The sequence below is a fragment of the Pseudomonas sp. FBCC-B1667 genome (assembly GCF_059133255.1).
This window is the reverse complement of record NZ_CP101437.1, coordinates 2,991,161-3,048,699: the sequence shown is the minus strand read 5'-3', so window position 1 is coordinate 3,048,699 and position 57,539 is coordinate 2,991,161. Positions and strand designations below refer to the sequence as shown.

Sequence of the window (57,539 nt, the reverse complement as noted above, 5' to 3'; positions counted from 1 at the left end):
GTCTTGAAATGCTTTGTAGCATTAGCAGATATCAGCTTCATTGATAGAAGGATGCAGGCCCCTTGTACCGGGGCCTGCGGCCTATTGACGCAGCATGAACTTGAGGTCGCTCGGTGCGTCCATCGGCAGCTTTTGCACGGTTTTACCCAGCAAGCCGGTCTTGGCATCGCGTTCGACGACGACAATCTGGTTGCTTTTCTGGTTGGCAATCAGCACGAACCGGCCACTGGGGTCGAGGCTGAATTCGCGCGGGTGGTCGCCTTCCACGGAGCGTCGTTGCAGTTCCTTCAGGTGGCCAGTCGCAGGGTCGATGGCAAATACCAGCAACTGATTGGCGGTGCCACGATTGCTGACGTAGAGAAATTTGCCATCCGCAGAAGCATGCAGCGCTGCCGCTGCCTTATCGGACACGGGCTGGCCCGCCGCGAGGTCAACCCTCTGCGTTTGCTCCAGTGCGCCGTCCCTGTAATCGAACACGGCCACCTGCGCACTCATTTCCATGGTCAGCCAGGCATGCTTGCCATCGGCGCTGAACAGCAGATGACGCGGCCCGCTACCCGGTGGCAACTGCACCGATGCCGGTTGGGCTGGCGTCAATGGCAGTTCCGGGTTGGCCTTGGGGTCGAAGCGATACACAAAGACCTTGTCAGCGCCCAGGTCATTGGAGAACACGTACCGACCGTCTGGCGAGGAAATCGTCGAATGCACATGCGCCGACATCTGCCGCTCGGGATTGACCCGACTCGATGGATGACTGCTCATCTGCACCACCGAGTTGAGTTTGCCGTCAGCGTCTACCGGCAGCACCGCAAGGGTGCCACCCGGATCTTCCACCACCGAGTAGTTGCTGACGAACAGATGACTGCCATCGCCGCTGAGGCTCGAATGAGTCGGCTCGTTGCCCAGGCTCTGCACCTGATTGATCAGGCTCAGGGCATGGGTTTTGGGATCAATGGCATAACTGCTGACGCGCCCGACCGGATCTTTCTGCCCTGGACCGTTTTCGTTGACCACGAACAGCCTGCGCTGATCCTTGGACAGGGTCAGCCAGGACGGATTTTCACTCTTGATCACTTGCAGTGGCGTGGGGTTGATCTGTCCGGTCGAACTGTCGAAGCTCAGGCGATAAATGCCCTGACTCTGCCCCGCGGTGTAGGACCCCACCAGCAACTGATAGTCCTCGGCCGAGGCGACCTGAGCGCCCATCGCGCCGATACTGCCGGCCATTAACAGAGGCCAGATTTTACGCATCCTCATGCTCGTCGTCCTCGTCGTCACCGCCGCCGAATGCCTCCGTACAAACCAGACGATGCTCGCCGGAACTGCCGGTGATCAGCCAGCTTTGCAGGTCTGGATCGAAGGTCGCGGCCTCAACTTCGGCCGGGGTGAACTCCCAATGCCTGGACACACGACCGTCGATGCATTCGATGTGCAGGTTGTCGTCTTCATCGAGGGAAAATTCGAATGCGTGCAACCCGTCGATTTCCACCATGTCGCAGTGTTCGAGGGTGTTGAGCAAAGTGTCGGCTTGGGCAGTCATGGCAATCAATCTTTGAATGGGAAAGACGCAATGATAGCTCAATGTGCTTGCAGCCCAATGCCGAACACAAAACTCCGACACAACACCAAACCACTGTGGGAGCGAGCTTGCTCGCTCCCACAGGGTCCGTTTCCGGCTGTTAGGGCTGTTAGAGGGCTTCTCTGGACGGCTGCCCATCCACCAACCGCTGGATGCGCAGCGGATTGCCATTCTTCAACGCGTCCGGCAGCAGGCTGTCCGGGTAGTTCTGGAAGCACACCGGGCGCAGGAAGCGGTCAATTGCCAAGGTGCCCACCGATGTGCCGCGCGCATCGGACGTCGCCGGGTACGGTCCGCCATGGACCATCGAATCGCACACTTCCACACCGGTCGGATAACCATTGAGCAGAATGCGCCCGACCTTTTGCTCCAGCAGCGCCGTCAGTTCGCCGAATTGTTCAAAGTCCGCCGGATCACCAATGATCGTCGCCGTGAGCTGGCCATGCAGCCCGTTCAGTGCGGCGCTCAGTTGTGCCTGATCAGCCACTTCCACCACCACCGTGGTCGGACCGAACACCTCTTCCTGCAAGACTTCATCGCCCTTGAGCAACAGGTTGACGTCTGCCTTGAACAGCTGCGGCTGAGCCTGATTGCCCTTTTGCGCATTGCCCGCCAAGTGCGAGATGCCCGGGTGCGCGAGGAGTTTTTCCAGGCCTTTGCCATAGCTGCTCAGGGTTCCGGCATTGAGCATGGTTTGCGCCGGCTGATCGTTGATCAACCACGCGACCTGCTGCACGAACGCGCTGAACTGCGGCGAACGAATGCCGATCACCAACCCGGGATTGGTGCAGAACTGACCACAACCTTGAACCACCGACGCTGTCAGGTCACGGGCGACCGTTTCAGCGCGGTTCTGCAACGCCTGCGGCAACACGATGACCGGATTGATGCTCGACATTTCCGCAAACACCGGAATCGGTTGCGCGCGTGCCGCGGCCATGTCGCACAACGCGCGACCGCCCTTCAGCGAACCGGTAAAGCCGACGGCCTGAATTGCCGGGTGCTTGACCAGCGCTTCGCCGACCCCACCTCCGTAGATCATGTTGAACACGCCCGCGGGCATGGCGGTTTTTTCTGCAGCGCGCAGGATCGCGTCAGCTACCCATTCGGCCGTGGCCATGTGACCACCGTGAGCCTTGAACACCACCGGGCAACCGGCTGCCAGCGCCGAAGCGGTGTCGCCGCCCGCCGTCGAGAACGCCAACGGAAAGTTACTGGCCCCGAACACGGCGACCGGGCCGAGACCGATGCGGTACTGACGCAGGTCCGGACGCGGCAGTGGCGTGCGCTCGGGTAATGCTTTATCGATCCGCGCACCGTAAAAATCACCGCGCCGCAGCACTGTGGCAAACAGGCGCATCTGGCCGCTGGTGCGACCGCGTTCGCCTTGAATACGCCCGGCAGGCAGCGCGGTTTCGCGGCAGACCACAGCGACAAACTCGTCACCCAGCGCGTCCAGCTCATCGGCAATCGCGTCGAGAAATTGCGCACGACGTTCCGCGCTCAAGCTGCGATAGGCCGGGTAAGCCGAAGCGGCGGCCTTGGCGGCGGCGTCTACTTCATCAGGGGTGGCCTGGTAAAAATCGTGCGGCAACGCTTCGCCGGTGCTGGCGTCGATGCTCTGGAGTTTGAGTGCGCCAACAGCGCTGCGCTGGCCACCAATGTAGTTATGTCCAAGGATCTGGGTCATGCATGTCTCCTTAAAGGGTGCCGACGGTGCCGGGTTCGAACGCTGCTTGCACAGGCTCGATGCCGTTGATCAACGGCGCACCAAACTCGGCCTGGCTGATTTCAAACACGTCACCCGGTCGCGTACGAATACCGTCGGCGAACGACAAGGTCGCGGTGCCGAAGAAATGAATGTGCACGTCCCCCGGACGCAGGAACTGGCTGTACTTGAAATGGTGGTATTCGAGGTTTTCCAGGCTGTGGCACATGTTGGCCTCGCCGCTGAGAAACTCGTTCTGCCACAGCACCTCACCGTCACGTAGGATGCGGCTGGTGCCCGCCAGGTGTTGCGGCAATTCGCCAACGCGAAGTTCCGGACCATAGCTGCAACTGCGCAGTTTGGAATGCGCCAGGTAGAGGTAATTTTTACGTTCCATGACGTGATCGGAGAATTCGTTGCCGACCGCATAACCGAGGCGATATGGCTTGCGATCATGGCCGATGACGTAGAGACCACTGAGTTCGGGCTCTTCGCCGGCGTCTTCGGCGAACGGTGGCAGCGGGAACGGTTGGCCGGGCCGAACGACGATGCTGCCGTCGCCTTTGTAAAACCACTCCGGTTGCACGCCGGCCTGTCCTGCTACCGGTTTACCGCCCTCCACACCCCAATTGAAGATGCGCATGGTGTCGGTCATGGCCGCTTCGTCACCGGCGTGTTGATGCATTTTGTCCCGTGCCGAAGCGCTGCCCAAATGGGTCAGGCCGGTGCCGCTGACCAGCATGTGCGCCGGGTCCGGGTGATCCAGTGGTGGCAGGATGCGCCGCGTGGCGAGCAGTTCGGCGTAGTTATGGCTGATGCCCAGGCCCAGGGCGTTTACTTGCTGCTGCAGCGTTGTGCCGGCCTTGATCGCTGCCAACGCCAGATCGCGGACCGTGTGCGCGTCTTGCACTTCACGGACCAAACCATCTTCGACAACACCGACGCGGCGCTCGCCGTTACTTAATTCGAATTGAACCAAACGCATGATTTTCTCCTGTAAACAATTCTTCAAAACCCCGCCGAATTAATGTGGGAGCGGGCTTGCTCGCGAAAGCGGTGTGTCAGTCACCATTAATGGTTGAAGTGATGGCCTCTTCGCGAGTAAGCCCGCTCCCACCGTTGATTGATGTTGACCTTAAGTACGGGTTGCGCCGCGCGCACTGGCTGCAAATTGATCCGCCGGCAGCACATGCTTGCGCTCCAGCAACCGATAAACCACACCCGTCAACACCAGCCCGAACACCATCACACCCGACAGGAAATACAGCCCCGACGCGAGGTTGCCGGTGTACTCCTTCAGTGCACCGATCACGAACGGACCGATGTAACCGCCCAGGTTGCCGACTGAGTTGATCAAGGCGATCCCGGCCGCCGCACTGGCCCCCGCGAAGAACCGGCCCGGCAAGGTCCAGAACACCGCCGTGCAGGAGAACAGCGCGAAAGCCACCAGGCAAAGCGCCGCCAGTTGCAACACCGGCACCGTCAGCCAGGCACTGAGGAACAGGCCAATCGCACCCAGCACATACAGCACGGCGAGGTGGCCGTAGCGGTCATTCAACCGGTCGGAGCTGCGCGGAATAATCAGCAAACCGACGATCCCGAAAATGTACGGCACTGCGGAAACGAAACCGGTGACGAGGTCGCTGCCGCCGAACTGTTTGATCAACGTTGGCAACCACAGGCCCAAGCCATAGATGCTCAACGTCACTGGCAGATAGAACACCGCGAGCAGCAACACACGCTTGTCCTTGAGCGCGTGCAACGGATTGCCGTGACGGGTCTGGCCGTATTCCTCAAGGTCCTTTTTCAACTCGCCATACAGCCAGTCCTTCTCGGCCTGGTCCATCCATTTCACTTGTTGCGGGCCATCAGGCAGGTAACGCAGCACCGGCCAGGTCAGCAGGATCGCCGGTGTACCAATGACGATGAACAACCACTGCCAGCCGTGCAAACCGAGGGTGCCGTCCATGCCGAGCAATCCGCCCGACACAGGGCCGGTGACCATCATCGCGATGGGTTGCGAAAGGATGAACAGACCGAGGATCTTGCCGCGATGACGAATCGGGAACCACTGGGTGATGTAGTACAGAACACCCGGGAAGAACCCGGCCTCCGCTGCACCGAGCAGAAAGCGCATCACATAGAAGCTCTGCGGTCCCTGAACGAACGCCATGCCGATGGTGATGGTGCCCCAGGTGATCATGATCCGCGCGAACCATCGGCGCGCACCGAAGCGATCGAGCATCAGGTTGCTGGGGATTTCAAACAGGAAATAACCAATGAAGAACAGCCCGGCACCCAGACCGTAAGCCGCGTCACCGAGGCCGATGTCGGCGCCCATGTGCAGCTTGGCGAAGCCTACGGCGGAGCGATCCACATAGGCGATCAGGTAAAGCAGGATCAGGAAGGGAATCAGTTTCAGCGTGATGCGGCGGATAAGCCGCAGTTCCTGGCTCATGAGATCGGTCTCCGATTGTTGTTGTTATAGAACCTCGGGGGCCGCCTCTCGCGAAAAATCGCCAGGGCCATCCCTCCGTTGAAAATGACTATATAGTATTACTAATTAACCAACAACACTTCCAAAGGCAGGGTTTTGCGCTTATGTTACGCAGAAGCCGCAACAATATAGTCATACAATAAGAGAATCGATCATGTCTGATAAGAAACCCACCCTGCGCTCCGCCCAATGGTTTGGCACCGCCGACAAGAACGGCTTCATGTACCGCAGCTGGATGAAGAATCAAGGCATCGCCGACCACCAGTTCCAAGGCAAGCCAATCATTGGCATCTGCAACACCTGGTCGGAGTTGACCCCGTGCAACGCGCACTTCCGCCAGATCGCGGAGCACGTCAAACGCGGGGTGATCGAGGCCGGTGGTTGGCCGGTTGAATTCCCGGTGTTCTCCAACGGTGAATCGAACCTGCGCCCGACCGCCATGTTCACCCGCAACCTGACGAGCATGGACGTCGAAGAAGCGATTCGCGGTAATCCGATTGATGGCGTGGTACTGCTGACCGGTTGCGACAAAACCACTCCGGCGCTGTTGATGGGCGCCGCCAGTTGCGACGTGCCGGCGATCGTCGTCACGGGCGGGCCAATGCTCAACGGCAAGCACAAGGGCCAGGACATCGGTTCCGGCACCGTGGTTTGGCAGCTCAGCGAGCAAGTGAAAGCCGGGACTATTTCCCTTGACGATTTCCTCGCGGCCGAGGGCGGCATGTCCCGCTCGGCGGGCACCTGCAACACCATGGGCACGGCATCGACCATGGCCTGCATGGCGGAAGCGCTCGGCACTTCCCTGCCCCACAACGCGGCGATTCCGGCAGTTGATTCACGCCGTTATGTGTTGGCGCACATGTCCGGCATGCGTGCGGTGGAGATGGTTCGCGAAGACTTGAAGCTGTCGAAGATCCTCACCAGGGAAGCCTTCGAAAACGCCATCCGCGTCAACGCGGCCATTGGTGGATCGACCAACGCCGTGATCCACTTGAAGGCTATCGCCGGCCGCATCGGTGTGGACCTGGAGCTGGACGACTGGACCCGCATCGGTCGCGGCATGCCGACCATCGTCGACCTGCAACCGTCGGGTCGCTTCCTGATGGAAGAGTTCTACTACGCCGGCGGGCTGCCCGCCGTGCTGCGCCGTCTCGGTGAAGCCAACCTGATCCCGCATCCGAATGCCTTGACCGTCAACGGAAAAACCCTCGGCGAGAACACCAAGGACGCGCCAATCTACGGCCAGGACGAAGTAATCCGCACCCTCGACAACCCGATCCGCTCCGACGGCGGTATCTGCGTGTTGCGCGGCAACCTGGCGCCACTCGGTGCGGTGCTGAAACCGTCCGCGGCCACCGCAGAACTGATGCAGCATCGCGGGCGGGCGGTGGTGTTTGAAAACTTCGACATGTACAAGGCGCGGATCAATGATCCTGAGCTGGACGTCGACGCCAACTCGATCCTGGTGATGAAGAACTGCGGGCCGAAGGGTTATCCGGGCATGGCCGAAGTCGGCAACATGGGTTTGCCGGCCAAGCTGCTCGCCCAAGGCGTGACCGATATGGTGCGCATTTCCGATGCGCGCATGAGTGGCACCGCTTATGGCACTGTGGTTTTGCACGTCGCGCCGGAAGCGGCGGCAGGCGGGCCGTTGGCCGCGGTGAAGGAAGGTGACTGGATTGAGCTGGACTGTGCCAGCGGTCGCCTGCACCTGGACATTCCGGATGCTGAACTGGCGGCGCGGATGGCGGATCTGCCACCACCACAACAGATGATCCTGGGCGGGTATCGTCAGCTGTACATCGACCATGTGCTGCAGGCGGATCAGGGTTGCGACTTCGACTTCCTGGTCGGCTGCCGCGGCGCAGAGGTCCCTCGCCACTCTCACTGATCACCCCCCCCCAAATGTGGGAGCAGGCTTGCTCCCACATTTGCTTTGCACCTGCCTCAAGATCCCGTCGTGCCTGTTATCATGCGCGACACCCCTTCGCACAGGACCGCGCCGTTCCCCATGGATTACCGCAAACCCTCCGACCGCAAAAGCATGCACTCGCGCATTGTCCAGGAACTGGGCATGCAGATCGTTTCCGGGCGCTTCAAGCCGGACGACAAACTGCCCGCCGAAGCCCTGCTGTGTGAGGAGTACGCGGTCAGCCGCCCGGTGCTGCGCGAGGCCACCCGAGTGTTGGTCGCCAAAGGCCTGGTGTATTCGCGCCCGCGTGTCGGCACGGTGGTCAAGCAGCGCAAGGAATGGCACATGCTCGACCCGGACGTTTTGCATTGGCTGATGCAAAGCAGCCCGCAGAATCAGTTCTTCGATTTGCTCACCAGCGTGCGCAGCATCATCGAGCCCGCTGCCGCAGCACTGGCCGCTCAGTTCGCCACCGACGCAGACATCGCCTCCATCGGCGAAGCCTATCAGCGCATGGAGGCAGCCCCGACCCCGGAAGCGTTGCTGCAACCGGACCTGGACTTCCACAGCCGCATCGCCGATGCGACCCACAACGACTTGCTGGCCAACCTGTGCAACATGCTGTCGGTGGCGATTGCCGAGGCGCTGAAGCATTCCAATCAGCGGCCGAACCTGCATGAACTGGCGCTGCCCCGGCACAAGGCGATCCTCACGGCCATCGAGAATCGCGACGCCCTCGGCGCACGGCACGCGACACTGGTGCAGCTGGATGATGCGCGCAATGCGTTGAATGTGGTGTTGGGTAGCGATCCCAGCTGATTCAACACAATCCAACAGCTGCAAAAATCCCCTGTGGGAGCGGGCTTGCTCGCGCCTACAAGGGTTTAGCGTCAACCTTCAGATGTAAAAAAGCCGCAACCCAGGTTGCGGCTTTTCTGTTTCAGGCAAGGGTCAATGAGCGAACAGCGAGTTGCCCTTCTGCCCGGCCAGTTTCTCCGGTTTGATCAGGAAACGTGCCAGCGCCGGCAGCAGCCACAGCGCGCCGAACATGTTCCAGAGCAGCATGAAGGTCAGCATCAGCCCCATGTCGGCCTGGAACTTGATGGCCGAGAAAATCCAGGTGCACACGCCAATCGCCAGGCACAGGCCGGTGAACAGCACCGCTTTACCGGTGGACTTCAACGTTTGGTAATACGCTTCTTGCAACGGCAGACCGGCACGCAGGAAGCTTTCCAGACGGCTGTAAATGTAAATGCCGTAGTCCACGCCAATCCCCACACCCAGCGCCACCACCGGCAGGGTCGCGACTTTCACACCGATGCCCATGAAGGCCATCAGGGCGTTCCCAAGTACGGAAGTCAGTACCAGCGGCAGAACGATGCACAAGGTCGCCGCCCACGAACGGAAAGTGATCATGCACATGGTCGCGACACAGATGTAGACGAGGATCAGGATGGTCAGCTCGGATTCCTTGATGACCTCGTTGGTGGCCGCCTCGATCCCGGCGTTACCGGCGGCGAGGATGAATTCCAGGCCGTCCTTGTTGTTCTCCTTGGCGAATTCCTGCACTGCATGCACCGCGCGATCCAGCGTTGCCGCCTTGTGATCGTTAAGGAATACCAGCACTGGCGCCAGGGAGCAGCTGTTGTTGTACAGGCCATCGGCACGCGCAATGGAGTTGTTCAGCACGTCCGGGTTACGCGACAGGGTTTCCCATTTCAGGTTGCCCTCGTTCATGCCCTTGATCATCTGCTTGGACACGGTCACCAGGGAAATCGCCGACTGCACGCCCTCGGTGTTCTGCATCTTCCACATCAGTTCGTCGATCGGCGCCATGGCTTCATAGCGTGAGCAACCTTCCGCCTTGGTCTTGACCATCACCACCAACACATCGGAACTGGTGGAGTAGTTGCTGATGATGAAGTTGTTGTCTTTGTTGTAGCGCGAGTCCGGACGCAGTTCCGGTGCACCCTGATCGAGGTCACCGATTTTCAGATTCTGGCTGTACCAGAGACCGCCGCCGAAGGCGACCAGGGCCAGAAAGATCGACACCGGTGCGACTTTTTTGCTGGCGAAGTTCGACAGCAGACGCCAGAACGGGTGCTCGCGGTGCGCGTCTTTCTTGCTGCGTTCAACGGCGCGCTTGCTGATACCGACGTAGGAAATCGCCACTGGCAGCAGGATCAGGTTGGTGAACACGATCACTGCCACGCCGATGGACGCGCCGATGGCCAGTTCACGAATCACACCGATATCAATGATCAGCAGCGTGATGAAACCTACCGCATCCGCGAGGATCGCGATCATCCCCGGCAGGAACAACTGACGGAACGTGCGTCGTGCGGCGGTCAGTGCGTTGTCGGCCTCACTGGATTGCAGGGCGATACCGTTGATCTTCTGTACGCCGTGGGAAATACCGATAGCGAAGATCAGGAACGGCACCAGCATCGAATACGGGTCCAGCCCGAAGCCGAAGAAGTGCATCAACCCCAGCTGCCAGACCACCGCCACCAGCGTGGTACTGAGTACCGCCACGGTGCTGCGCATGCAGTTGGTGAACCAATAGAGCAGGATCAGCGTAATGATGAAGGCGACGCCGAAGAACATCACCACCATGACCAGGCCATCGATCAGGTCGCCGACTTTCTTGGCGAAACCGACGATGTGGATCTGCACGTTAGGGTTTTGTTTTTCAAACTTGTCGCGGATCTTTTCTTCCAGCTGATGGGAGAACTGGCGGTAGTCCAGCGCCAGCAACTTGCCCTGATCCTGCGGGTCCGGGTAGGACTCCAGCAGCGGGATATCGACGATGCTCGACTTGAAGTCGTTGGCCACCAGACGCCCGACCTGACCGGACTTGAGGACGTTGTTGCGCAGCAAATCGAGGCTTTGCTGGGAACCGTTGTAGCTCTGCGGAATGACCTCACCCCCGGCGAAGCCCTCCTCCGTCACTTCGGTCCAGCGAACGCTCGGGCTCCACAGCGACTTGAGGCCGGAACGATCGACGCCGGAAATGTAGAACACCTCGTCGTTGATCTGACGCAGAGTCTCCATGTATTCCTTGGAGAAGATATCGCCGTCAGTGGCTTCGACCGAGATGCGCACGGTGTTGCCCAGGTTCGCCAGATCGTTACGGTGCTCCATCATCTTCTGAATGAAGGGATGCTCGAGCGGGATCATTTTTTCGAAACTGGTGGACGGCCGGATCAGCGTCGCCTGCCAGAACAGAAAAATACTGACCAGCAGGCAGATCGTGATCACTGCCGGGCGGTTGTTGAAAATCAGGCGCTCAAGAAACGTCGCCTTGTCCTGATGATGACTTGTCATGGATGTCATAGCTCCGCCCTTCTTATTATTTGCCCAGCTCTGAGCCGGTTGGCGAAGTAGCGCGAACGCCGCCCTGTCCTGCCAGAATCAGATTGCCGTTGCCCGCCGCCGTCACTGCCGATACGGAAATGCGATCCGGACGGTTGAACACGCTGAAGGTTTCGCCGTTGTCGTTGCTGCGGATCACCGAGCCGCCGTTGCCGACGATCACGATGGAACCGTCGTCGAGCAGCGTTGCCCCGGACAACCCGAATTCCAGTGCGCCGCGAGCGGCTTTCAGCTCAACCTGTTCCCAGGTGCTGCCGAAATCCGTGGAGCGGTAAAGATTGCCGCGCAAGCCGTACGCCAGCAGCGTATTGGCTTGCGCCGTGCCGATCACCCCGAACAGCGAACCCTGGTACGGACCTTCGAGTTTTTCCCAGGTCTGGCCCCAATCGGCGGAACGGAACATGCTGCCCTGCTCGCCGACGATAAACAGCCCGGCATCCTTGACCGATGCGATGCCATTGAGGTGGAACTGGTCTTCGTTGTCCAGGCGATCACTGGCGTCTTCCCAGTTTTTGCCACCGTCGGTGGTTTCCAGCAGCGCGCCATACGCGCCCACGGCAAAGCCGCTGTTGACGTCTTTGAACCAGACGTCGAGCAGCGGCGCTTCACGTTTCAAATCTTCGAATTGCTTGATCCAGGTGGCGCCACCGTCCTCGCTGGCGAGGATCTGTGCGTCATGGCCGACGGCCCAGCCGTGTTTGTCATCGACGAAAAACACCGACGTCAGCAGTGCCCGGGTTGGCACCTTGGCCTGAACCCAGGTCACGCCCTGGTCGTCGGAATAAAGAATATGCCCGCGATCACCGACCGCCACCAGGCGTTTACCGGCGTGGACAATATCGAGCATCAGGCTTTTGGTGGCCTTGGCAGACTCAATGGCATAAACAGCATCGGATGCTGGCGCGGCAGCGGCCAGCGCTGGTGCCGACAATGCGGCACAGCCCAACAGCGAGAGCGCTGTAGCCAGCAACGCGATTTTGCGCAGTGCCGGCGGGCGGCAGATACCGACACCCATGACAGGCTCACTCATAGACCTTCCCCCATTATTATTGTTAGGTCGTTCAACCTTTCAGGGCGCCGTAAGGTGGCTCGTTGTGATTGGCTGTTTGGAGCGTAGTCCTGAAACGCGCAATCTAGAGCCCCTTCGGAAGCTGGCTTATCCTATCGGGGTTTGGAAAGGTCTGACAATCGACGCCACGTTATCTTTTGTTAACCTGACGGGGATGGGGTTTGGCTGAATGATTGGGTATTACGTTAGGTGATTAGGTTGTAGTGGTCGATGGTCGATGGTCGGTGGTCGGTGTATATATCCGTTTCTGCGGTAACGGCTGCTTAGGGTTTCGCTCTTACAGCGACTCACTTTTCCAGACGCCGAAAAGTAAGCAAAAGGCTTCGCCCCGGCGTACGGCACTTCGCTAAGGCTCAGTGTTCCCTCGCTACGGTATCCATCAGGGGGCATCGCCTACGGTCTGCTTCGCGACGACCTCCTCTCGATGTTTGCGGCTTCGCCGCACGGCGCTACGCGCCTACCCCCCTGATGAACACCTACGCTCGGCCTGCCGAAGGGGCGAAAGATCAAAAGCAAATCAAGATCAAGATCAAGATCAAGTTCAAGTTCAAGTTCAAGTTCAAGTTCAAGTTCAGAAGCCAAAGCCAAAGCCAAAGCCAAACACGTTCTAAAGTTTCAGCCTCCCGCCCCCTCTACAGCGAACACCTCCCGCTTCTCACCACTCAACAGGCCGAGCGTTAGCTCGCCTGCAGCTCTTGATCTTGATTCACCCGCCCCTTCGGGAGGCTGAGTGGAGGTGTGCATCCGGGGAGTGGCGCGCAGCGCCGTTCGACGCAGTCGAACACGCTGCATGTAGGTCGTCGCGAAGCAGACCGGAGGGCAGTGTCCCCGGATGGATACCGGAACGAAGGAACGCCGAGCTTTAGCGAGGGGCCGGACGCTCGGGGCGAGCCTTTTTTTGCTTACTTTTTTTTGGCGTTTGAAAAAAAAGTGAGTCGCCGTAAAGGCGAAACCCTAAGTGGCCGTTACCGCAGAAATGGATATGTACACCAAGAAAGAGAATGGTCGGCTGTCAGGCCGCCAAGTCAAAGAAACCCGCTCCCACAGAGCCCGAGCGAACCCTGTGGGAGCAAAGCATCACTCAGGCCAGACTCTTGCTCACGACTTCAAACACATCACTGGACAACTGCCCCGAAGCACGAATCCGCTCCAGCTCGCCTTTCATCAACGCCTGACGCGCATCGTCATACTTGCGCCAGCGAGTCAGCGGCGCCAACTGACGAGAAGCGATCTGCGGGTTAAACCCGTTCAACTCAATCACCAGATCCGCCAGGAAGCGGTACCCCGAGCCATCCGCCGCATGGAAGTTGATCAGGTTCTGGCCGGCAAACGCACCAACCAGCGCCCGCACCTTGTTCGGGTTCTTCATGTTAAAGGCCGGATGCAGCATCAACTGACGCACACGCTCCAGACCACCCGGCAACGCACAGCCCGCCTGAACACTGAACCATTGATCCATGACCAGCGGATTGTCCTTGAAGTGTTCGGCAAAACTCGCCAGCGCCTTGGCCTTCTCTGCTTCAAACGGCGAATTGACCAGCACCGCCAACGCCGTCAGGCGCTCGGTCATGTTATCGCTGGTTTCAAACTGCTCAAGCGTCGCCGCCAACACTTCCGGCTTACCGCTCAACATCAGGTACGACAGCGCAATATTCTGCAACGCACGACGAGCAAAGTGCTCAGCCTCGGCCACATAAGGGGTCTTCTTCGACAAATCGCGATTGGCCTGATAACGCAGCCACAACGCCTCGAACAACCCTTCAGCCAATTGCTTGCGCGCAAACTCACGAGCGATGTGAATCGCATCGACGTCAGCCACTTCACTGATTTCAGTCAGGTACGCCTCACCCGGCAACGACAGCATTTCCGCGACCATCGCCTGATCCAGCGTCTCGTCCGACAGCACGGTGCGCAGGGCAGAAATCAAACGCTGATCCAGCACCAGCGTTTCACCCGCCTGATGCTGGGCAATCAGCTCTTGGAGCACCTGCACCGACAGTTGCTGACCGGCGTCCCAGCGGTTGAAGCCGTCGCTGTCGTGCTGCATCAGGAACATCAGTTGATCGCGGTTGTACGGGAAGCTCAGTTTGACCGGCGCCGAGAAACCCCGCAGCAACGAAGGCAACGGCTGTTCAGCGATGTCGACGAAGGTGAACGTCTGCTCGGCTTCGGTCACCGAGATCACCCGCGACGTGCCTTGAGCGCTGGCTTCGCCGGACAGGCGCAAGGCAATCGGCGCGCCTTTGGCGTCCAGCAGGCCCAATTCCACAGGAATCACGAACGGCAGTTTTTCTACCTTGTCCGGGGTCGCCGGGCAGCTTTGACGGAAGGTCAGGCTGTAGGTTTGTGCCACCGCGTCATAGGACTCGCTCACCGCCAAGCGCGGAGTTCCGGCCTGGCTGTACCAGCGCTTGAACTGCTTCAGGTCGACACCGTTGGCGTCTTCCATCGCCTTGATGAAGTCATCGCAGGTCACGGCCTGGCCGTCGTGGCGGTCGAAGTACAGGTCGCTGCCTTTGCGGAAGCCATCAGCGCCGAGCAAGGTACGGATCATGCCGACCACTTCCGAGCCCTTTTCGTACACGGTCAGGGTGTAGAAGTTGGAAATTTCGATGAAGCTGTCCGGGCGCACGGCGTGGGCCATGGGACCGGCGTCTTCGGCGAACTGGTGCGTGCGCAAGTAAGCCACGTCCTGGATGCGCTTGACCGTGGCCGAGTTCATGTCCGAGGAGAACCCGGCATCGCGGAACACGGTGAAGCCTTCCTTGAGCGACAGCTGGAACCAGTCACGGCAGGTCACGCGGTTGCCCGACCAGTTGTGGAAGTATTCGTGGGCGACGATGGCTTCGACGCGCTGATGCGCGGCGTCGGTGGCGGTTTCGGCGCGGGCCAGCACGGCGCTGGAGTTGAAGATGTTGAGGCCCTTGTTCTCCATGGCGCCCATGTTGAAGTCGTTGACCGCAACGATCATGAAGATGTCCAGGTCGTACTCGCGGCCGTAGACCTCTTCATCCCAGCGCATCGACTTCTTCAGGCTGTTCATGGCGTGCTGGCACTTGTCGATGTTTTCTGGCTCGACGTAGATGCGCAACGCCACGGAACGCTCGGTCATGGTGGTGAAGGTGTCCTCGACACACCACAAATCACCGGCCACCAGCGCGAACAGGTAGGCCGGCTTCATGAACGGGTCTTCCCAGGTCGCCCAGTGCCGGCCGTCTTCGCCGGGGCCTGAAGCAATCGGGTTACCGTTGGACAGCAGCACCGGATAGCGGTGCTGCTCGGCGACGACCGTCGTGGTGAACTTGCTCATCACGTCCGGTCGGTCGAGGTAATAGGTGATCTTGCGGAAGCCTTCGGCCTCGCACTGGGTGCAGAACATGCCGCTGGATTTGTACAAGCCTTCCAGTGCGGTGTTGGTTTCCGGGTGGATCTTGACGCTGGTGTCGACCGTGAAGGTGGTGCTGGTCGGGTGCAGCGTCAGGTGATTTTCCGTCAGTTGATAGTCGCTTTCGCTCAGCTCGCGATCGGCCAGGGTCACCGCCAAAAGCTCAAGCTGCTGACCGTCGAGCACCAGCGGCGGCAGGCCGGGGCCGCGTTCAGGATTGCGCCGCATCACTAGCTGCGCATGGACCAGGCTGTGGTCCTCGAACAACTCGAAGGTCAGGTGCGTCTCGTCGATCAGGTACTCAGGCGCCTGATAGTCTTTCAGGTAAATCATCTTCGGTTGTTCGGTGCGCATGCTGGAGTCCTTACTGATGCACGGCGAGCTGATAAGCCGTGTATTTACGAATATTGATCACGCCGGTGTCGAAGATCAGGTATTGACCCTTGACGCCCAACAGCGTGCCTTCGGCAATCGGATTCTTGTCCAGGTTGAAGCTGACAATTTTGGCCGGGTATTGCTCGACCGGATAGCGGATTTCGAGGGTTTCTACGTCGGCAATGGTCTGAATCGCCTGTAGGCCAAATCGTTCCTGCAAGGTTCTCAGGCCCTCGGCGCAGCTGTCGAACAGTTGATCACGCACCTCGGCCAGATCCACCGACGCCGCTTCACCCTTGAGCAAGGCACGCCAGTTGGTCTTGTCCGCCACCTGACTGCGAAAGAGGTCTTCGACGAAACCTGACTGCTGACGGGTCGACACGCGCATGATCGGCAACGCCTGGCGGGCGCCCTGATCGATCCAGCGGGTCGGCAACTGGGTGGCGCGAGTAATCCCGACTTTCACCCCCGAGGAGTTGGACAGGTACACGATGTGGTCGGTCATGCAGAACTTCTCGCCCCACTCCGGCTCACGGCAGGTGCCTGCGTCGTAATGGCAACGCTCGGGGCTCATGATGCAGAGGTCGCACTGCGCCAGTTTGGTCATGCACGGGTAGCAATAACCCTGGCTGAAGCTGGTTTTGGTCTTGCGCCCGCAATGGGTGCAATGAATCGCCCCCAGGTATTCCAGGCGCACGGTGGTCCCGATCATGGGATTGACCGGCACCTCGAAATCGTCCAGGCGAAACGCATACTGCACGTCGGACCCGTCAAGACGCGCCGACATTTTATTGATTGCACCGCGGCCAATCTCGATCAATGGATGGCATCCGACTTGAACAGAATGTTCGGTACGCTGATCGACTTCGAACTGCATTCCTGCGGGCCCATGTAGCCAGTGCGCTGGTCTTCGGGCAGGTTCTGGATTTCCCAGGCGATCATCGCTTGCAGCGACAGTTCGCGTTGTTCGGCGGTGAGTTTGCCACCGTCGGACCATTTACCGATTTCCACCGCCAGTTTCAGGCTCTGGTAGATATCGGGTGTGATGTTTTGGATCATTTCGTTAAAAGAGGACATCAAGGTCTCCGCGCTCTTTACTGCATAAACTGATTTAGGCGGCCAGTTTACGGCGGTTATACAAACCACCCAACAAACCGGTCAGGCATCCGACGAGCAACCCGCCGACGTGCGCCGCATTGGCGATTTCACCGAAGCCGATCATCGAGACCAGCCCGGAGAGGCACAGCACCAGCCACACCAGCATCATCACCAGCACGCCACGCGGCAGGCGATAAGCCGGGTTGGGCGACAACAGCTGAAAGATCCAGCAATGCCCGAGCAAGCCATACAGCACGCCGGACAAGCCACCGAACAAGGTCGGGCCGCTGAAATAATACTGGGCATAGTTGGAGACGAGGCTGAACAGCAGCGTCAGGCCGATCAGGTTGATGCTGCCCTGACGCGATTCGATGCGCCGCCCCAGCTCCCAGTACCACATGCCGTTCATGGCCAGGTGCAGGACGCCAAAGTGGATCAGCATCGGCGTCATCAAGCGCCACCACTGCCCCGCCGCCAGGCTGTCGCCCAACGGTACGAAATGGATGTACTCGCCGATTACGCGGAAATCGAGGAAGGTCAGCCAGCGCAGGGTGTCGAGGTTTTCGCCCAGCAGCGTCACCGCGCCGACCAGGATGCTCAACAGCAAAATCGCCGCAGTCGCCTTGGCGTAGCGCAGTTGCTCGACGAAACCGGGACGCTTGGTCATGTGCGCCGCTGGAATATCCAGTTGCTGATCGGGATCACCCGCCGGAAAGCGTTCGTACAGCGAGCGCACGTCTTCGCTGATGTTGGACGGTACCCAAAGCACCTGTTCGCCCGACTCTTCGCTGACGCGATGCGGCACCTGCATGCGCTGCAGCAGTTTGACGAACCCGCTCAAATCCACCGCCAGCGGCAGACGCAATACGGCCACAACACTCATTGCAACACCTCCGGCCGTTCGACATCGACCCAGACAAATTTATGCGGATCGAGCCGGGTTTCCTGATCCAGCCGATAGGCGACCAGTTTGCCGTAGAGCACGGCGCTGTAATCCAGACAGGCCAGGTTCGGGCGAATCGGTACCGGCTTGCCGCTGCGCCAGTAGTGGCCGACGAATAACAGCGGCTCGTCGACGCCATAGCGCAGCAAGGTATTTTTTTCCGTGGATGACAGCGGCGTCCTGGCCACGGGCTCGGGCAATGCGTCGGGCTGGAACACAATGTCTCCGTAGGTTTGCGGGTCGTCTTCCCAGAATTTGGTACGGAAGAACGAACGCACCAGACCGTCGCCGCTGGTCATGGTCAAGCCATCGGGCAGGCGCATGTCGGTGCCGCGCAGCAGTCGGTCGAACACAGTGCAGGCGAAACTGCCCGGCACGGCCGAGGCCTGGAGGAAATGCTCATCAACGCAACCATTGGGAAACAATCCGCGTAACGGTTCGATCAGGCCGGAATCCCAGCACGCGTGCACCACCCGGAAGCGCCCGGCGTCGACGAACAACGGCATCTCGTAGAACCATTGAAGGAAGTCATGCCAGTCACCGGGATGGTCTTGGAACTGGGTCAGGGTTTCACCCAGCAATCGGGCATGGCGCGGCGTGTGTTCCCGGACGAACTGCTTGCCGCTACCCGGTGGCGCCGGCGTGCTCCAGCCCAGTGCGTTGAATTCATGATTGCCCATGATGCACAGCGCCTGGCCGGCCTCGACCATGTCGTGGACGATGTGCAGCGCCTCGCGAATCCGCGGGCCGCGATCAATGATGTCGCCCACAAACACGGCCATGCGCGACGGATGCCGCCAGACGCCACCTTGTTTGTGATAACCGAGCCGGTCGAGCAAGTGCTCAAGGGTCAGAGCGCAACCGTGCACGTCACCGATCAGGTCGTAGCTACGCGCGGGATCGAGCATCAGTCGCCTCCACCACCCAATCGACTGCCCCAACCGAGCTTGGTCCGGCAAACTTCGTAGTAGTTGTGGTCAAGCGGATGGATCAGTCGCAGTTTCTGCGCTTTCTTGCTGATGGTAATGGTGTCACCCGGCGCACAGGTGAAGTGGTTCTGCCCGTCACAGGAGACTTGCGGGTAAATCTGCATATCTTTGGACACGACGATTTTCAGCTCACTGTTGCCATCGACCACAATCGGCCTGCCCGACAAGGTATGGGGGTACATCGGCACAATCACAATAGCGTCAAGCTTGGGGTGCATGATCGGTCCGCCCGCCGACAGCGCGTAGGCGGTCGAACCGGTGGGCGTCGCGACGATCAGGCCGTCGGCCTTTTGGCTGCAAACGAACTGGCCGTCAATGTACAGCTCGAACTCGATCATCCGCGTTGATTTGCCGGGGTGCAGCACCACATCATTGAGCGCATCGCCCTGACCGATGGCCTCGGCGTGACGGCGGACTTCGGCTTGCAGCAGGAAGCGGTTTTCTACCAGGTAGTGGCCGTCGAGCACTTCGGCGACTTTGACTTCCAGCTCGTCGGGGCGGATATCGGTCAGGAAACCAAGGCTGCCACGGTTGATGCCGAGCACCGGAATATTGTGCCGTGCCAGCGCCCGGGCGGCCCCCAGCAGGCTGCCGTCACCGCCGACCACAATCACCATGTCACAGACTTCGCCGAGCATCTTGCGTGACGATGTTTGCAGGCCATGACCGGGAAGGACTTCGGCGATGGTGTCTTCGAGGATCACGTGCAAGTGACGATCGAGCAGAAACCGTTTCAGTCGGCGGACGGTATCCAGCACCTGGGAGCTGCCCAGGCGACCGATGATGCCGATATTACGAAATTGCTCCATGGGGTTCCTGCAAGGACGGCGAAAAAGACGATTATGGGCGAAAGCGCAGGATAGACAAAATCCTTTCAGCCACAAGGGTGTACTCATGTTTAGGGCTATGCTCGCAAGATGATCCTATTTCCCGATTTGCTCTCGTTGCCCCATCAGTTGCGCCACCCCGAAGTGCGCGACCTGGCCTGGGTCATCCTCGCGCCGCCGATGCTCGTCGATACGCCGTGGCCGCAGCGGCATCCGCTGGCTGGCAGCGACTGGGTGCAAGAACCGCAGCGCCTGGAACGCTGGCTGCGGCAACTGGACCGTGACAGTTACGACTTGCTGCACTGGCTGTCCCAGGCCCGAACCCGACGCTTGGGCCTGTATTACGAGCGGCTTTGGCAGTACGCGGTGCGTCAGGCGCCGGGGATCGAGCTCATCGCCGCCAACCTGCCGATCCGCCGTGAAGGCCACACACTCGGCGAACTGGACATGTTGCTGCGTGACCGCGATGGCGTGCACCACCTGGAACTGGCGATCAAGCTCTATCTCGGACCGCAAAATGGCGACGGGCATGACACCGCGCAGTGGCTCGGCCCCGGCTGTCATGATCGGCTGGACCGCAAACTGGCGCACCTGGCTCAGCACCAATTACCCATTTCTGCCCGCAGCGAAAGCCGTGAAGTGCTGGCGGCCCTGGATATTCAGCAGTTCAGCGCTCACTTGTGGCTCGGTGGTTACCTGCTGTATCCATGGCCGGGACTCGCCGAGCCGCCTGCCGGTGCCCATCCGCAGCATTTACGCGGTAGCTGGCTACATCAGAAAGACTGGGCGGACTTTGTCGTGCAACGGCCCTTCGGTCGCTGGCAGCCCCTGCCCCGCCATGCGTGGCTGGCGCCGGCGCGCTATCCCGCTGAGCAGACCTGGAGCGTCGAGCAGTTGAGTGCGTGGCTCGGTGAGCTGGCACCTTTGGCGCCGGCGCAGTTGATGGTGCGCCTGACCGAGAATGCCGATGGGGATTGGGAAGAGGCAGAGCGGTTGTTTCTGGTGGCAGATTTTTGGCCGAATGTACCGGGTAATGGTTGAGGTTTTGTAGCGCCTGGACCGGCCTCTTCGCGAGCAGGCTCGCTTCCACATTTGATCTCCCTATGGCGCTGATCGAGTGTGGGAGCGGGCTTGCTCGCGAAGGGGGCCGACTCGGTCTAGAGGGATAACCGCAACGCCAACGCCGCCAACGTCACCAACAACACCGGCACCGTCAGCACCACCCCGACCTTGAAGTAATACCCCCACCCGATCCGGATGCCCTTGCGCTCCAGCACATGCAGCCACAACAACGTCGCCAGACTGCCAATCGGCGTAATTTTCGGCCCCAGGTCGCTGCCGATGACGTTGGCGTAAATCATCGTCTCCTTCACCACACCACTGGCCTGACTGGCATCGATCGACAGCAAACCGATCAGCACCGTCGGCAAATTGTTCATGATCGATGACAGAACCGCCGTCAGCACCCCGGTACCCATGGCCGCGCCCCACACACCGTAATGGGCAAACCCGTCCAGCCAACCCGCCAGATACCCGGTCAGCCCGGCATTGCGCAGGCCATACACCACCAGATACATGCCCAGCGAGAAAATCACGATCTGCCAAGGGGCCTCTTTCATCACCTTGCGCGTGGAAATCTTGTGGCCTCGGGCGGCGATACCCAATAGCAACGCAGCGCACACCGCGGAAATGGCACTGATTGGGATGCCCAGCGGCTCCAAAGCGAAGCAACCGACGAGCAGGATCACCAACACCACCCAACCGGCATAAAACGTAGCCTTGTCATGGATCGCCGTGGCTGGCAGCTCCAGTTGTTCGGGGTCGTAAACCTTGGGAACGTCACGACGGAAGAACCACATCAGCATCGCCAACGTGGCCGCGACGCTCACCAGGTTGACCGGGATCATCACCGCCGCGTAGCGGTTGAACGTGATGTGGAAGAAGTCGGCGGAAACGATGTTTACCAGGTTTGACACCACCAGCGGCAGGCTCGCGGTGTCGGCGATGAAACCGGCGCCCATCACGAACGCCAGGGTCGCCGCCGGGGAGAAGCGCAGCGCCAGCAGCATGGAAATCACGATGGGCGTGAGGATCAGCGCCGCGCCGTCATTGGCGAACAAGGCCGAGACCAGCGCCCCCAGCAACACCATATAAGCAAACAGTTTGCGCCCACTGCCCCGCCCCCAACGGGCCACGTGCAAGGCGGCCCATGCGAAAAAGCCGGCCTCGTCCAGCAACAGACTGATGATAATCAGCGCCACGAACGTGCCGGTGGCATTCCAGATGATCTGCCAGACAATGGGGATGTCGCTCAGCTGCACGACGCCGAAAATCAGCGCCAGCACGGCACCGAGAACCGCACTCCAGCCCACGCCCAGGCCTTTGGGTTGCCAGATCACCAGGGTGATGGTCAGCAGGAAAATGAGTGAGGCGATAAGCATGCAAAGCAACCTTGCGCGGAAAAATAAACCGCGATTCAGCCGCAACGCACGAGCAGAGTAAAGCCCCAATTTTCTATACTTCACGATCCCGTAGCCGCTGACGAGCAGCGCGCGGCCGCGTGGCGGGCGGAGATCGGGTCGATGGTCTGTGGTCGATGGCTGAACACCCGCTAATCACTGTAGGAGTGAGCCTGCTCGCGAGGGCGGCGTATCAGCCAGGTCAATGCCGACCGACCCACCGCCCTCGCGAACAGGCTCACTCCTGCAAAGGAGACGGGTGTGTCAGACTTTTTTGTGTTGTTCGACCCATTTGCCATAGGCATTAATGAAGTTTTGCAGGAACGGCTTCACCGACTCGGACAATGTACCCGCTTCGTCAAACGCCGAGCCGGCACCACCGAGGTAGGCCTCCGGCTGCTGCATGCAGGGCACATCCAGAAACACCATGGACTGGCGCAAATGGTGGTTGGCGCCAAATCCACCAACAGCACCCGGCGAAACACTGATCACCGCGCCTGGTTTTCCGCTCCAGGCGCTCTGGCCGTATGGCCGCGATCCCACATCGATTGCGTTCTTCAAGGGTGCCGGCACCGAACGGTTGTATTCCGGGGTGACGAACAGCACTGCGTCGGATGAGCGTACTTGTTGCCGGAAAGTGCTGTAGGCTGCCGGCGGTGAAGCACCATCGATGTCTTCGTTGTAGAGCGGCAAATCGCCAATTTCGATGATCTGAAGCTTGAGATTGGCCGGTGCGAGGTCAGCCAGGGCCAATGCCACCTTGCGATTGATGGATGCCTTTCTCAAGCTGCCGACCACGACGGCGATCGTATAGACGTTACTCATGGAAGATGTCTCGACTGTCCGATGGAAAGAACTTGTAGGTATAGATGACGAATCACCCAGTGGGCGCTGAATTTCACTGCCCCTGACTATTTTTTTCTTGCAGGAAAACTTACTTCGCTTAAGCACGGTCTACAGAACCGAAAATTGAGCGATTTATCTCCAGAGGTTCTAAACAGATGGCAGCAGTACTTGTCGGTCAGTTCCATGCAAGAGACGCGGAAGGCCGCGTTTATTCCGTGCATGAGTTCCAGGAATCCACTCCGTCGGCTGACGGCCTCGGCGGCACGGAGCCTGTCACCACCTACAAACTGGCCATTGGTGATCGCGTCAAGAAGCTCGATGACGGTCGGTTCCAGTTGGTCCAAACGGATGTCACCCTGATTCGCGAGCCGGTCACTCCCATCGCTAGCGTGCTGGAAACCAACGTCGCTACATAACCCCGCGTTATGAGCAGAAGTCATATGCGCGCACTTGAGTTAGGATTCAGTCACTGATTCCCTCACCTGCTGAACATGGACTTCACGCATGCGTTTACGCCATATCGAAGTGATCCACGCGCTTGTGCAGACCGGTCACCTGGGCACCGCCGCCGAATGGCTGCAGCTGCCGGTGGCCGAGGTTGAAGGCATTTTGCGCGAGGCCGAGGGTCAGTTGGGTTTCATGCTGTTTTCCAGCGTGCGTGGGCGCTTGCAGGCGACCCGCGAAGCGCGGGAGCTGGAAGCACAAATCACCCACGTCTACGAAGCGCTGGAGCCCATCCAGCGCCTGGCCGCCAGCCTCAAGCAGTACCAGGCCCCGCCGCTGCGCATCATCTGCACCCCGCCGCTCGCTCAACAATTGCTGCCCCAGAGCATCGCCGCCCTGCGCCGACGCCTGCCCGATGCGCCTTGCAGCCTGTTCAGCCAACCGACCCGCGAGATCATCAAATCCCTGTTGTTGCGCGAAAGTGACCTGGGATTAAGCCTGCATGACCCCGATGTCGCCGACATCCATTGCCAAGTGATTGCCCACGGCAAGCTTCAGCTACTGGCGCCTCATGGCTGGCTGCAACCCAAGCAGAAATACATTTCATTGCAGGACCTGGCGGGCCAGTCGATGGTCGGCCTCGAAGGCCACGACCCACTGAGCCGCGCCTTGGAGAACAAATTGCAAGCATTGCGCCCTGCCCCGGTCGTGCATATCCGGGTGCAGACGCACCAGATGATGCGCAGCATGGTCGAGGCCGGAGAAGGCCTGGCGATTGTCGACCCGTTTACCGCCCTGGGCGCTAAAAGCAGCGGGCTGGATGTGTGTCCGCTGGCTCCGGCCGTGCCGGTCAGCCTCTATGCCCTGACCTTGAAAAACGGCGAACCAGCGCCCGCCATTCAGACCCTGCTGGACATCGTTATGGAACAAGCCGCGGCGATGCTGGCGAACTGATCGGTCTTTCGAGAGCATTATCGAACAAGCGATACCAGAACAGCGCCACTTCGGCTGTGTTTGGATCGATCCCTCGATAGCGCAGATGGTCCATCCCGCCAATCACGTAACCACAACGCTCATAGAGCCGGCAGGCACCGAGGTTGTTATTTTGGGTTTCGAGCATGATGCCCGGCAGCTTTTTCTTTCGACTCCAGAACTGAGCCACGTCCAACAAGGCCTTGGCCACCCCGTGGTGCCGCGCCGGGGCATGTACCGCCAGCTCGTCGATATGGGCAAAGCCGTTCCAGTTGGTGCTGACCACCAGATGACCGACCGGCTCATCGTCGAGGTACGCCATGAAAATCGCACTGTCGGCGGCATCACGAAAGCTGCTGAATTCTTCCGGGTCAATGCCGTAGCACTTCCTATAGGGGGTGATTGGCGTAATCAGCCACTGCTCGACCGGTTTGCCGATTTCGGCGGCACCATAGGCAGCAACTTCAAAGCTGAAATCACTGCCCCAGATGTAGGCCGCAAAGCCGTCATCGGCGACACGCACCGACAGGCCGGGATACTTGGGATTGATGACAGGTTGCATACTGGGAAAGGTCCTCATTCCTTGATGCAATCGACGGTGTAGTGCCGTCCATTGCCCTCGTCTTCGTGTTGCAATCCATGCACATCAACGACGAATCCTGGGAAACTGCTATCAAACGTCCGTGCAAATGAAAGATAGTCGATGATTGACCGGGTCGAGTGGGTGAACCGTTCACCCGGCATGATCAGCGGAATGCCTGGCGGATACGGAACCAGCATCACCGCCGCGATTCGCCCGTCCAGGGCATCGATCGACACGGCCTCCACCTCGCCCCGAACCAGATGATCATAGGCGTCAGCGGGTTTCATGACGATTTCCGGCAGGACGGTGTACATGCGTTTGAGGTGCTTGGCCGTAGCATTGCTGCGATAACAGGCGTGCAATTGATCGCACAAATCGCGCAACCCCATGCCTTGATAGCGTCCAACGCTCTGTTGCGCCACACAGGGCAGGCAGGTGGCCAGGCTGACGTTGGCGTCGTAGCTGCGCTTGAACTCCAGCAACTCGGTCAACAGCGTGCTCCATTTGCCTTTGGTAATGCCCATGGAGAACAACACCAGGAACGAATACAGCCCTGTCTTCTCGACCACCAGCCCGCGTTCCCAGAGGAATTTGCTGACCACTGCCGCCGGAATACCGCGCTCGCTCAGTGCGCCGCCTGCGGTCAGGCCGGGCATGACCAGGGTGACTTTGATCGGATCGAGCAACACATAATCGTCGGTGACTCCGCCAAAGCCGTGCCAGTCGGCATCGGGTTGCAGCAGCCAGTCTTCGGTGACCACGCGATCAATGCCTTCCACCGACGGCGGTTGCCAAATGGAAAACCACCAGTCATCCGCCGCGATGTGCTGCCGCAGATTGGCCAGCGCCCGACGAAAGCTCAGGGCCTCATCGAACATCTCCTGCAACAGCGAACGCCCGGCCGGGCCTTCCATCATCGCCGAGGCCACGTCCAGCGAGGCGATGATGCTGTACTGCGGCGAGGTGGAGATGTGCATCATGAATGCTTCGTTGAAACGGTCGCGGTCCAGTTGCCGCGCCCCGCCGTCCTGGACATGAATCATCGAGGCCTGGCTGAACGCGGCCAGCAACTTGTGCGTGGAATGCGTGGTAAACACCAGCGGGCCATCTTCGCTGCGAGAGGTGCCCATGCCATAACGCCCGGCGAAGAACTCGTGAAACGCCGCGTAGGCGTACCAGGCCTCGTCGAAATGCAGCACCTCGACACTGTTGCCCAGGCTCTGCTTGATCAACTCGGCGTTGTAGCAAAGACCGTCGTAGGTCGAGTTGGTGATCACCGCCAGTTTGACTTTGGGTGCTCGCCCTTTGGTCAGCGGGCTGGCGTCGATCTTGGCCTGGATCGATTCGCGGCTGAATTCGCTTAAAGGAATCGGGCCGATGATCCCCAGTTCATTGCGCTCCGGGCACAGGTACAACGGGATCGCGCCGGTCATGATGATCGAATGCAACACCGACTTGTGGCAGTTGCGATCCACCAGCACCAGGTCATCGCGAGCGACCATCGAATGCCAGACGATTTTGTTGGCGGTGGAAGTGCCATTAATCACGAAAAAGGTGTGATCAGCGCCGAAATTGTGCGCTGCTCGCGCTTCCGCCTCTGCCAGCGGACCGGTGTGATCCAGCAACGACCCCAGCTCGGGAACCGACACGGACAAATCCGAACGCAGGGTGTTTTCGCCAAAGAACTGATGAAAAGCTTGCCCGACCGGACTCTTGTGATACGCAACCCCACCGCCGTGGCCGGGTGTGTGCCAGGAGTAATTGGAATCGGCGGTGTGTTGCACCAGCGCCTTGAAAAACGGTGGCAGCAGACCGTCCAGGTACTTGCGCGCGGCGCGGGCCACTTGCCGGGCCAGGAACGGTACGGTGTCTTCGAACAGGTAAAGAATCCCGCGCAATTGATTGAGCTCGGCCATCGCATCGGCCGGTGCGTTTTCCAGCGTCACCTGTTCGCCGAGGGCAAAGATCGGCAGGTCCGGCGCACGCACACGCGCCAGGCCGATCAGTTCCGCCATGTTTTGCAACAAATGCGAGTGAGTGCTCGGGTCTTCGGCGGCAATCAACATGCAAGAGAGGCCGTGATGGGTCGACGCAACCAGCCGCCCTTCGGTGTAATCCACCGCCGAAACAATGCTGAAGCCTTCCTGCTCCAGCTCCCGGGCGATGCCCCGCACACGATCACCGGCGACGGTGTCGGCCTTGATGTCGCGGTGGACGATCAGGACCGGGAATTTCAAATCTTTATACATGGGGCTCAGTGTCCTGAGGCGGCAGACCGTGGTCGGCCAATACCCTCAGGGTAGAGGGTTGATGCCGATGTGGCGAGTGTCGATGCCCTGGAGTGGGTCAATCGGCGCACCAACATGTGGCCATCAACCTTGATTTGGAGAAGGACCGCGGGCCTCCCCCTCGCCTCAGGCCTGGGCCTTGGCGTCCGCCAGTTGTTGCCACAGCGACGGGGCGCCGGCGGCTTTCGCGATGGCTTCAAGACGTGCGACATGCTGGGCCAGGTCATCTTCGCTGGCGCGGATAATCCGGGCGCGTGGGCGGTCGGCGGGCAAGCGGCGGATTTCGGTGGCGGAGTTGTCCGCACCTTCGCCAGAGCCATTACCGTCAGACGCGTTGCCGGCCAGCGACAAGCTGGTCTGGCCGCCGGTCATGGTCAGGTAAACGTCGGCGAGAATCTCGGAGTCGAGCAACGCGCCGTGCAATTCGCGGCCGGAGTTGTCGACACCATAGCGTTTGCACAAGGCGTCGAGGCTGTTGCGCTGCCCAGGGTGACGTTCCCGGGCCATCATCAGCGTATCGAGGATCGAGCAGTGTTGCGTGATGTCCGCACGTTCGTGCTGGCCCATCAGCGCGAATTCGTTGTTGATGAAACCAACGTCGAACGCCGCGTTATGGATGATCAGCTGCGCGCCCTTGATGAACTCGAAGAACTCATCGGCCACTTCTGTGAAGCGCGGCTTGCCCACCAGAAATTCGTTGGTGATGCCGTGAACGCCAATGGCGCCTTCGTCACTTTCGCGATCCGGCTGCAGGTAAACGTGAAAATGCCGGCCCGTCAGGCGCCGACCAATCAACTCGACACAACCGATTTCGATAATCCGGTGGCCGTCGGTCACCGGCATGCCGGTGGTTTCGGTATCGAGTACAACGGATCTGGTGGCCATCAGTGCTCAGCTCTCAACGGGTCAATCGTGCAAAAGCGGCGATGTTACCACGCTCGCCTGGGTGTTTCAGGTACACCGATTTGCGGCCTTCGCGAGCTGGCTCGCACACACTGATCGTTGCCAAGCGAAGCATGGGAACGATCAGTGTGTGATTTATGCCTGCTTGTACCCGCGCACTTCATCAACACCCCGGTTGGCCAACTGGTCAGCCCGCTCGTTACCGTCATGACCAATGTGCCCACGGACCCACTTCCAGGTGACGTTGTGGCGATTGACCTGCTCATCCAGCATCTTCCACAGGTCAGCATTTTTAACCGGCTCTTTTGCCGCTGTTTTCCAGCCGCGCTTCTTCCAGTTATCCATCCATTCGTTGATGCCTTTCATCACATACTGGGAGTCAGTCACCAACAATACGTCGCAGGAACGCTTGAGCTCTTCGAGGCCACGGATCGCGCCCATCAGCTCCATGCGGTTGTTGGTGGTGTTGGCTTCGCCACCCCACAGTTCCTTTTCAACGCCTTTGCACACCAGCAGTGCGCCCCAGCCGCCAGGGCCCGGATTGCCTTTGCAGGCGCCGTCGGTGAAGAGTTCTACGCTATCGCTCATGCCAATCTATCCAGAAAATGCGGTGGCTCGCCGATAGGATCGACGATGCCCGAGGCCGGGGCTGACCCGGCCGGGAATATAAAAAGGTGTTACGGGTCGATGCGGCGACGATTGACCTTGGCCATCGGCAAGGGAATCAGCTTGCCCATCGGTTCGCGCCGCTCCTGACGCAGTGGGCGCAAACCCACGACGATCTTGCGCGCCACCAACAAATAGAAGCCGCCGCCCGACAGTTGCCAGTCACCGGCCTTGCGCTCCCAACCAGCCAGACGAGCTTGCCAGGCAGGTGACGCAAGCGGCGGACGATAGCACCCGAAGCGGCGTTTCTCCAGCGCGAAACCCAGCAGGTTCAGCCAGTCGGCAACGCGTGACGGCGAGATACAGCGCGCCTTGCGCATGGCGTCATGGGCGAACACATGGCGCAGGCCCCAAGTGCTCCAGGGATTGATGCCAATGATCAACAAATGCCCGCCGGGCCGCACGCTGCTCGCTGCTTCACGCAGCAAACCGTGGGGCGACAGGCAGAAATCCAGACCATGCTGCAACACCACGACGTCGGCGGCGTGCTCGCTCAACGGCCAGGCTTGTTCTTCACACACGATTTCAACACCCGGCAACGGCGCACCGAGGCGCACATTGCGCTGTACTTGCGGCGCCGACGGGGGCGTCTGGGCCGACGGACCGTAATGCACAAGGTAACCGCCGAAGAAGCGCCCCAACTCGTCTTCGAGCATGCGGCGTTCTTCGTCCAGCAAAAATTGCCCGATCGGGCCGGACAGCCATTCACGGGCCGCGCTGATCAATGTCAGCCACTCGGGATCAGCCTGAGCGAACGCTTTATCGGTCATTGCATTCTCCAACGCGCCAGGAAGTTCTAAGATGCACCATTGTTTTCCGCTTGGCGAATTCGACGATGATACAGATCAGTGCCCTGCCCGCCTTCACCGACAACTACATCTGGTTATTACAGGACCACCGCACCCAGCGCTGCGCCGTGGTCGATCCGGGCGATGCCGCGCCGGTGCAGGCCTGGCTTGCGGCGCATCCGGGCTGGGTATTGAGCGATATTCTGATCACTCATCACCACCATGACCACGTCGGTGGCGTCGAGCGGCTGAAAAAGGCGACAGACGCGAAAGTCTATGGTCCCGCCAGCGAATCCATTCCGTGCCGGGACGTTGCGCTCAAGGACAACGACCGTGTCAGCGTACTCGGCTGGGACTTCGATGTAATCGCCGTCCCCGGTCATACCCTGGGGCACATTGCCTATTACCATCATGGCCTGCTGTTCTGCGGCGACACCTTGTTTGCTGCCGGTTGCGGCCGCTTGTTCGAAGGCACCCCGGACCAGATGCACACCTCGCTGACACGCCTGGCCGCATTGCCAGAGGACACGCTGGTGTATTGCACCCACGAATACACCCTGAGCAACCTAAAGTTTGCCGCAGCGGTCGAGCCAGAAAACCGCGACACCACCGAGCGTCTCGCCAAAGTGACCCAACAACGTCAGGCCGGGATCATGACCCTGCCGTCGACCCTGGCCCTGGAAAAGCTCACCAACCCCTTTTTAAGGGTTGATGAAACATCTGTTAAAGAAAAAGTGGACGAACGGAACGGCCCCTATAACCGGGCTCCGAGTGCGGTCTTTGCTGCGTTGCGGGCTTGGAAAGATACGTTCTAGGCCGTCATCCTATTGCAATGAAAATTCTGAATGGTTGACCGCAGGGGGTACCCTTTCTAGAATCGGCCGACATTTTTGCCCGGAACTTACTTCCAGCCAATGTCGTCATCTATTCGTAAAGCCATCAATTCAGACGCATTGACCCGCTTGGCTCAAGCCATTGCGGTGGCTGTGTCCGCCACGCTGGCGGGCTGTTCCAGCCATGTGCCGCAGACCGACGCGGCACATACCCCGAATATCGCCGCTCGCGCCAAACAGAAACCCATCTGGCTTAGCGAAAAACCCTCGCCACAAGTACCACAGGACGTCTGGGAGCGCATGCGCCAGGGCTTCCAGTTGCAGGACGGCCTGGGTGTCAACCCGCGTATCGAGCAACAGCGACTGTGGTTCGCCAGTAACCCGTCTTTCCTTGAAAACGCCGGCGAGCGCGGCAGCCTGTACATTCACTACATCATCGAACGCCTTGAAGAACGCAACATGCCGCTGGAACTGGCGCTGCTGCCAGTGATTGAAAGCGCCTACAACCCGATGGCCTATTCCCGGGCCGACGCGGTGGGTCTTTGGCAATTCATTCCTTCCACCGGGCGTTACTACAACCTGCGCCAGACCCGCGCCTATGATGGCCGACGCGACATTACCGCGTCGACCACCGCGGCCATGGATTACCTGACCCGTCTGCACGACATGTTCAACGGTGACTGGCTGCTCGCCCTCGCCGCCTACAACGCCGGCGAAGGCACCGTCAGCCGGGCCATCGAGCGCAACGAAAGGCTCGGCCTGCCGACCGATTACTGGAACCTGCCGCTGCCTGCGGAAACCCAGGCTTACGTACCGAAGCTGCTGGCCTTGTCGCAAGTGGTCCTCTCGCCCGAAGCCTATGGTGTGAACCTCAACCCGATTGCCAACGAACCGTACTTCCAGGTCGTCGAAATCAACCAGCGCATGGACCTGTCCAAGGTTGCCGAGGTTGCCAACATCGACGAAGACGAACTGTTCCAGCTTAATCCGGCGTTCAAACAGCGCACTACCCTTGATGGCCCCCAGCACCTGCTGGTGCCAACGTCCAAGGCGCAATTGCTGACCACCAGCCTGTCAACCATGCGTCCGGAAGAGTTGATCAGCAAGAAGCCTCGCAAACCGGTTTTCGAAGGCGCGGACGATGTTCAACTCGCCAGCGTCAAGCGCACCACCTACCGGGTCAAACGCGGCGACAACCTGGGCACTATCGCCAAGGCCAATAAAGTCGACGTCGAAGACTTGCAACGCTGGAACAAGTTGACGGGCAAGCACCTCAAAACGGGGCAGACCCTGGTGATGCAGGACACCACCAAGCGCAGCGGCGGTCGCGTCAACACGGTCGTGGCCGCCAACAGCAAAGCCGACAAAAAGAAGTCGCAGACCCAGTACAAGGTCCAGCAAGGCGATTCGCTGTACATCGTCGCCAAGCGCTTTAACGTCGAGATGCAGCACCTCAAGCGCTGGAACCCGCGCGTTGGCCAGGCGCTGAAGCCTGGACAGATGCTGGTGGTGTCTTCGCCACGCTAAAAATAGAGCCCCTGTATTCAGGGGCTTTTTTTGCCTGAAGGTTTTCACCCCCCCCTGCAACAAGGGCCCCGCAAGTCCAATTAACCCTGCATTAATCCCCTGTCTTTTTCCTGTCCATACAAGCTGTTACTGTACGGGCCACAATGCCCAAGCCGCCTGGATCGGATCTCTGACTTGAAGCGTCCCCTCCTCCTGCTCCTGATCAGCCTGGCCTTCAGCTCCACCGCAAGCGCGACGATCAGCGAAAGCCACGGTTATGCGCAGTTCGGCACGCTCAAGTACCCGGCCCGATTTACCCATTTCGACTGGGTCAACCCGCAAGCGCCCAAGGGCGGTACGTTGCGGGTGATGGCGTTTGGCACCTTCGATACGCTCAACCCCTACACCTTCAAGGGCTCAAGCCCGGTTTCAACCCCCAACTTCCTGCAATACGGGATCAATGAGCTCAACGAGCCGCTAATGGTCGGCACCGGCCAATACGCGCCGTCCGGTGACGAGCCGACCTCGAGTTATGGCCTGATCGCCCAGTCGGTGGAATACAGCGAGGATCGCAGTTGGGTGGTGTTCAACCTGCGGCCCGAAGCGCGGTTTCACGATGGTTCGCCGATCACCGCTTATGACGTCGCGTTCTCGTACCGCTTGTTGCTCAAGGAAGGTCATCCGCAGTACCGCACCAGCCTCCAGGAAGTCGCACGGGTCGATATCCTTAACCCGCAGCGCATTCGTTTTGTGTTCAAGCGCGCCGGCAATCCGTTGCAGATCCTGCGCCTGGGCGAATTGCCAGTCCTGTCGCAGCATTACTGGAAAGGTCGCGATTTCAAGGCGACCACCTTCGAGCCGCCGCTGGGTAGCGGACCGTATCGCATCACATCAGTAACGCCTGGGCGGCAGATCGTTTTCGAACGGGTCAAGGATTACTGGGGCAAGGACCTGGCGGTCAATCGCGGCAAGTACAACTTCGATCGCATGGAAGTCGAGTTCTACCGCGACAGCGATGTCGCCTTCGAAGCGTTCAAGGCCGGCGAATTCGACGTTTACATCGAGCATCAGGCGAAGAACTGGGACAACGGCTACAACTTCCCGGCAGTACGCCGCGGCGACGTGATCAAGGCGCAGATCCCTCATCAAATTCCGACCCAGAGCCAGGGCCTGTTCATGAACACCCGACGCCCGACTTTCGCCGAGACCAAAGTCCGCGAAGCCCTGGGGCTGATGTTCGATTTCGAGTGGACCAACCGCACGCTGTTCAGCGGCGCCTACAAGCGCGCCATGAGTTATTACCCTAACAGTGAGTTCGAAGCCACCGGGTTACCGGTCGGTCACGAATGGCTGATGCTCAAGCCCTATCGCGAGCAGGTGCCCGCGAAGCTCTTCACCGAGCCGTTCAGCCTGCCGCACACCGACGGCCGCGGCATTCCCCGGGAAACGCTGCGCAAGGCATTGGGACTGCTCGCCGAGGCCGGCTGGAAGCTCAATGGCCAACGGTTGCAGAACGCCGTCGGGCAACCGCTGCGATTCGAGATCCTGCTGGTCAACCCGAACCTGGAACGCATTCTTCAGCCCTACGTCGAAAACCTCGCGAGCATTGGCATCGACGCGCGACTGCGCACCGTTGACCGCGCCCAGTACAAACAACGCCTCGATCAGTTCGATTTCGACATGATTCTGATGACCCTCAACCAGACCCTCAGTCCGGGTCTGGAGCAGTGGCAGTATTTCCATTCCAGCCAGGTCGGGGTCAAGGGCAGTAAAAATTATGCCGGCATCTCCAACCCGGTGGTCGATCACTTGCTCGAACAACTGCTCGCCGCCCAGAGCCGCGACGAACAAGTCGCCGCCGGCAAAGCCCTTGACCGCGTGCTGCTGTGGCAGCACTACATCATTCCCAACTGGTACCTCAATTATCACCGCCTGGCCTACCGCAACCGGTTCGCCTTTGTGACCACGCCGCCCTACACCCTGGGTCTGAGCGCGTGGTGGCTGAAGTCTTCGGAGAAAGATCGATGAAACTCGTACGCACCCTGCTGTTGCAGGCCAGCGGTCTGCTGTTAGCCGGGCTGGCTTGTGCCGCCCCGCAACACGCTGTAACCCTCTACAACGAACCACCAAAATACCCGGCCGACTTCAAGCATTTCGACTACGTGAACCCGGATGCGCCCAAGGGCGGAATCTTTCGCCAGGCCGGTTTCGGCGGGTTTGACAGCCTCAATCCGTTTATCAGCAAGGGCGTGCCAGCCGACGATATCGGCATGATCTACGACACCCTCGCCCGGCAAGGGCTGGACGAACCGTTCACCGAATATGGCCTGGTGGCCGGCAAGATCGAGAAAGCCCCTGACAACAGTTGGGTGCGTTTCTACCTGCGCCCTGAAGCGCGCTTCCACGACGGCCATCCGATCCGCGCCGATGACGTGGTGTTCAGCTTCCAGATGCTGACCAAGGACGGCGCGCCGCTCTATCGCGGTTACTACAACGACGTCGAGGAAGCGGTTGCCGAAGACCCGCTCACTGTGTTGTTCAAGTTCAAGCACTCCAACAACCGAGAGTTGCCGCTGATCCTCGGCCAGTTGCCGGTTCTGCCAAAGCACTGGTGGGCCGACCGCGATTTCAACAAGGGCAACCTGGAGATACCGCTGGGCAGTGGCCCGTACAAAGTCAGTCAAGTGAAGGCCGGACGTTCGATTCGCTATGAGCGTGTCAAGGATTACTGGGGCAAGGACTTGCCGGTCAATCGCGGGTTTTACAACTTCGACGTGATGACCACCGACTACTACCGCGACAACACCGTGGCGCTCGAGGCATTCAAGGCCGGGCAGTTCGATTACTGGCTGGAGATGACCGCGAAGAATTGGGCCAATGCCTATAATGTCCCGGCCGTCACCGAAGGCCGGTTGATCAAGGAGCAGATCCCCAACGGCAACCCCACCGGCATGCAGGGTTTTGTGTTCAACCTGCGCCGCCCGGTGTTCCAGGACGTGCGCGTGCGCAAGGCCCTGACGTTACTGCTGGATTTTGAATGGACCAACAAGCAATTGTTCAACAGCGCCTATGCGCGTACCCGCAGCTATTTCGAGAACTCTGAAATGGTCGCCACCGGCCTGCCGGATGCCGATCAACTGGCGATCCTCGATCCCTTTCGCGGCAAGATCCCTGAGCAAGTCTTCAGCGAGGCGTTCCAGAACCCGGTGACTGACGCCAGTGGCATGATCCGCGACCATCAGCGCAAAGCCTATCAATTGCTGCAAGAGGCTGGCTGGCGGATTGTCGATGACAAAATGGTCGATGCCACCGGCAAACCGGTGAAAATTGAATTCCTGTTGGCCCAAACGGAGTTTGAGCGCGTACTGCTGCCATTCAAACGCAACCTCAGCGACCTGGGTATCGACTTGGTAATACGCCGCGTCGACGTCTCGCAGTACATCAATCGTGTGCGCTCCCGGGACTTCGACATGATCGTCGGCAGCTTCCCGCAGTCCAGCTCGCCGGGCAACGAACAGCGCGAATTCTGGATGTCGGCGGCGGCCGACAAACCCGGCAGCCGCAACTCCATGGGCCTGAAAGACCCGGTGGTGGACCAACTGGTCGAGCAACTGATCAACGCCGATTCGCGTAAAAGTCTGGTAGCCCATGCCCGCGCACTGGACCGCGTGCTGCAATGGGGTTATTACGTGATCCCCAACTGGCACATCAAGACCTGGCGCGTGGCGTACTGGAACCACATCGGCCATCCGAAAATCTCACCCCTGTACGACATCGGCACAAACACGTGGTGGATCAAACCAGACGCGAAACCTGCGATAGAAGTCGAAACCATACTGCAAGCCTCCCCTGCGGCCACGGAGTAATCAGATGCTGGCGTATATTTTTCGGCGACTGCTGCTGATCATTCCAACCTTGTTCGGCATTTTGCTGATCAACTTCGTGATCATTCAGGCCGCACCCGGCGGGCCGGTGGAGCAGATGATCGCCAAGCTCGAAGGCTTCGAAGGCGCCACCAGCCGCATTGCCGGCGGCGGTGCCGAAGTGTCGGTGGCCGGTTCCGCCTATCGCGGCGCCCAAGGTCTCGACCCGGCACTGGTCAAGGAAATCGAGCACATGTACGGCTTTGACAAATCGGCGCCGGAACGCTTGTGGATCATGGTGAAGAACTATGCATCGCTGGACTTCGGCGACAGCTTCTTTCGTGATGCCAAGGTCATCGACCTGATCAAGGAAAAAATGCCGGTTTCGATCTCCCTCGGGTTGTGGAGCACGCTGATCATGTACCTGGTGTCGATCCCGCTGGGGATCGCCAAGGCCACTCGACACGGCAGCCACTTCGATGTCTGGACCAGTTCGGCGATCATCGTCGGCTACGCAATCCCGGCGTTCCTGTTTGCGATTCTGCTGATCGTGGTATTCGCCGGCGGCAGCTATTTTGACTGGTTCCCGTTGCGAGGGCTGACGTCGAATAATTTCGATGAGTTGAGCATGGGGGGCAAAATCCTCGATTACTTCTGGCACTTGGCCTTGCCGGTGACGGCGCTGGTGATCGGCAACTTCGCGACCATGACCCTGCTGACCAAAAACAGCTTCCTCGACGAGATCAACAAACAGTACGTGGTCACCGCCAAGGCCAAGGGCCTGACCCGCCACCGCGTGCTGTATGGCCATGTGTTTCGCAACGCCATGTTGCTGGTGATTGCCGGATTCCCGTCGGCCTTCATCGGGATTTTCTTTACCGGCTCGTTGCTGGTGGAAGTGATCTTCTCCCTCGACGGCCTGGGCTTGATGAGTTTTGAAGCGGCGATCAATCGCGATTACCCGGTGGTGTTTGGCACGCTGTTTATCTTCACCTTGCTCGGCCTGGTGGTGAAACTGATCGGTGACCTCACGTACACCTTTGTCGATCCGCGCATCGACTTTGAAAGCCGGGAGCATTGAGATGAACCTGTCCCCGCTCAATCGACGTCGCTTCGAACTGTTCAAGGCCAACAAGCGTGGCTGGTGGTCGCTGTGGCTGTTTCTGCTGTTGTTCGGCCTGAGCCTGGGTGCCGAGCTGATTGCCAACGACAAACCGCTGGTGGTGCACTACGACAACAGTTGGTACTTTCCAGCGCTCAAGCGCTACCCGGAAACCGCGTTTGGCGGCGAGTTCCCGCTGGAAGCCAACTACAAGAGCCCGTACATCCGCGAACTGCTGAAAGCCAAGGATGCCTGGGTATTGTGGGCGCCAATTCCGTACAGCTATCAAAGCATCAACTACGACCTGAAAGTCCCGGCGCCGGCGCCACCGTCCGCGGATAACCTGCTAGGCACGGACGATCAGGGCCGCGATGTGTTAGTGCGGGTGATCTACGGATTTCGGATTTCGGTGTTGTTTGCGCTGACGCTGACCATTCTCAGCTCGATCATTGGTGTGATTGCGGGCGCCTTGCAGGGTTTCTATGGCGGCTGGGTGGATCTGGCCGGGCAGCGTTTCCTGGAGATCTGGTCCGGGTTGCCGGTGCTGTATCTGCTGATCATTCTCGCCAGCTTCGTGCAGCCGAACTTCTGGTGGCTGCTGGGGATCATGCTGCTGTTTTCGTGGATGAGCCTGGTGGACGTGGTGCGCGCCGAGTTCCTTCGCGGACGCAACCTTGAATACGTGCGTGCGGCACGGGCGCTGGGGATGCAGAACGGTGCGATCATGTTCCGCCACATCCTGCCCAACGCCATGGTCTCGACCATGACGTTCATGCCGTTCATCCTGACCGGCGCCATCGGCACCCTGACCGCGCTGGACTTCCTGGGCTTCGGTTTGCCGCCCGGCGCGCCGTCGCTGGGCGAGCTGGTGGCCCAGGGCAAATCCAACCTGCAAGCCCCATGGCTGGGTATCAGTGCGTTTGCGGTGCTGGCGCTGATGTTGAGTTTACTGGTGTTTATCGGCGAGTCCGCTCGCGATGCCTTCGACCCGAGGAAGTGAAATGAATCAGGACAATCTGATCGAAGTGCGCGACCTGTCCGTCGAATTTGGTATCGGTGAACGTGCTCAGCGCGTGGTCGAAGGCGTGAGCTTTGATATCCTCCGCGGCGAAACCCTGGCACTGGTCGGTGAAAGCGGTTCTGGTAAATCGGTCACGGCCCACTCGATCCTGCGGCTGCTGCCCTACCCGCTCGCCCGGCACCCCTCCGGCACCATCGAGTACGCCGGGCACAACCTGCTGGACCTGAAAGAGAAGACCATCCGCCACATCCGCGGCAACCGCATCGCCATGATCTTTCAGGAGCCGATGACTTCTCTGAACCCGCTGCACTCCATCGAAAAGCAGATCAACGAGGTACTCGGCGTCCACAAGGGCCTGATCGGCAAAGTGGCGACCAAGCGCACTCTGGAATTGCTGGAAATGGTCGGGATTCCCGAGCCGGAAAAACGCCTGAAAGCGCTGCCCCACGAATTGTCCGGCGGCCAACGCCAGCGGGTGATGATCGCCATGGCCCTGGCCAATGAACCCGAATTGCTGATCGCCGACGAGCCGACGACCGCGCTGGACGTGACCGTTCAGCTGAAAATCCTCGAATTACTCAAAGAATTGCAGGCCCGTCTGGGCATGGCGCTGCTGCTGATCAGCCACGATTTGAACCTTGTGCGAAGAATTGCGCATCGCGTATGTGTCATGCAGCGCGGTTGCATCGTCGAACAGGCATCGTGCGAAGAGTTGTTCCGCGCGCCGCAGCATCCGTACACTCGGTTACTGCTGGCAGCGGAGCCCAGCGGCACGCCGGCGACCAATGTTATCGGGCCGCCATTGCTGCAAGTCGAGGACTTGAAAGTCTGGTTCCCGATCAAGAAAGGCCTGCTGAAAAAGACCGTTGACCACATCAAAGCGGTGGACGGGATCAATTTCAGCCTGCCTCAGGGGCAGACCCTGGGCATCGTGGGTGAAAGCGGTTCAGGCAAATCGACGCTCGGCCTGGCGATTTTGCGACTGATCGGCAGCAAAGGCGCGATCCGTTTTGAGGGCAAGCAGCTAGACTGCCTGACGCAGAACGAAGTTCGACCTTTGCGCCGCGAGATGCAGGTGGTGTTTCAGGATCCGTTCGGCAGCCTGAGCCCACGGATGTGCGTGAGCCAGATCGTTGGCGAAGGCCTGCGGATCCACAAGATGGGCACCGAGGCGGAACAGGAACAAGCGATCATTGCAGCATTGAAGGAGGTAGGTCTGGATCCGGAAACCCGGCACCGCTACCCCCACGAATTTTCCGGCGGGCAACGGCAGAGAATCGCCATTGCCCGGGCATTAGTGCTAAAACCGGCGTTGATTTTGCTGGACGAGCCGACCTCGGCCCTCGACCGCACCGTACAACGCCAAGTGGTGGAGCTGCTGCGTTCACTGCAAACCAAGTACAACCTGACGTATTTGTTTATCAGCCATGACCTGGCTGTCGTCAAAGCGCTGAGCCACCAACTGATGGTGGTCAAGCAGGGCCAAGTGGTCGAACAGGGAGACGCGCAAAGTATCTTTGCCGCCCCCCAACATCCGTATACACAGCAGTTGCTGGAAGCCGCTTTCCTGGCACCAGCCACTGCGTAATAACCTGAAAGAGAGGAGCAACACATGGGTTTTCTCGCCGGTAAGCGCGTACTGATCGTCGGTGTCGCCAGCAAGCTGTCCATCGCATCCGGCATCGCTGCCGCCATGCATCGCGAGGGCGCTGAGCTTGCCTTCACTTATCAGAACGACAAACTCAAGGGTCGTGTCGAAGAGTTCGCCCAGAGCTGGGGTTCCAACCCTGACCTGTGCTTCCCGTGCGACGTGGCCAGCGATGAAGAAATCGCCAAGGTCTTCGTTGAGCTGGGCAAGAAGTGGGACGGCCTGGATTGCATCGTGCACTCCGTCGGCTTCGCCCCGGGCGACCAACTGGACGGCGACTTCACCGAAGCCACCACCCGTGAAGGTTTCCGCATCGCTCACGACATCAGCGCCTACAGCTTCGTGGCCCTGGCCAAAGCCGGTCGCGAAATGATGAAAGGCCGCAACGGCAGCCTGCTGACCCTGTCGTACCTGGGCGCCGAGCGCACCATGCCTAACTACAACGTAATGGGCATGGCCAAGGCTTCGCTGGAAGCTGGCGTTCGTTACCTGGCCGGCTCCCTGGGCCCGGACGGCACCCGCGTCAACTGCGTATCGGCTGGCCCGATCCGCACCCTCGCGGCTTCCGGCATCAAGAACTTCCGCAAGATGCTGGCTGCCAACGAAGCGCAAACCCCGCTGCGTCGCAACGTCACCATCGACGAAGTCGGCAACGCCGGCGCCTTCCTGTGCTCGGACCTGGCGTCCGGCATCAGCGGCGAAATCATGTACGTGGACGGTGGTTTCAACACCACTGCGATGGGCAGCCTGGAAGAGTGATCTTCAGCTAGCCCATAAAAAACCCGCCGTTTATGGCGGGTTTTTTTATGCCTGCGATTTGAGGCCTGATGAAGATCCCCTGTGGGAGCGAGCTTGCTCGCGATGACTGACTGACATTCACAATTGATGTCGACTGACAGTCCGCCATCGCGAGCAAGCTCGCTCCCACAGGGGGTTCGCGTTTATTCGGTCATTTGCGTCAGGCACCGCGCGAACAGCTGCTGGATCGGCTGTGTCCGCTGGCTATAGCGCTGCAACAGCACAATCTCCCGATAAAACGTCAGCTCGCCCAACGGGATAATCCTGACCTTCGCCCCATACTCCAGCCACAACCCCGCTTCGGGCAGCAGCGACACGCCCAACCCGCATTCAACCATTTTCACAATGGCTTCCAGCTCATCCAGCTCCAGCGCCACCTGCACGTCAATCTGCCGCTCTCGCAAAAACCGCGTCACCAGACGTCCGCCGAACGAGTTGCGGTCATAGCGCACGTGTGGATGGCTGGCGAGAATCTGTAACGGATCATCGCCCTCAAGGTCCATCGGCACGATCAAAACGAACGGTTCCCGGCGAATGACCTGCGCCGACAACTCCTTGGGCAGTTCAAACGGCGGCTTGATCAAAATGGCCAGGTCCACCTCACCGGTGTCCACCTGGCTCAATAGATTCAGCGACACACCCGGCACCAGTTTCGCCTCCAGCAACGGTGCCTGCTGTCTCAACCGCAACAACGCCTGGGGCAGCAACCCGGTCTGGGCCGTGGCCACAGCCCCAATCTTCAATTCACCTCGGTATTCACTGACCTCATCACTGACGGACATGCGGTTAAACGTTTCCAGCATCTCCCTCGCCATCGGCAACGCCCGTTGCCCCGCTGCATTAAGAATCGCCTGGCGCCCCGTACGGTCGAACAAGCGGATACCCAGCGCCTGCTCCAGATTGCGCATCTGCGCGCTGACCGCCGACTGTGTGAGGCCAATGTGCATCCCGGCCGCCGCGAAAGTGCCGTACCGCGTGACGGCAATGAACGTTTTGAGTTCGCGCAGCATGACCGTCTCCGTTTGATCGAAAAAATTTGAGCTCGACGCAAAAACTATCGTCTTTCAATCAAAAAGCACAGCGCTAAACTCAGCCTCACACCCATGACAATCCGAGGCCTATCCCATGCAACTGTCCCCTTTTCACTTGGCGATCCCGGTATACGACCTCACCGCCGCACGGAATTTCTACGGCGAGGTGTTCGGTCTGGAGGAAGGTCGCTCCAGCGATCACTGGGTCGATTTCAACTTTTTCGGCCATCAACTGGTGATTCACCTCGCGCCAAAAAACGCTTCTCAGGAAGCCGCGCACACCAATGCCGTGGACGGCCATAACGTGCCGGTGCCGCATTTCGGCGTGGTCTTGAGCATGAATGAATGGGAAGCGTTGGCGCAGCGCCTGACCGCGCTGGGCACGTCGTTCGTGATCGAGCCGGGCATTCGCTTTCAGGGGTTGGTGGGTGAGCAGGCGACAATGTTCCTCTTCGACCCTTGCGGCAATGCGCTGGAGTTCAAGGCCTTCAAGGACATCAGTCAGCTATTTGCCAAGTGAACGTGTCGGCCTCGACCAACAGCTCTTCGATTGATTCATGACGCAGAGGGTCGTATTCGATTTGTCCGAGGCTGAAGCGCAGGTCGTTGGCGCGATGGGCCGCGGCATTGCGCTCAGCGAGTATTTCGTCGAGACGACCCTTGATCGCGCCCGGCTCGACAGTGGCTGAACCCGTCAGCAAGGCAACGAATTTGTCGCTGCCGAGACGGCCGACCACATCGCTTTCGCGAAAAGCGATTCGCAGCACATCCGCGAAAGTTTTCAGCGCACGGTTGCCCTCGGCGTGGCCAAACAGATAGTTGATGTGTTTGAGCTCATCGAGCTTGAACAGCATCAGCGTGGTCGGTTTGTCGAGTTGCTGGCAAGCATCCAGCCCCTGTCGGGCCAAGACGGTGAAACCGTGACGGTTGGGCAGCAGCGTCAACTCGTCCATGCTCGCCATCTGCACGCCCATCAGCTCTTGCTCGGCCTTGCGGGCCAGGTCGCGCAGCAATTGTCGTTCTTGTTGTGGCGAACGCAATGGGTCAGCGCGAACGCCGTTTTTCACCGGTTTGCCTGGGATCAACATGACTCACTCCGTTGGCGGATATGGTCTTTAGAGTCGGCTATACCGGCATTGACTCCCTGTTAACGGACCGCCGGTCAACTACCCAGCACCGGACACGGACCACCCGCCTCGGCCCACAGTTTGAATTGCATGACAAAAATGTCGTGCGGCACCGGTACCGGCGCCCTGCCCTCACCGGGATTCCAACCCCACAGGACCAGTTTGTCGTCGCTGACATGTTTGATCAGCGCGACGAAATCACGGTCGCCGTTACTGGCTCGATCCTTGATCAACGCGCATAACTGGTCGGCGGGCAGACCGATCCAGGCCATTTTGTGCGACGCCGGCGGCAGGCACCAGTGCGGTGCCCCCGGTGGCGCATGCGGCCCGTAACTGGCCGGCGGATTGGTTTCGGCATGACAGGTCGCGCAAGGCAGACCGGCCGCGCCCTTGCCGTCCATTCCGCGCACAACATTCATGGCATGCGGGGTTCCGGCATCGAACTGCAGCGGCGAATCCCCCGGAATGTGACAGTTCTGGCAACGCGGGCTTTGAAAGACCTTCTGCACCGTATCGAATGCCTTGAGCGCTTCCTTGTCGTCCGCGAACAGGTCTTCGGTGTACCCCACCAAACCGACCAACAGCACCGCGCCCAACATCAGATGTCGTTTCATGTCACACCCCCGACAATTGCAGCGGCAGCTCGCGCAAGCGCTGCCCGGTCAGAGCAAACACTGCGTTGGCGACGGCCGGTGCGGTGGGTGGAACGCCGGCCTCGCCGATGCCGCCGGACCTTTCGGTACTGGGCACGATATGCACTTCAACCACCGGCATTTCGTTGAGCCGCAACACCTGATAGTCGTGGTAATTGGACTGCACCACTTGCCCGCCCTTGAAGGTCAGTTTGCTGTGCAAGGCGAAGCTGAGGCCAAACGTGATACAGGATTCCATTTGCGCAGCGATGCTCATCGGGTTGACGGCGATCCCGCAGTCCACTGCGCACACCACCCGGTGCACGCGGATTTTCAGATTGTCCTGAGACACTTCGGCGACCTGCGCCACGTAGCTGCCGAACGACTCGTGTACCGCCACGCCCAACGCGTGACCATCGGGTAACGCCGCGGTCCAATTGGCCTTCTCGACCGCCAGATTGAGCACGCCCAAATGTCGCGGGTGGTTCTTGAGCAAGGTTCGTCGGTAGTCCACCGGGTCCTTGCCGGCCGCCTCGGCCAGTTCGTCGATCAACGATTCCATGACGAACGCCGTGTGGCTGTGCCCGACCGAACGCAGCCACAACACGCTGATGCCGGTTTTCGGCGAGTGCAATTCAACCTGATGGTTGGCCACGTCTTCGAGGTAAGGACTGTCGGCGACGCCTTCGACCGAGGTCTTGTCGACGCCATCCTTGACCATCATCGCCGCAAACGCGGTGCCGTCCATGATCGACTGTCCGACCATCACCTGTTTCCAGGCGATGGGTATGCCACCGGCATCCAGGCCGATAGTGGCCTGATGCAGAAACATCGAGCGGTAGTAACCGCCGCGAATGTCGTCCTCGCGGGACCACACGGTTTTCACCGGAGCGCCTGCCGCTTTGGCGACCTGGACGGCTTCGGCGACAAAGTCCGAGGTCGGATTGGCCCGCCGACCAAAGCCGCCACCGAGGAATTCGGTGTGGATGTCGACTTGTTCGGGCTTGAGCCCGGTGATCTTGCCCGCGATCATTTGATCCAGCGTCTGAAACTGGGTGCCGGTCCAGATCTCGCATTTGTCCGTGCTGATGTTCACCGTGCAATTGAGCGGTTCCATCGGTGCGTGGGCCAGGTACGGCACGCTGTATTCGACGTCAATCTTCTTCGTGGCTCTGCCGAGTGCGGCCGTTGCATCGCCCGTCTTGCTCGCCGAAATGCCGGGCGTGGCGGCGAGTTTTCGGAAACTCTCCAACAGTTTCTGACTGTCGAGCCCAGTGTTCGGCCCCAGGTCCCAGTCGACTTTCAGCGCATCACGCCCCAGCTTCGCGGCCCAGTAATGATCGGCAATCACCGCCACGCCCGTGGGCACCTGCACCACTTTGCGCACGCCCGGCACAGCCAGTGCCTCGGCGCCCTCAAAGGATTTCACGCTGCCGCCGAACACCGGCGGGCGGGCAACCATGGCCGTCATCAAGCCGTCGAACTGCACGTCCATGCCGAACCTGGCCCGGCCGGTGATTTTCTCCGGCGTGTCCAGGCGCTTGGTAGGTTTGCCGATGACCTTCCAGTCCTTGGCCTCCTTGAACTTGATGGAGGCCGGATCCGGCGCCGGCAGCTTGCCAGCATCATCAGCCAGTTCGCCGTAGGTGGCGCGTTTGTCGCCGGCGATGACCACGCCTGATTCGGTGCGGATCTGCGAAGGCGCAACGTCGAAGCGCTTGGCCGCGGCATCGATCAACATCAACCGCGCCGCTGCACCGGCCTGGCGGTAGCGGTCAAACTCCATCCAGGTCGACGTCGAGCCGCCAGTGATCTGCATCCCGCCAAACCCGGCCAATCCATAATCGGCGGCCGAGGCCGGCGAGTGCTCGACGCGAATGGTCGACCAGTCGGCGTCCAGCTCCTCGGCGATCAACATGGTCAGGCCGGTCCAGATGCCCTGACCCATTTCGGAATGGCCGAGCAGCACGGTGACACTGTTATCGTTGCCGATGCGAAGGAAGGCATTGGGCGCAAAAATGTTGCCCTCATTCTCCGCGCCCACGGCAAAACGATGGGCGCCGGGGATGACGAAGGCCACGACCAGTCCTCCGCCCAACACGGCGCTGACCTTGAGAAAACTGCGGCGCGAGACATCCAGGATGCTGTTCATGTTTCGGACTCCCTCAACAAGGCATCAACCGATTTCGGCGGCGCGCTTGACCGCTGCGCGGATCCTTGAGTAGGTGCCGCAACGACAGATGTTGCCGGAGAGCGCCTGATCGATGTCGCGGTCGGTGGGTTTGGGGATTTTTGCCAGCAGCGCAGCGGCGGACATGATTTGCCCGGACTGGCAGTAGCCGCACTGCACCACATCGAGTTCGGCCCAGGCTTGCTGTACCGGGTGCGAACCGTCGGTGGACAGGCCTTCGATGGTGAGGATTTTTTGCCCGTTGGCCACGGCGGTCGCGGGCGTGATGCAGGCGCGTAATGGCGCGCCATCGACGTGCACGGTGCAGGCGCCGCACTGGGCCATGCCGCAACCGAATTTGGTACCAGTGAGGTGCGCGACATCGCGCAGGACCCAGAGCAGCGGCATGTCCGCGGGGACGTCCAGCGCCTGATCCTTGCCATTGATGTTGAGGGTCAGCATTGCGAATTTCCTCAGACTCACGGTGTTCTGAAGGGCGTCGCCCTGGCAATCAAATGCCTGTGCTCGCCTTGGGTTATCCCTTCAGCTAAGCGCAAAATGCCGGGGCAGACCGGTTCATCGACCACCGGTCACACAAAGGCCGCCTCAAATGGGCGGCCCAGGTGGATCGACGATTCGTGTAGCGTGGGCGTTAGACCCTCGGCTTGAACAGGATCATCGTGTAGCGCGTCAGGAACAGGCCGAACGCTGCGCACCACAGCAACGCCGAGAGTGCCAGCCCGGCGCCGGAAAACGGCACCAGCAACACCCGGCACCCACCAGCGACAACCAATAAGGCAAAACCCAGCACTATGGTTTTCGATGGCTTCAACAATCGCCCGGTATGACCGAGGCTGACGCGGGCAATCATCGCCAGAATCAACCCGCCAATGCCGCCCACAGCCAGCGCATGGGTCGCCAGACTTTGTTGTGGCATCAGGCCCGCATGCCACAGCGCCATCGCCAGCGCGGCCATCAGCATCCACGCATAGGCCAGGTACAGCGACCACAAGAGTGGCACCCGCCAGATCCCTCGATCATGCCAGCGCCACAAGCGCAACAGCTGCAAAGTGCCTATCAGCAGAAACAACGCGGCCAACCACCCCCTCGGGATGTCATTCAGTCCACTGGCGAAAGACACCGCCGCCAGCAATGAACTCACCAGGAGGATTTTGGTGGGTAACGGATGAGCCGCCGGCGTGGCGGGACGATTCAAACCGCGCTGGATGAAAAACGGAATGACCCGCCCGCCAATGACCGTCATCAGCGCCGCCACCAGCCACAAGGCCGCGAGCACACCGTGTCGCTGCAACCCGGCGTCTTCGGTAGCGATACCCCACAGCGTCAATGCCTGGCAGGCCGCCATAAAGGCAACCACTAAAAGAATCGGATAGTTCTCACGCTTGCCGGCCGCGACTAGATCGCGACCCAGCATCCAGGCCAGCAACGGCAGAAACGGCGTCTGCAGGGCGATCAGAATGGGCACTGGGATCGGCATCAGCCACGCCAATCGTGCCAACAGCCAAACCAGCAATAGCCCGATCAGAGGCCAGCCGCTCAAGCCGGGACGCCCGGTCCAGTTCGGCACCGCCGTCAACAGGAAGCCGGCAATAATCGCCGTGGCAAACCCGAACGGCATCTCATGCCGATGCCAGCTCAACATGCCGCCAATGGGTTGCGCGCCGGGTAATCGGCCGTACAACCACAGCGCCCATATCGCGACCGCCACCAGCGCAAACACGGCACCGACGAAGAAGAACGGACGAAAGCCGAGGCTGAACACCGGTGCAGCGGCAAGTTTTCTCACTTCAAGCCACCACAGAGATCAGGGCTTTGGCCAACCGGTATTGGGCCAGCAGGCGCATGACGTAGCCGATCTTGAGCAAGGTAGGGCCGATGATGGTCATGGCATGCATCGACACCAACAACGCGATCGGCATATGACCGTCGTAAAGGTAGGCGCCGTAGATGCCGGCAAACAGCATGACCAGGCCGGCGCCGAGCACTTTGCTCGACAGATGGAGAACGTTCAGAGGGTTATTGAAAAAATCGAACATTTTGTCGTACTCCTGAAGCGGGTCAGTTGTACGTTTGGAGTATCAAGTGTTGTGCCAGGTGTTAGCGCCTTTTAAATCAATAGCTTGAAGATAACGCAGTCATAAAGACACCATTGATAAATAGTCGATATGACTTGACACGCGGTCATTCTGACTGCGTTTTTCATTTAATTATCGATCTACGGTCCAACTGATCGACGGCAGCCTGACGACGCTGAGAGTCCAGCATGAGTAACCCGTAGAGGAGCACCACCATGCAACGCGTGCAAAAACGGACTCCCTGCCTCTGGTTCGACCCTCAGGCCGAAGAGGCGGCGAAGTTTTACTGTTCGATCTTCGATCATTCAAAAATCACCGGCACCACCCATGACGGCAAGGCAGGCCATGATGCAGATGAAAAAGCTCGACATCGCTGCCTTGCAACGAGCCTTTAACGGCGGGAGCTAATACACTCCAGAGCTGACCTGCCGAGGACGCTGACGATGAAGCACGCCGCTGCCAAAAACGCCGACAAAGCCCCGCGCTTCTGGCGTGATGACGCCCTGCCCTTCATCGAGGCCCGCTCCATCGCTGACGGTCGCGACGTGTGCTACACCCGGCACGCCCATGAGCACTTTTCCATCGGTGCGATCACCGCCGGGTGCAGCACTTACCTGCATGAGCAATCCGCCTTTCAGGTCAGCGCCGGCACCGTGGTGTTGATGAATCCCGACGATGTCCACGCCTGCAACCCCATTGACGACCAGCCGTGGTCGTACCTGATGCTGTACGTCGAGACACCTTGGCTGACAGACCTTCAACACCAGCTCGGCTTCAGCCAGGACTCAGCGTTTCGACGGTTTTCCACCCCCCATACCCGCGATGTCCAGCTGTTTACCGGCCTTCAAGGCCTGTACAAAATCCTCGTGGATCCGCGACAGGACGTGCTGTGCAAACACAGCGCGGCCGTAGAGTATTTCTCCGAGGTGCAGCGACGGCTCAACCCGGTCGATCAACCGCTGCGCGAACCCAATTTCAAGCTGGAGCGAGCCGCTGACTTCATCCGCGACAATTGCACGCAGTTGCTCAAGCTTGAGGACATTTGCGAAGCGGCTCAGCTGTCACCGTCCTACCTTATCCGTGCCTTCAAACAGCATTACGGCATGACACCTCACGCGTTCCTGATCAATCGGCGCATCCAGTTCGCCCGCGAACAACTGCGCAATGGCAAGTTGATTGCCGATGTCGCGCTGGAAGCAGGGTTTGCTGATCAGGCGCATTTTCAACGGGCGTTCAAACAACATCTGGCGGCGACGCCGGGGCAGTATCGCGGCTGATCAGGGCAGCAATAAATAAACCGCACTGACGGCCAACAGCGACGCCATGATCCGATTGAACCACCGCATGCCTGCCGGGTTAGCCAAATAGCCACGCAGAAACGTCCCGGCGTAGGCCCAGCAACCGACGGACAAATAGCAGATCACCAGATACACCGCCGCAAATTGCCAGACCAACCGCGCCTCCCCGTCCGCGACGAAGGCGCCCATCCCCGCCACACAGGCCAGCCAGGCTTTCGGATTGAGCCACTGCATGACCGCGCCATAGAGCATCGACGGCGCCCGCCCCGAGGCTTTGGCATCGACACGACCATCGTCAGCCGCCAGTTTCCAGGCCATGAACAACAGGAACGCCACACCCGCCAGTTGCACCACCCGCGTCAACGCAGGCCACAGCCGCAAGACTTCATGCAGGCCCAGCCCCATCAACACCAGCAATAAAACAAACCCCAGCGTTGCCCCGGCGACGTGACGTTGGCTGGCGCGAAAGCCAAACTGCGCGCCCGAGCTCAACGCCACAATGTTCACCGGCCCCGGCGTGATGGACGCTACCAGCGCAAACGTGGCCATGGAAATCAGCAGACTCATCTCACACCTTCTTCAATTCAGGGAAATCAGTGCTCACGGTACTGAGCACCGACCTTCGCGTATTGAAGAAAACTGCCTAATCATCCTCGTGCAATTTGATGCCCCGAGCGTGGAGAAAATGCGGAACGATCAGCACCAGCAATGTCAGCGCGAGGAACGATGCGGCGATGGGTTGCGTGAGAAAGGTTGTCCAGTCGCCCTCGCTGATGGACAGCGCATTGCGTAGCTGCTTTTCAGCCATCGGCCCCAGCAACATACCCACGATGACCGGCGCCACGGGGAAATCGAAGCGTCGCATCAACACCCCTCCCCAGCCGATACCGAGCATCAGCAGCAGGTCGAACGAAGAATGACGCATGCCGTACACGCCGATGGTGGCGAACACCAGAATGCCCGCATTCAAGTAAGGCCGTGGGATCTGCAGCAGCTTGACCCACAACCCCACCAGCGGCAGGTTCAACACCAGCAGGATGACGTTGCCGATGTACAGCGAAGCGACGAGGGTCCAGACCAGATCCCCCGACGTCTGGAACAACATCGGGCCGGGTTGCAAGTTGTAGTTCTGGAACGCGGCCAACAGGATGGCCGCCGTGGCGGAGGTCGGAATGCCCAGCGTCAGCAGTGGCACCAACGAGCCGGTCGCGCTGGCATTGTTGGCCGCCTCCGGCCCGGCAACACCTTCAATCGCGCCCTCGCCCTTGCTGCCGGCAAACTCCTTGGGGTACTTACTCAGTTTGCGTTCGGCCGAATAGGACAGAAACGTCGGGATCTCGGCCCCACCGGCCGGAATCGAGCCAAACGGGAAGCCAATCAAGGTGCCCCGCAGCCAGGCCGGAACCGAGCGTTTCCAGTCGGCCCGGGTCATCCACAGCGAGGTCAAACGGTGTCGGTTGCTGGCTTCTTCTTTTTGATACAACAGGCTGTATAACGCCTCCCCCACTGCAAACAAACCCACCGCCACCAATACCACTTCAATGCCGTCCACCAACTCCGGCACCCCCAGCGTGTAGCGGGCGATGCCCGAGGTCGAATCCAGCCCGATCAAGCCGATCGCCAGGCCAACCCCCAACGAGGCGAAACCGCGCAGCATCGACGCACCGAGTACCGCTGACACGGTGGTGAACGACAACACCAGAATCGCAAAATACTCTGTCGGGCCAAATTTCAGCGCCAGGGTGGCAACCACCGGGGCAAATAGCGTGAGGAGAATCGTGGCAATGGTCCCGGCCACAAATGAACCAATAGCTGCCGTGGCAAGCGCCGGCCCAGCCCGGCCATTGCGAGCCATCAGGTTGCCCTCCAAGGCCGTGACCATGGAGGATGACTCCCCCGGCGTGTTGAGCAAAATGGAGGTGGTCGAACCGCCAAACTGCGCGCCGTAGTAGATGCCGGCGAACATGATCAGCGCTCCGGTAGGATCGACCTTCGCGGTGATCGGCAGCAACAGCGCCACGGTCAGCGCCGGTCCGATTCCGGGCAACACGCCAATCGCCGTGCCCAGCAAACAACCGATAAAGCCCCACATCAGATTGATCGGCGACAACGCGGCGGAAAACCCCATCGCCAGACTTGCAAGAATATCCACCGGATTGATCTCCCGCAGCCCGGATCAGATCCAGGCGTTGACAAGGGGCGGCAGGGAAACCCCGAGCCCGGCGTTGAACAGCCAGTAAATCGGCAGCGTCAGGGCGATGCCGATGGCCAGGTCGCGCAGTGGATGGCGACTGCCAAACCCGCGTGCCGCACAGACGAACAACAGCCCGGCGGCGAGGACGAAGCCGATCAGGTTAATCAGCACCGCCACCCCCACCAGCCCCGCCGTCACCCACGCCGCACCCCGTTTACCACCGGGCAGCGCTTTGGCCGAGTCATCATCGTGATCCGCCAATTCGCGAAAACCACCGGTAACGGCCTGATAACTCAGCAGCAAACCGACCACGCCCAGGAACGCCGCCAATCCGAAGGGATAGACATGCGCGCCCAAAATGACGAAGCCCATCTCCGGCGGAAAGCGCAAAGCCCCGACCGCCAGCACGGCACTGATGGCGATCAGGCCAAGGCCGATCGCCAACTGTGGCAGCACAATGTTGCGCAGCCCGGCCATGTCAAAGCAGCCCGACCTTGACCAGCATCGCGTGCAACCGCACGTGTTCTTCGTCGACAAACTTGCCGAACTCATCGCCGGTTAACACGGACGGCGACCACGCGTTGGTTTTGATGTTGTCCTTCCACGATGGGCTGTTGGACGCCGCAACGACGGCGTCGGTCAGTTGTTTACGCTGTTCGGGGCTCAGACCTGCGGCGCCGTACACACCGCGCCAATTGCCGATGATCACGTCGTAACCTTTTTCTTTGAGGGTCGGTGCATCAATGCCGCCAACGCGCTCTGGCGCACCGATGGCGAGCACACGGAACTGGCCGTTCTTGATGTATTGGCCCAACTCGGCATAACCACCAGTGATCACCTTGATCTGGCCGCCGAGTGCCTGAGCAACCACTTCGCCGCCACCCGCGAAAGCAACGTAGTTCACCTTGTTCACCGGGATGTCCATTTTGCCGGCCAGTTCGGCGATGCCGATGTGATCGACCGAGCCTTTGGAGCCGCCGCCCCACGTGATGCTGGTGGGTTTGTCTTTGAAGGCCTTGAGCAAGTCTTCCAGGGTTTTGAACTCGGACTCCTTGCGCACGGCAATCACGTTGTACTCCGTGAACAACCGGGCAATCGGTGTGACGTCCTTCAAGGTGATTTGCGGTTTGTTCTGTTCAATGCCCGCGACCATGATCGCGCCCACCACCAGCAACGCATCGCCATCACCCTTGGTGCTGTTGGCAAACTGCGCCAGACCCAGGGTCCCACCAGCCCCGCCCTTGTTTTCGAAGGTGGCGGATTTGGCGACTTTCGCCTCGATCATGGCTTTGCCCAGCTCGCGGGCAGTCTGGTCATAGCCGCCGCCCACGGAGCCCGGGGCCATGAACTTGACGGTGTCCAGCGCCAGCGCGGGCGTCGAAAGTGCGGCGGTGATCGCCACGGCAGCGGCGTAGTTCAAACGACGGAACAAAGCGAACATGAGCGGTCTCCTGATCTTGTTTTTGTCGGTGGCGATTGAATCTCGCTCAGGAGCAACCCTCGCTCACTGAACATGCGTCTGTGAACAAGAATAGGCCATGGTTTTGAATGAGGGCGTCTGGTTGTCCATCGGATTGTCTACGTATGCGCCTCCACCACCCACTTCACTTTCACCAGCGCTTGTCGAAGTGTGTCCATGTCTACCGAGCCCAGAGCCAGCCGGAGGGCGTGGGGAACATGGAGCGAAATCGCGAAGGGTTCGGCGGTCGATACCGAAACCTGCTCGCGCATCAACGCCACGGCGATCTGGTCCGCCCGTGCGTCTTCCGACAAGGGCAGCCACAGAAAGTAGGAGGATCGGTGGCGGATAACGGCAAGCCCTTTGAGCACCTCCTCGGCCACCTTCTGCCGGGTTTGTGCGTCTGCGCGTTTTTGCGCTTCGAGCCGGGTGACGGTGCCATCGTCGAGCCAGGCGCAGGCGATGGCCGTCATGACGCCCGGGGTATTCCAGGTGGTCGCCCTGATGGTGCGCTCGAGCACGGCAACGTTTTGCGCAGGTGCCGCAATGAATCCAACGCGCAGACCGGTGGCGATATTTTTGGAAAAACCGGACACATAAAGGGTCCGCTCCGGGGCCAGTTCAGCAATGGGCGGCGGCGCATCTTCGGCGAGAAACGCATAGGCGCCGTCCTCGATGATGTGCAGGTCATGCTTGCGCGCAATCGCCACCAGTTGCTCGCGCGCATCAGCCGGCATCACCCAGCCCATCGGGTTATGCAGGGTCGGCATGGTGTAGACGGCACGCACTGTCCGGGTGCGGCAGAGCTTTTCCAGCGCCAGCAGATCCGGCCCCTGCTCCGTGACAGGAATGGGCACGATTTCAAGGTGCAGGGTTTCGGCCAGCACTTTGAAACCCGAGTAGGTCAGCGCGTCGGCCGCAATCACGTCACCGGGTCGCAGCAGCGCCATCAGCGTCACCGCCAGGCCATGCTGAGCGCCGCTGACAATCAACACGTTATCAGCCTCGACCGTCAAGCCACGGCTACGCAAATGGCGGGCAATGGAGGCTCGCTCGTGCGCACGGCCGCTGTGGGGCTGGTAGCGCAGGTGCGACTCCAGGTCGCCGGACAGCGCGAGTTGACGCAAGGCATTGCGCAACAGGTCGGCCTGCCCCGGTAGCGCGGGATAGTTGAAGTTGAGGTCAATCACCCCAGGCGCAACGTCCGGCTGATCGATGCCGTGGCTGGGCGGCAACGAGGTCTCGCGGACAAACGTCCCGCGTCCGGTTTCACCGCTGACCAGCCCCATCGCTTCCAGCTCGGCATACACCCGGCTGGCTGTAACCAGCGCCAGGCCTTCACTGGCGGCTAGCTGACGGTGCGTCGGCAAGCGTGTACCCGGCCGTAAACGCCCCGAGTGAATATCGGCGGCCAACGTATCGACCAGAGATTTGTAGCGGGAGCGTGGCATCGTGGGATGTATCCATGACAATTTTTTGATTGTTCTTAATCCTGGATCATAGGATGCCCTTCACGCAACACGACAACACGACAACACGACAACACGGAGACACAACATGGAACGGACCTCAACGCTCAAAAGCCAGACGCTGGACAAGCACGCCAGCGGGCTGATCAATGGCTTCATCGGCGTGCTGATCTTCAGCGGCTCGCTGCCCGCCACACGGGTGGCCGTGCTTGAATTCGATCCGGTGTTTCTGACGGTCGCCCGGGCCACCATCGCCGGTGTCCTGGCACTGTGCATGCTGTGGTTATTCAAGGAAAAGCGCCCGGCTCGCGAACAGTTGCTGCCTTTGGTGATCGTGGCGTTGGGGGTGGTGGTCGGCTTTCCGCTGCTGACGGCGCTGGCGTTGCAATACGTGACGTCGGCGCATTCCATCGTCTTCGTTGGCCTGCTGCCGCTCGCGACGGCGGCTTTTGGTGTGTTGCGCGGTGGCGAACGTCCACGGCCGGCGTTCTGGTTTTTCTCGGTGTTGGGCAGTTTGCTGGTGATCGGTTTTGCCGTTTCTCAGGGGCTTACCGCTTCTCCCGTCGGTGACTTGCTGATGCTATCGGCGATTCTGGCGTGTGGCCTGGGTTATGCCGAAGGCGCCAAACTGTCCAGAACATTGGGCGGCTGGCAGGTGATCAGTTGGGCGTTGGTGTTGTCGCTACCGCTGATGGCGGCGCTGACGGTGTGGCGGATGCCCGTTTCGCTTTCCGGGATCAGCATGCCGGCTTGGCTAAGCCTGGCATACGTGTCGCTGTTCAGCATGCTGATCGGATTCGTGTTCTGGTACCGCGGGCTCGCGCAGGGCGGTATTGCGGCGGTAGGACAGCTTCAACTGTTGCAGCCGTTTTTTGGCCTGGCGCTGGCGGCGACATTGCTGCACGAAAAGGTCAGTCTCGGCATGCTCGGCGTCACGGTGGCGGTAATCCTCTGCGTGGCGGGCGCGAGAAAATTCGCCAAATAAAAGTGTACTGCGGCTTGCGCGCATGGCTGTACGGGGCGAGCCGCACTGCGTCCATGATAAAAAAAGCGCTCTCGTTTCCGGAGACTCGTCATGGACCTCGCGACCCTCACCCTTTTCCTGCCCGCCTGCTTGGCCCTGAACATGGCGCCCGGCCCGAATAACCTGCTGTCGGTCAGCAACTCGACACGCTACGGCTACCGCACTTCCTGCGTGGCCGGGATCGGTCGATTGCTGGCGTTCGCCGGCATGATCGCCCTCGCCTCCGCCGGGCTGGCCGTGGTGCTGCAAACCTGCGAAGTGCTGTTCTATGGGATCAAGATTGTCGGCGCGGCGTACCTGTTTTACCTCGCCTGGCAATTGTGGCACGCCGATCCTGGGATCGAGCACGCTGACACTCGGGCCCCCGTTGGTGTGCTGGCGTTGGCGCGACAGGAGTTTTTGGTGGCGGCCGGCAATCCCAAAGCCATTCTGATCTTCACCGCGTTCCTGCCTCAGTTTGTCGACCCGACCCGTGCGGTGACGCCTCAGTTCGCGTTGCTCGGTGCGCTGTTTTTGATCCTGGAATGGATTGCGATCAGTGCGTACGCCTACATGGGATTGCACATGCGCCGCTGGCTCGCCGAGCCGCGTGGCAAGCGAATTTTCAACCGGTGCTGCGCGGGGTTGCTGTCGGCGGCGGCTTCGGTGTTGTTGATGGCTAAGCGAGCGTGATCAAACCGGGGGGTGATGGCTCTTTAAGCACGATATCGCCCCCTTTCCGCCTTTGCGTCTGAGAAATGTTATTCCCTGATCCAAACTTTTCGCGTCACTGAGCGTCCCTTCTTTAATGCTGCCAACATAGCGTTGCAGCTCCGGACAACTGACCTCAGCAAAGGATGGGTGATGAACTTTTTTGTTTTTCTTCTAGCCTGCGGTGCAGCCGCAAGCACAGGCTTCTTTTTCAAACCGGGCCAGTGGTACGAGTCGCTGGTCAAACCCGGCTTCACCCCACCCAACTGGGTGTTTCCAGTCGCCTGGTCGACGATCTATCTTTTGCTCGCCTGGGCCGGGTACCGGTTGACCCTGATACCTGGAAGCCAGGAGGTGTTGGCGTTATGGGCCTCGCAGATTGCGTTGAATACGCTGTGGACGCCGGTGTTCTTCGGCGCACAGCGCATTTTCGCCGGCATGGTGATCCTGACGTTGCTCTGGCTGGTGGTCGCGGTGCTGGTGGTGATGGCGTTGCAACTGGATGTGATCACTGGCTTGATTCTGCTGCCTTACCTTGCGTGGCTTTGCGTGGCCGCGGCGTTGAATTTTTCCATCTTGCGCAATAACCGCTGATGAGGTTCCGCTGAACCGATCACGAAAATCACATCCCGGTGCATGGCCTTCAGCGTCACGATCCCGCTACCGGGTTCGAAGATAACCATTTCTGCGCAGTGAACAGACCTGGTACGCCAGCGGTGTCGGGTTGAGCTCGCGGGCTTCCTCGCCCACCATGCACCGTTGGCGAGAAAGCAAGCTCCCTCGCCAACGTGATGCAGCGATTACTTGGGCGGAACGAAGTTATCCAGCATTCGATTCACCGCCAGCTCCCCCAGCATGATGACCTGCTGCAATGCCAGGACGTTACTGCGATGAGTCCCCTCTAGCGATGCCGCCACATTGCTGGCCATGACACTGGCCGACGCCATGTTCTCGCACGTTTGAACCAGCAAGGTTTCATGGTCGACGTCTGGAGCAATCATGTAAATGGTGCTGGGTTTACGTGGGGTGTTGTTCATGAGCGCCGCCGGATTGAGGTAGAAGTTGAGCGCGCGTTCGGCGGCGTCGTGGAGTTTTTTGGGGTCGAGGGTTTCGTACGGGGACACTGAATCAGCGGTTGGCGGATCGGTATCGGGTGAATCGGTGTCTGGTGGGTTAGGTGTTACTTTGAACATAGATGAACTCCAACTTCTAATATTGAGGAGCCATCACCCTCGCTACCAAACGAAGGGGTGGCGGCCATACGTGGGTTGGTAGACCGGTAGAAGCTGGAAACCCGGCGCTCACAATGGAGCCCCACGCATGACCACCAAAAAACAGAGTCCCCAAAAGAGACTACATAAGGTGTTGTCATGCGGCTTCTAGACGGGCTACCAAACCCGATCACTGTTTTTCAGTGACAGGGAAACGATATAGCCCACCCCGTAGCCGCACAAGCCGGCGGATTCTGGCTTGACCGTAGGTAACGGCGCAAGGTCTTGTAGCCTTCGGGACGTAACACCAAGTGTTTTTAAACACGCTTCGTTAACGCGTGAAAGCTTCCAAAAAAACCAAAGAAACGTCCGACATATTTCAGAAAATGATCGAATCCTATCGAGCGGCCGGTTTGATCCCTTGAAGTTCACGTGTTCCCCTATCGAGTTTTTACGAGAGCGGCTTGAGGAAGATGCTTAAGGCTGATCAGTCGACGACCCTTTGAGCTCGACCTGGTTGCCATCCGGGTCGAAGCAATACAACGACAAACCATAACCTTCGGCACCAAAGCGCCTGACCGCTTTCTCCGTCGTCAAACCAAACGACTGCAAGTGGCTCACAAGCGCCGCTTCATCAAACGGTTCGATGCGCAGGCAGACA

General features: G+C 59.8%; 52 protein-coding genes and 1 pseudogene (1 of these 53 cut by a window edge). 19 read left to right on the top strand and 34 right to left on the bottom strand.

From position 1 onward, the window contains the following. Nucleotides 1-81: 81 nt before the first annotated feature. The 5 genes from NL116_RS13870 to NL116_RS13850 form a co-directional block, all read right to left on the bottom strand. Nucleotides 82-1,251 (bottom strand): lactonase family protein, encoded by a 1,170-nt coding sequence (locus NL116_RS13870; RefSeq protein WP_494377656.1) that lies wholly within the window; start codon nt 1,249-1,251, stop codon nt 82-84. Beyond that, the gene (locus NL116_RS13865; protein ID WP_494377655.1) at nt 1,244-1,540 is read right to left on the bottom strand and encodes a DUF5629 family protein; all 297 of its coding nucleotides are present in this window, start codon (nt 1,538-1,540) and stop codon (nt 1,244-1,246) included. Before NL116_RS13865 ends, NL116_RS13870 begins: the two co-directional genes overlap by 8 nt. A 148-nt stretch (nt 1,541-1,688) precedes the next feature. Continuing rightward, nucleotides 1,689-3,269 carry an aldehyde dehydrogenase (NADP(+)) gene (locus NL116_RS13860; RefSeq protein WP_494377654.1) on the bottom strand — a complete coding sequence of 527 codons (1,581 nt, stop codon included), beginning with the start codon at nt 3,267-3,269 and terminating at the stop codon, nt 1,689-1,691. A gap of 10 nt (nt 3,270-3,279) precedes the next feature. Next, nucleotides 3,280-4,272 (bottom strand): AraD1 family protein, encoded by a 993-nt coding sequence (araD1, locus tag NL116_RS13855; protein ID WP_494377653.1) that lies wholly within the window; start codon nt 4,270-4,272, stop codon nt 3,280-3,282. 150 nt (nt 4,273-4,422) lie between these two features. Further along, the gene (locus tag NL116_RS13850) at nt 4,423-5,745 is read right to left on the bottom strand and encodes an MFS transporter (RefSeq protein WP_494377652.1); all 1,323 of its coding nucleotides are present in this window, start codon (nt 5,743-5,745) and stop codon (nt 4,423-4,425) included. 193 nt (nt 5,746-5,938) lie between these two features. Here NL116_RS13850 and NL116_RS13845 point away from each other — a divergent pair, with 193 nt between their 5' ends. Both NL116_RS13845 and NL116_RS13840 read left to right on the top strand, forming a co-directional pair. Further along, a complete protein-coding gene (locus NL116_RS13845) occupies nt 5,939-7,675 on the top strand; it encodes an IlvD/Edd family dehydratase (RefSeq protein WP_494377651.1) in 1,737 nt (578 codons plus the stop codon). 120 nt (nt 7,676-7,795) lie between these two features. Then, nucleotides 7,796-8,515: a FadR/GntR family transcriptional regulator gene (locus NL116_RS13840; RefSeq protein WP_494378060.1), complete on the top strand. Its 720-nt coding sequence runs from the start codon at nt 7,796-7,798 to the stop codon at nt 8,513-8,515. A 132-nt stretch (nt 8,516-8,647) separates the two neighbouring features. Here NL116_RS13840 and NL116_RS13835 read toward each other — a convergent pair whose 3' ends face one another. From NL116_RS13835 to NL116_RS13800, 8 genes are all read right to left on the bottom strand, one after another. Then, a complete protein-coding gene (locus NL116_RS13835; RefSeq protein ID WP_494377650.1) occupies nt 8,648-11,023 on the bottom strand; it encodes an efflux RND transporter permease subunit in 2,376 nt (791 codons plus the stop codon). Between the two features lie 25 nt (nt 11,024-11,048). Continuing rightward, the gene (locus NL116_RS13830; RefSeq protein ID WP_494377649.1) at nt 11,049-12,101 is read right to left on the bottom strand and encodes a WD40/YVTN/BNR-like repeat-containing protein; all 1,053 of its coding nucleotides are present in this window, start codon (nt 12,099-12,101) and stop codon (nt 11,049-11,051) included. Between the two features lie 1,120 nt (nt 12,102-13,221). After that, nucleotides 13,222-15,879, bottom strand: a complete 2,658-nt coding sequence (pepN, locus tag NL116_RS13825; protein WP_494377648.1) for an aminopeptidase N — start codon at nt 15,877-15,879, stop codon at nt 13,222-13,224. Nucleotides 15,880-15,889: 10 nt separating this feature from the next. Further along, a complete protein-coding gene (locus NL116_RS13820) occupies nt 15,890-16,720 on the bottom strand; it encodes a DUF2797 domain-containing protein (RefSeq protein ID WP_494378059.1) in 831 nt (276 codons plus the stop codon). Further along, complete coding sequence (locus tag NL116_RS13815) at nt 16,717-16,977, bottom strand: YeaC family protein (protein WP_123435606.1); 261 nt, start codon at nt 16,975-16,977, stop codon at nt 16,717-16,719. The genes NL116_RS13820 and NL116_RS13815 overlap by 4 nt, the downstream gene beginning before the upstream one ends. A gap of 34 nt (nt 16,978-17,011) precedes the next feature. Beyond that, entirely contained in the window at nt 17,012-17,881 is an 870-nt protein-coding gene (locus NL116_RS13810) for a rhomboid family intramembrane serine protease (protein ID WP_494377647.1), read from the bottom strand. After that, on the bottom strand, nt 17,878-18,849 hold the full coding sequence (locus NL116_RS13805; protein WP_494377646.1) for a metallophosphoesterase: 972 nt from the start codon (nt 18,847-18,849) through the stop codon (nt 17,878-17,880). Before NL116_RS13805 ends, NL116_RS13810 begins: the two co-directional genes overlap by 4 nt. Then, nucleotides 18,849-19,739, bottom strand: coding sequence for an NAD(+) kinase (locus tag NL116_RS13800; protein ID WP_010459816.1), 891 nt, complete (start codon nt 19,737-19,739; stop codon nt 18,849-18,851). Before NL116_RS13800 ends, NL116_RS13805 begins: the two co-directional genes overlap by 1 nt. Nucleotides 19,740-19,847: 108 nt before the next feature. Between NL116_RS13800 and NL116_RS13795 the strand changes: the two genes are divergently transcribed. Continuing rightward, on the top strand, nt 19,848-20,798 hold the full coding sequence (locus tag NL116_RS13795; RefSeq protein ID WP_494377645.1) for a DUF1853 family protein: 951 nt from the start codon (nt 19,848-19,850) through the stop codon (nt 20,796-20,798). A gap of 116 nt (nt 20,799-20,914) precedes the next feature. Here NL116_RS13795 and NL116_RS13790 read toward each other — a convergent pair whose 3' ends face one another. Together NL116_RS13790 and NL116_RS13785 are read right to left on the bottom strand one after the other, a co-directional pair. Continuing rightward, nucleotides 20,915-22,198, bottom strand: a complete 1,284-nt coding sequence (locus NL116_RS13790; protein ID WP_494377644.1) for an arsenic transporter — start codon at nt 22,196-22,198, stop codon at nt 20,915-20,917. A gap of 282 nt (nt 22,199-22,480) precedes the next feature. After that, nucleotides 22,481-23,041, bottom strand: coding sequence for an NADPH-dependent FMN reductase (locus tag NL116_RS13785; protein ID WP_494377643.1), 561 nt, complete (start codon nt 23,039-23,041; stop codon nt 22,481-22,483). A gap of 176 nt (nt 23,042-23,217) precedes the next feature. Between NL116_RS13785 and NL116_RS13780 the strand changes: the two genes are divergently transcribed. Together NL116_RS13780 and NL116_RS13775 are read left to right on the top strand one after the other, a co-directional pair. Next, nucleotides 23,218-23,478, top strand: a complete 261-nt coding sequence (locus NL116_RS13780; protein WP_494377642.1) for a hypothetical protein — start codon at nt 23,218-23,220, stop codon at nt 23,476-23,478. A gap of 88 nt (nt 23,479-23,566) precedes the next feature. Beyond that, a complete protein-coding gene (locus NL116_RS13775) occupies nt 23,567-24,460 on the top strand; it encodes a LysR substrate-binding domain-containing protein (protein ID WP_494377641.1) in 894 nt (297 codons plus the stop codon). Here NL116_RS13775 and NL116_RS13770 read toward each other — a convergent pair. The 5 genes from NL116_RS13770 to NL116_RS13750 form a co-directional block, all read right to left on the bottom strand. After that, nucleotides 24,426-25,040 (bottom strand): GNAT family N-acetyltransferase, encoded by a 615-nt coding sequence (locus NL116_RS13770; RefSeq protein ID WP_494377640.1) that lies wholly within the window; start codon nt 25,038-25,040, stop codon nt 24,426-24,428. The two genes, NL116_RS13775 and NL116_RS13770, sit on opposite strands and share 35 nt — an antisense overlap. A 14-nt stretch (nt 25,041-25,054) precedes the next feature. Then, the gene (locus tag NL116_RS13765) at nt 25,055-27,310 is read right to left on the bottom strand and encodes an Orn/Lys/Arg family decarboxylase (protein ID WP_494377639.1); all 2,256 of its coding nucleotides are present in this window, start codon (nt 27,308-27,310) and stop codon (nt 25,055-25,057) included. Between the two features lie 165 nt (nt 27,311-27,475). Then, nucleotides 27,476-28,234 carry a DNA polymerase III subunit epsilon gene (dnaQ, locus tag NL116_RS13760; RefSeq protein ID WP_027923390.1) on the bottom strand — a complete coding sequence of 253 codons (759 nt, stop codon included), beginning with the start codon at nt 28,232-28,234 and terminating at the stop codon, nt 27,476-27,478. A gap of 153 nt (nt 28,235-28,387) precedes the next feature. Next, nucleotides 28,388-28,840 (bottom strand): ribonuclease HI, encoded by a 453-nt coding sequence (gene rnhA, locus NL116_RS13755; RefSeq protein WP_494377638.1) that lies wholly within the window; start codon nt 28,838-28,840, stop codon nt 28,388-28,390. Between the two features lie 89 nt (nt 28,841-28,929). After that, nucleotides 28,930-29,688, bottom strand: coding sequence for a methyltransferase domain-containing protein (locus NL116_RS13750; RefSeq protein ID WP_150780211.1), 759 nt, complete (start codon nt 29,686-29,688; stop codon nt 28,930-28,932). A gap of 65 nt (nt 29,689-29,753) precedes the next feature. Between NL116_RS13750 and gloB the strand changes: the two genes are divergently transcribed. The 8 genes from gloB to fabI all read left to right on the top strand — a co-directional run bounded on the left by gloB (nt 29,754) and on the right by fabI (nt 40,438). Further along, nucleotides 29,754-30,521, top strand: a complete 768-nt coding sequence (gene gloB, locus NL116_RS13745; protein WP_494377637.1) for a hydroxyacylglutathione hydrolase — start codon at nt 29,754-29,756, stop codon at nt 30,519-30,521. A gap of 99 nt (nt 30,522-30,620) precedes the next feature. Continuing rightward, nucleotides 30,621-32,066, top strand: a complete 1,446-nt coding sequence (locus NL116_RS13740; RefSeq protein WP_494377636.1) for a transglycosylase SLT domain-containing protein — start codon at nt 30,621-30,623, stop codon at nt 32,064-32,066. Nucleotides 32,067-32,258: 192 nt separating this feature from the next. Continuing rightward, complete coding sequence (locus tag NL116_RS13735) at nt 32,259-34,073, top strand: extracellular solute-binding protein (RefSeq protein ID WP_494378058.1); 1,815 nt, start codon at nt 32,259-32,261, stop codon at nt 34,071-34,073. Continuing rightward, nucleotides 34,070-35,911, top strand: a complete 1,842-nt coding sequence (locus NL116_RS13730) for an extracellular solute-binding protein (protein WP_494377635.1) — start codon at nt 34,070-34,072, stop codon at nt 35,909-35,911. The genes NL116_RS13735 and NL116_RS13730 overlap by 4 nt, the downstream gene beginning before the upstream one ends. A gap of 4 nt (nt 35,912-35,915) precedes the next feature. Continuing rightward, a complete protein-coding gene (locus NL116_RS13725) occupies nt 35,916-36,989 on the top strand; it encodes a microcin C ABC transporter permease YejB (protein WP_007944575.1) in 1,074 nt (357 codons plus the stop codon). Nucleotide 36,990: 1 nt separating this feature from the next. Further along, nucleotides 36,991-38,010 carry an ABC transporter permease gene (locus NL116_RS13720; RefSeq protein ID WP_494377634.1) on the top strand — a complete coding sequence of 340 codons (1,020 nt, stop codon included), beginning with the start codon at nt 36,991-36,993 and terminating at the stop codon, nt 38,008-38,010. Nucleotide 38,011: 1 nt separating this feature from the next. Beyond that, complete coding sequence (locus NL116_RS13715) at nt 38,012-39,619, top strand: ABC transporter ATP-binding protein (RefSeq protein WP_494377633.1); 1,608 nt, start codon at nt 38,012-38,014, stop codon at nt 39,617-39,619. A 24-nt stretch (nt 39,620-39,643) separates the two neighbouring features. Further along, nucleotides 39,644-40,438, top strand: a complete 795-nt coding sequence (gene fabI / locus NL116_RS13710) for an enoyl-ACP reductase FabI (RefSeq protein ID WP_008152082.1) — start codon at nt 39,644-39,646, stop codon at nt 40,436-40,438. Nucleotides 40,439-40,620: 182 nt separating this feature from the next. Here fabI and NL116_RS13705 read toward each other — a convergent pair whose 3' ends face one another. Continuing rightward, a complete protein-coding gene (locus NL116_RS13705) occupies nt 40,621-41,487 on the bottom strand; it encodes a LysR family transcriptional regulator (RefSeq protein WP_494377632.1) in 867 nt (288 codons plus the stop codon). A gap of 115 nt (nt 41,488-41,602) precedes the next feature. Between NL116_RS13705 and NL116_RS13700 the strand changes: the two genes are divergently transcribed. Continuing rightward, nucleotides 41,603-42,028, top strand: a complete 426-nt coding sequence (locus NL116_RS13700) for a VOC family protein (RefSeq protein WP_494377631.1) — start codon at nt 41,603-41,605, stop codon at nt 42,026-42,028. Here the strand turns inward: NL116_RS13700 and NL116_RS13695 are convergent. From NL116_RS13695 to NL116_RS13670, 6 genes are all read right to left on the bottom strand, one after another. Further along, nucleotides 42,006-42,596, bottom strand: a complete 591-nt coding sequence (locus tag NL116_RS13695) for a diguanylate cyclase domain-containing protein (protein ID WP_494377630.1) — start codon at nt 42,594-42,596, stop codon at nt 42,006-42,008. The two genes, NL116_RS13700 and NL116_RS13695, sit on opposite strands and share 23 nt — an antisense overlap. A gap of 74 nt (nt 42,597-42,670) precedes the next feature. Further along, entirely contained in the window at nt 42,671-43,249 is a 579-nt protein-coding gene (locus NL116_RS13690; RefSeq protein ID WP_494377629.1) for a hypothetical protein, read from the bottom strand. A gap of 1 nt (nt 43,250) precedes the next feature. Further along, nucleotides 43,251-45,419 (bottom strand): xanthine dehydrogenase family protein molybdopterin-binding subunit, encoded by a 2,169-nt coding sequence (locus tag NL116_RS13685; RefSeq protein WP_494377628.1) that lies wholly within the window; start codon nt 45,417-45,419, stop codon nt 43,251-43,253. Between the two features lie 24 nt (nt 45,420-45,443). Next, complete coding sequence (locus NL116_RS13680; RefSeq protein ID WP_494377627.1) at nt 45,444-45,899, bottom strand: (2Fe-2S)-binding protein; 456 nt, start codon at nt 45,897-45,899, stop codon at nt 45,444-45,446. 190 nt (nt 45,900-46,089) lie between these two features. Beyond that, nucleotides 46,090-47,244: an NnrS family protein gene (locus tag NL116_RS13675; protein WP_494377626.1), complete on the bottom strand. Its 1,155-nt coding sequence runs from the start codon at nt 47,242-47,244 to the stop codon at nt 46,090-46,092. A gap of 1 nt (nt 47,245) precedes the next feature. After that, nucleotides 47,246-47,494: a transmembrane sensor/regulator PpyR gene (locus NL116_RS13670; RefSeq protein WP_494377625.1), complete on the bottom strand. Its 249-nt coding sequence runs from the start codon at nt 47,492-47,494 to the stop codon at nt 47,246-47,248. 254 nt (nt 47,495-47,748) lie between these two features. Between NL116_RS13670 and NL116_RS13665 the strand changes: the two are divergent. Both NL116_RS13665 and NL116_RS13660 read left to right on the top strand, forming a co-directional pair. Next, nucleotides 47,749-47,883 (top strand): annotated as a pseudogene (locus NL116_RS13665) (VOC family protein); the annotation flags it as partial. 93 nt (nt 47,884-47,976) lie between these two features. After that, nucleotides 47,977-48,810, top strand: a complete 834-nt coding sequence (locus NL116_RS13660) for an AraC family transcriptional regulator (protein ID WP_494377624.1) — start codon at nt 47,977-47,979, stop codon at nt 48,808-48,810. Here the strand turns inward: NL116_RS13660 and NL116_RS13655 are convergent, their stop codons facing one another. From NL116_RS13655 to NL116_RS13635, 5 genes are all read right to left on the bottom strand, one after another. Then, nucleotides 48,811-49,398, bottom strand: a complete 588-nt coding sequence (locus tag NL116_RS13655) for a LysE family translocator (protein ID WP_494377623.1) — start codon at nt 49,396-49,398, stop codon at nt 48,811-48,813. It abuts the gene before it with no gap. A 76-nt stretch (nt 49,399-49,474) separates the two neighbouring features. Continuing rightward, nucleotides 49,475-50,983, bottom strand: a complete 1,509-nt coding sequence (locus tag NL116_RS13650) for a tripartite tricarboxylate transporter permease (protein ID WP_494377622.1) — start codon at nt 50,981-50,983, stop codon at nt 49,475-49,477. Nucleotides 50,984-51,007: 24 nt separating this feature from the next. Further along, nucleotides 51,008-51,502: a tripartite tricarboxylate transporter TctB family protein gene (locus NL116_RS13645; protein ID WP_494377621.1), complete on the bottom strand. Its 495-nt coding sequence runs from the start codon at nt 51,500-51,502 to the stop codon at nt 51,008-51,010. 1 nt (nt 51,503) lies between these two features. After that, nucleotides 51,504-52,466, bottom strand: a complete 963-nt coding sequence (locus NL116_RS13640) for a tripartite tricarboxylate transporter substrate binding protein (protein WP_494377620.1) — start codon at nt 52,464-52,466, stop codon at nt 51,504-51,506. Nucleotides 52,467-52,603: 137 nt separating this feature from the next. Continuing rightward, nucleotides 52,604-53,935 carry an aminotransferase-like domain-containing protein gene (locus NL116_RS13635; protein ID WP_494377619.1) on the bottom strand — a complete coding sequence of 444 codons (1,332 nt, stop codon included), beginning with the start codon at nt 53,933-53,935 and terminating at the stop codon, nt 52,604-52,606. Nucleotides 53,936-54,041: 106 nt separating this feature from the next. Between NL116_RS13635 and NL116_RS13630 the strand changes: the two genes are divergently transcribed. The 3 genes from NL116_RS13630 to tspO all read left to right on the top strand — a co-directional run bounded on the left by NL116_RS13630 (nt 54,042) and on the right by tspO (nt 56,261). Continuing rightward, nucleotides 54,042-54,938 carry a DMT family transporter gene (locus tag NL116_RS13630; protein ID WP_494377618.1) on the top strand — a complete coding sequence of 299 codons (897 nt, stop codon included), beginning with the start codon at nt 54,042-54,044 and terminating at the stop codon, nt 54,936-54,938. A gap of 90 nt (nt 54,939-55,028) precedes the next feature. Next, nucleotides 55,029-55,649 carry a LysE family translocator gene (locus NL116_RS13625; RefSeq protein ID WP_494377617.1) on the top strand — a complete coding sequence of 207 codons (621 nt, stop codon included), beginning with the start codon at nt 55,029-55,031 and terminating at the stop codon, nt 55,647-55,649. Nucleotides 55,650-55,820: 171 nt separating this feature from the next. After that, complete coding sequence (gene tspO, locus NL116_RS13620) at nt 55,821-56,261, top strand: tryptophan-rich sensory protein TspO (RefSeq protein ID WP_494377616.1); 441 nt, start codon at nt 55,821-55,823, stop codon at nt 56,259-56,261. A gap of 206 nt (nt 56,262-56,467) precedes the next feature. On the opposite strand, the gene NL116_RS13615 is transcribed toward tspO, so the two are convergent. Both NL116_RS13615 and NL116_RS13610 read right to left on the bottom strand, forming a co-directional pair. Continuing rightward, nucleotides 56,468-56,860, bottom strand: coding sequence for a DUF6124 family protein (locus tag NL116_RS13615; protein ID WP_046032081.1), 393 nt, complete (start codon nt 56,858-56,860; stop codon nt 56,468-56,470). A gap of 495 nt (nt 56,861-57,355) precedes the next feature. Further along, a protein-coding gene (locus tag NL116_RS13610) for a VOC family protein (RefSeq protein ID WP_494377615.1) crosses the window boundary here: on the bottom strand, nt 57,356-57,539 show its final stretch. The gene runs 236 nt beyond the window's last position; only the last 184 of its 420 coding nucleotides appear in the window; its start codon lies beyond the right edge, outside the window; the stop codon is at nt 57,356-57,358.

What these genes read in the sequence shown, in the direction of transcription:
- NL116_RS13695 (WP_494377630.1), bottom strand. Translation starts at nt 42,596, where the DNA reads ATGTTGATCCCAGGCAAACCGGTGAAAAACGGCGTTCGCGCTGACCCA.
- NL116_RS13730 (WP_494377635.1), top strand. Translation starts at nt 34,070, where the DNA reads ATGAAACTCGTACGCACCCTGCTGTTGCAGGCCAGCGGTCTGCTGTTA.
- NL116_RS13715 (WP_494377633.1), top strand. Translation starts at nt 38,012, where the DNA reads ATGAATCAGGACAATCTGATCGAAGTGCGCGACCTGTCCGTCGAATTT.
- NL116_RS13860 (WP_494377654.1), bottom strand. Translation starts at nt 3,269, where the DNA reads ATGACCCAGATCCTTGGACATAACTACATTGGTGGCCAGCGCAGCGCT.
- NL116_RS13780 (WP_494377642.1), top strand. Translation starts at nt 23,218, where the DNA reads ATGGCAGCAGTACTTGTCGGTCAGTTCCATGCAAGAGACGCGGAAGGC.
- NL116_RS13850 (WP_494377652.1), bottom strand. Translation starts at nt 5,745, where the DNA reads ATGAGCCAGGAACTGCGGCTTATCCGCCGCATCACGCTGAAACTGATT.
- NL116_RS13630 (WP_494377618.1), top strand. Translation starts at nt 54,042, where the DNA reads ATGGAACGGACCTCAACGCTCAAAAGCCAGACGCTGGACAAGCACGCC.
- NL116_RS13800 (WP_010459816.1), bottom strand. Translation starts at nt 19,739, where the DNA reads ATGGAGCAATTTCGTAATATCGGCATCATCGGTCGCCTGGGCAGCTCC.
- tspO (WP_494377616.1), top strand. Translation starts at nt 55,821, where the DNA reads ATGAACTTTTTTGTTTTTCTTCTAGCCTGCGGTGCAGCCGCAAGCACA.
- NL116_RS13740 (WP_494377636.1), top strand. Translation starts at nt 30,621, where the DNA reads ATGTCGTCATCTATTCGTAAAGCCATCAATTCAGACGCATTGACCCGC.
- NL116_RS13645 (WP_494377621.1), bottom strand. Translation starts at nt 51,502, where the DNA reads ATGGCCGGGCTGCGCAACATTGTGCTGCCACAGTTGGCGATCGGCCTT.
- NL116_RS13690 (WP_494377629.1), bottom strand. Translation starts at nt 43,249, where the DNA reads ATGAAACGACATCTGATGTTGGGCGCGGTGCTGTTGGTCGGTTTGGTG.
- NL116_RS13840 (WP_494378060.1), top strand. Translation starts at nt 7,796, where the DNA reads ATGGATTACCGCAAACCCTCCGACCGCAAAAGCATGCACTCGCGCATT.
- NL116_RS13830 (WP_494377649.1), bottom strand. Translation starts at nt 12,101, where the DNA reads ATGAGTGAGCCTGTCATGGGTGTCGGTATCTGCCGCCCGCCGGCACTG.
- NL116_RS13640 (WP_494377620.1), bottom strand. Translation starts at nt 52,466, where the DNA reads ATGTTCGCTTTGTTCCGTCGTTTGAACTACGCCGCTGCCGTGGCGATC.
- NL116_RS13845 (WP_494377651.1), top strand. Translation starts at nt 5,939, where the DNA reads ATGTCTGATAAGAAACCCACCCTGCGCTCCGCCCAATGGTTTGGCACC.
- NL116_RS13635 (WP_494377619.1), bottom strand. Translation starts at nt 53,935, where the DNA reads ATGCCACGCTCCCGCTACAAATCTCTGGTCGATACGTTGGCCGCCGAT.
- NL116_RS13770 (WP_494377640.1), bottom strand. Translation starts at nt 25,040, where the DNA reads ATGCAACCTGTCATCAATCCCAAGTATCCCGGCCTGTCGGTGCGTGTC.
- NL116_RS13660 (WP_494377624.1), top strand. Translation starts at nt 47,977, where the DNA reads ATGAAGCACGCCGCTGCCAAAAACGCCGACAAAGCCCCGCGCTTCTGG.
- NL116_RS13750 (WP_150780211.1), bottom strand. Translation starts at nt 29,688, where the DNA reads ATGACCGATAAAGCGTTCGCTCAGGCTGATCCCGAGTGGCTGACATTG.
- fabI (WP_008152082.1), top strand. Translation starts at nt 39,644, where the DNA reads ATGGGTTTTCTCGCCGGTAAGCGCGTACTGATCGTCGGTGTCGCCAGC.
- NL116_RS13705 (WP_494377632.1), bottom strand. Translation starts at nt 41,487, where the DNA reads ATGCTGCGCGAACTCAAAACGTTCATTGCCGTCACGCGGTACGGCACT.
- NL116_RS13765 (WP_494377639.1), bottom strand. Translation starts at nt 27,310, where the DNA reads ATGTATAAAGATTTGAAATTCCCGGTCCTGATCGTCCACCGCGACATC.
- NL116_RS13670 (WP_494377625.1), bottom strand. Translation starts at nt 47,494, where the DNA reads ATGTTCGATTTTTTCAATAACCCTCTGAACGTTCTCCATCTGTCGAGC.
- araD1 (WP_494377653.1), bottom strand. Translation starts at nt 4,272, where the DNA reads ATGCGTTTGGTTCAATTCGAATTAAGTAACGGCGAGCGCCGCGTCGGT.
- NL116_RS13790 (WP_494377644.1), bottom strand. Translation starts at nt 22,198, where the DNA reads ATGCTTATCGCCTCACTCATTTTCCTGCTGACCATCACCCTGGTGATC.
- pepN (WP_494377648.1), bottom strand. Translation starts at nt 15,879, where the DNA reads ATGCGCACCGAACAACCGAAGATGATTTACCTGAAAGACTATCAGGCG.
- NL116_RS13615 (WP_046032081.1), bottom strand. Translation starts at nt 56,860, where the DNA reads ATGTTCAAAGTAACACCTAACCCACCAGACACCGATTCACCCGATACC.
- rnhA (WP_494377638.1), bottom strand. Translation starts at nt 28,840, where the DNA reads ATGAGCGATAGCGTAGAACTCTTCACCGACGGCGCCTGCAAAGGCAAT.
- NL116_RS13655 (WP_494377623.1), bottom strand. Translation starts at nt 49,398, where the DNA reads ATGAGTCTGCTGATTTCCATGGCCACGTTTGCGCTGGTAGCGTCCATC.
- NL116_RS13720 (WP_494377634.1), top strand. Translation starts at nt 36,991, where the DNA reads ATGAACCTGTCCCCGCTCAATCGACGTCGCTTCGAACTGTTCAAGGCC.
- NL116_RS13700 (WP_494377631.1), top strand. Translation starts at nt 41,603, where the DNA reads ATGCAACTGTCCCCTTTTCACTTGGCGATCCCGGTATACGACCTCACC.
- NL116_RS13805 (WP_494377646.1), bottom strand. Translation starts at nt 18,849, where the DNA reads ATGCTCGATCCCGCGCGTAGCTACGACCTGATCGGTGACGTGCACGGT.
- NL116_RS13775 (WP_494377641.1), top strand. Translation starts at nt 23,567, where the DNA reads ATGCGTTTACGCCATATCGAAGTGATCCACGCGCTTGTGCAGACCGGT.
- NL116_RS13625 (WP_494377617.1), top strand. Translation starts at nt 55,029, where the DNA reads ATGGACCTCGCGACCCTCACCCTTTTCCTGCCCGCCTGCTTGGCCCTG.
- NL116_RS13835 (WP_494377650.1), bottom strand. Translation starts at nt 11,023, where the DNA reads ATGACAAGTCATCATCAGGACAAGGCGACGTTTCTTGAGCGCCTGATT.
- dnaQ (WP_027923390.1), bottom strand. Translation starts at nt 28,234, where the DNA reads ATGGCCACCAGATCCGTTGTACTCGATACCGAAACCACCGGCATGCCG.
- NL116_RS13815 (WP_123435606.1), bottom strand. Translation starts at nt 16,977, where the DNA reads ATGTCCTCTTTTAACGAAATGATCCAAAACATCACACCCGATATCTAC.
- NL116_RS13725 (WP_007944575.1), top strand. Translation starts at nt 35,916, where the DNA reads ATGCTGGCGTATATTTTTCGGCGACTGCTGCTGATCATTCCAACCTTG.
- NL116_RS13680 (WP_494377627.1), bottom strand. Translation starts at nt 45,899, where the DNA reads ATGCTGACCCTCAACATCAATGGCAAGGATCAGGCGCTGGACGTCCCC.
- NL116_RS13865 (WP_494377655.1), bottom strand. Translation starts at nt 1,540, where the DNA reads ATGACTGCCCAAGCCGACACTTTGCTCAACACCCTCGAACACTGCGAC.
- NL116_RS13795 (WP_494377645.1), top strand. Translation starts at nt 19,848, where the DNA reads ATGATCCTATTTCCCGATTTGCTCTCGTTGCCCCATCAGTTGCGCCAC.
- NL116_RS13870 (WP_494377656.1), bottom strand. Translation starts at nt 1,251, where the DNA reads ATGCGTAAAATCTGGCCTCTGTTAATGGCCGGCAGTATCGGCGCGATG.
- gloB (WP_494377637.1), top strand. Translation starts at nt 29,754, where the DNA reads ATGATACAGATCAGTGCCCTGCCCGCCTTCACCGACAACTACATCTGG.
- NL116_RS13810 (WP_494377647.1), bottom strand. Translation starts at nt 17,881, where the DNA reads ATGAGTGTTGTGGCCGTATTGCGTCTGCCGCTGGCGGTGGATTTGAGC.
- NL116_RS13785 (WP_494377643.1), bottom strand. Translation starts at nt 23,041, where the DNA reads ATGAGTAACGTCTATACGATCGCCGTCGTGGTCGGCAGCTTGAGAAAG.
- NL116_RS13685 (WP_494377628.1), bottom strand. Translation starts at nt 45,419, where the DNA reads ATGAACAGCATCCTGGATGTCTCGCGCCGCAGTTTTCTCAAGGTCAGC.